Genomic DNA, 57671 nt, shown 5'->3' on the forward strand with positions numbered 1-57671 from the left:
CGACGCCCCGGCCCGCGCCGACCGCGGCCCCGATCGGCCCCGTCGCCCCGATGCCCCGCGCTCTCCCGATGCGCCCGCGCCCAGGCCCGCCGCACCCGGCGCCCCGCAGCCTTCGGGCCAGACGCGGGCCCCGGGCGGCACGAAGCCGAACGCGCCGACCAGGGCCGCCGGCCCGCAAAGGCCGCCGGGCCCGCCCAAGGCCGGCGGCCCGCGCCCGCCCGCGCCCCCCAAGTCGCGCGACGACGAGATCGACGAACTCCTCGGCGCGCTCGACGACGATCTCGCGCCGCCCGCGAACCAGCCCGATCCGCGCCGACGCAAACGCCGCCGTCGCGGTGGCCCGCCCGGCGCCCCGCCCGGCCAGCCTCCCGCGGGCCCGCCCGGCAACACGCCGCCGCAGAACTCCTGACGGCATCGCGCGATCCGCCCCGCCCGCGCGTTCTCCGCGCGCATACCGGCGCGCACCGCCTCCTACCCTCAGCCCATGACGAGCCCGTCGAGCACTTCGAGCGCCAGCCCGCCCGCCGCCGCCGCGCGCCACAAGGGCTCCATCCGCGAGACGTTCATCTCGATCATCATCGCCTTCGCCATGGCGTTCGTCTTCCGGGGCTTCGTCGTCGAGGCCTTCCTTATCCCCACCGGCTCCATGGCCCCCACGCTCCTGGGCCAGCACATGCGCTTCCAGAGCCGCTCCACCGGCTACGCGTGGCCCGTTGATACCCGCGACCGCAACGCCTACAGCGGCAACCCGCTCCCCATCCAGGGCAGTTCGAGACCCGTCGTTGGCATCCGCCCATACCCCGAAACCCCCCGCACGCCCGGCTCGATCACCGTCCACGACCCCATGAGCCGCGACCGCATCGAGCAGTCCAACATCCCCGTCGCCTGGGGCGACCGCATCTTCGTGCTCAAGTACCTCTACTCCATCTACGACCCCCAGCGCTTCGACGTCGTCGTCTTCAAGAACCCCACCGATCCCACGCAGAACTTCATCAAGCGCCTCGTCGGCCTGCCCAACGAGATGGTCGCGCTCATCGATGGCGACGTCTTCACCCGACCCGCCTCCGCCGCCGACGCCGGCGCCCCCAACCCCTGGCTCCTCCCCGGCTGGACGGTGCAGCGCAAGCCCGAGCGTGCCCAGCTCGCGATGTGGCAGACCGTCGCCGACACCTCGTACGCCCCCATCAACTCCGAAACCCTCGGACGCAAGCCCGTCTGGCGCGCCGCCACCCCCGAGCACGCCTCCCGCTGGCGCATCGGGCACGCGCCGACGTTCGCGTACACCGGCGAGGGTCCCTCGGCCCTCGAATGGAACCCCGAGTTCCCCATCAACGACTCCTACGCGTACAACGAGGCCTCGCAGCCCGAAGCGAACCGCGTGCCCGTGGGCGACGTCCGCCTCAGCGCGGGCATCGAGGCCGCCGCCGACGGGCTGGTCGCGTCCCCGGTTGTCCGCCATCGCGGGCACGAGTTCCGCGCCGACATCAGCGCCGACGCCGTCGTCCTCCGCATGAAGCGCCTGGCCCGCACCGACCGCGCCGCCGATTCGCCCGGCATGATCACCACGCCCGAGGGCGAGTGGGTCGAGCTCGCCCGCGCGCAGCGCGGCGTCGTCTTCCGGCCCGGGCAGGTCGTCAACATCGAGTTCTGGCACGTCGACCAGTCGGTCGCGCTGTACGTCAACGACGAGCGCGTCGCCTTCGGCGCGTACACCATGACCCCCGACGAGCGCCTCCGCTTCAGCGTCGGCCTCTCCGCCGAACAGGCCAGCGCGAACGACACCTCGCTCGTCTTCGCCGGGTACCAGCAGCCGGTGGTGCGCTGGGAGTTCGGCGGGCCCGTCACCATGCACCGCGTCGCGCTCGCGCGCGACATCCACTACCAGGCCACCACCTACCGCTCGGGCCCGCTCAGCGGCCGGCCCGCCCTCGCCACCCACCCCGCCAGCACGCTCACCCTCGGCCCCGACCAGTTCTTCGTCTGCGGCGACAACAGCCCCGCCAGTTCCGACGGCCGCCTCTGGGATCCGCCCAACCCCTGGGTCGCCGAGTACGACGAAGACACCGGCATCGTCCCGCGCGACCTGCTCATCGGCAAGGCCTTCTGGGTCTACTTCCCCGCGCCCTACAAGCGCCAGGGCATCCCCGTCCCGGACTTCGGCCGCATGCGTTTCATCTGGTGAGCGACCCCGCGCCGCCCTGATGCCCGATACCGAACTTCTAATGCCGAATGCCGAATGCCTAATGCCCTCTTCCTCCCGCCCCCGCGCTACCGCCTCGCCACGCGCGCATCAACGTCCGCCAGCGCGATCGTCTCCTGCGTGCCCGTCGCGAGGTCCTTCAGCGTCGCGCGCTCCGGGCTCTCGATGATCACCGCGTACCGCGCCCGCGCGCCGTTCGCGTCCTGGATCAGTTTCCCGATGTTCTTCGTCGCCTTGTACGAATGACGCGCGTGCAGCCCCGCCCCGCGCAATCGCGCGACCAGCGGCCTCACCCACTGCTCCGCCTCCGGGCTCCCGTTGCTCAGCACGAACGCGTCCGGCCTCAGCCCCGCCTTTTCCATCAGCCCCGCGTCGTCGGGCATCAGCCCGCGGTCCGCCAGCACCAGCCCCAGCACCACGTCGCCCATCCCGAACCCCACCGCCGGCGTGGACGGCCCGCCGAACAGCTCCACCAGCCCGTCGTACCGACCGCCACCCGCGATCGCCCGCTCCTGCCCCCCCGCCTCGTGCACCTCGAACACCATCCCCGTGTAGTACGCCAGCCCACGCACCACCGTCAGGTCAAAGTCGATCCAGTCCACGATCCCCATCTGCGCCAACTGCTGCGCCAGCGGCATCACCGCGTGCGAGAACATCGTGAGGTCCAGCACCTCGTCCGCGCCCGCCGGGTCGTTCACCGTCACCCGCACCACGCCCCGCTGAAAGACCTCCGCCTGCGCCAGGCTGAACCCGAACTGGGCCAGCCCCTCCGCAAACTCCTTGCCGCTGATCTTCCCCCGCTTGTCCAGCAGCGCGAACAACTCCCCCTGCCGCTCGACCGCCACGCCCTGCCCCACCAGCCAGTCCGACAACGCCGCCCGGTGGTTCACCCGCACGCGCACGTCCCGGGGCGTCAGCCCCAGCCCCGCCAGCAGCGAGACGCACGCCGCGATCACCTCCGCGTCAGCGGCGGCCTTGGCCGCCTCCACCTCCGCCGGCGTCTTGGGGTCTCCCGCCAGCCCCAGAAAGTCCACGTTCCACTGCAGGAACTCGCGCAGCCGCCCGCGCTGAGGCCGCTCCGCCCGGAAGAAGGGCCCGGCCATGAACCACTTCGTGGGCTTGGGCAAACTCCCCGCCCGGGCCGCGTACAGGCGCGCCAGCGTCGGCGTGAACTCGGGGCGCAGCGCGTAGGTCTTCTCGCCCCCCGTCCGCTGGAACGAGAACAACTCGCTGACGATCCCCTCGCCGCTCTTCACCGTGTACAGGTCGAGATGCTCGAACGTCGGCCCGTCGACCTCCTCGAACCCGTGCCGCACCGACGAACTCCGCCACGAGTCCATGATGAACCGACGCCGGGCGGCGTCCATCGGGTACAAGTCGCGCGTGCCGGTGGGTGCCTGGTGCTGGCCCATGAGGACGCAACCGTAGCGCATGAAAAACGGCCGCCCCTCCCGGAGCGGCCGCGCACCATCACATCAAAGTCCGCCCCGTTACCGGCGGCGGCGCGCCGCCAGCAGCCCGCCCAGGCCCGCCAGCACCGCCGCGCCCGGCGCCGGCGTCACGAACGACTCGCTCTGCCCGTTGCCGAACGCCTGCACGTGGATGCCCACGCGAAGGTCGACGGCGCCGTTCATCGCCGCGATCGTGTCCGCGTAGGTCTTGCCGTTGATCAGATTGAACACGATCGTCAGCTCTTCGCCGGGATTCACCCCGTTCGCCGGCGCCGGGTTGTTCGCGTCCGCCGAGAACCCGGCCGTCGCGTCGAACTGCGGCGTCAGTGTGTTCCCGCCCGGAAGGTTCGCCGGCGACGCGCCGAGCGCGAAGTTCACGCCCGCGCCGTTCAGGATCGTCGCGATCCCCAGCAGCGTCCCGTCATCGAAGTACACATCCGTGATCGACATCGGGTTCGGCCCGATGTTTGTGAAGCGGAACGCCGCCTGCCCCGGCGCCCAGTCGATCACCGTCACGCGAAGCTGGGCCTCGCCCTGCATCGCCGACATCGCGGAGTTCCCGGTGATGTTCGTGAACGGGTACGTCACGCTCGCCGACGCCGACGTCGCCAGCGCGCACACAAGGCCACAAGCCAGCCGCATCTTCATGATGTCTCTCTCCTCGACGCGCGTTGCGCCCCAACAACTTGGGCGCCCGGGCGTGCGTCGTGATTCTACCCCCGTAAACTCAAAATTCATACTTGTTTTGCATGCCGCAGCCCGAGAGAACTCGTCCCCCGCGTCCGATCATGCGCCCATGGTTGCCCCGGTGTGCGTGCTGTCCGGCGCCCGCCGCCCGCCGTGGGCGAGCACGCCCTCCCCGCCGCCCGGGGGCCCGCGCGTGCGACGCGTTCCCCGCCGCTACCATCTCCCCCCATGCCCAGCATCACCATCAACGGGCGCGTCTGCGACTTCGCGCCCGGCCAGACCATCCTCCAGATCGCCAACACCCACGGGATCGAGATCCCGCAGTACTGCTACCACGACGGGCTCTCCATCGTCGCCAGTTGCCGCATTTGCCTCGTCGAGATCCACGCCCCCAACCCGCGCACCGGGCAGGTCGAACCCTTCATGGGCGGCAAGCTCATGCCCAGTTGCCAGCAGACCGCATCCGACGGCATGATCGTCTTCGCCGACTCCCCCAAGGCCGTCGCCAACCAGAAGGCGGTCATGGAATACCTGCTCATCAACCACCCGCTCGACTGCCCCGTCTGCGACCAGTCCGGCGAGTGCTTCCTCCAGGACTACTCCTACCTCTACGGCCGGGGCGTCTCCCGCTTCGAAGAGCAGAAGGTCAAGCAGCCCAAGAAGGACCTGGGCCCCAACGTCCTCCTCTACGCCGATCGCTGCATCATGTGCACCCGCTGCGTCCGCTTCACCCGCGAAGTGACCGGCACCAGCGAACTCTGCGTCACCGGGCGCGGCAACAAGGAAGAGATCGACGTCTTCCCCGGCGTCGCCATCGACAACGAACTCTCCGCCAACGTCATCGACCTCTGCCCCGTCGGCGCACTCCTCGACAAGGACTTCCTCTTCGCCCAGCGCGTCTGGTTCCTCAAGGAAACCCCCTCCGTCGACGGTATCACCAGCAGCGGCGACAACATCTGGGTCCACCACAACGAGGGCAAGGTCTACCGCGTCAAGCCTCGCCACAACCCCAGGATCAACAAGTGGTGGATCACCGACGAGGTCCGCTACGCCTGGAAGTTCGTCCACGCCGACCAGCGCCTCCGCTCCCCCGCCCGCAAGCAGTACGGCGTGCCGGTCGCCTGCGATTGGCCCCGCGCGTACGACGACCTCCTCGAGGGAGCGCACAAGGCCGTCGCGCAGGGCAAGCGCCTCGCCCTCATGGTGAGCCCGTTCCTCTCGTGCGAAGAAGCCTTCCTCCTCGCCACCCTCGCCCGCACCATCGACCCGCAGGCCCGCCTTGCGCTCGGCCCCGTGCCCGTCGTCGGCCAGGACAAGACCTTCCCCCTCGGCGCCGCGCCCGACGCCCCCAACGCCTTCACCGTCCGTGCCGAGAAGGCCCCCAACGCCCGGGGCGTCCGCCGCGTGCTCGAGGCCGTCGCCGGGCACGCCGACGACTTCGACGCCTTCCTCCGCACGCTCGGCAAGGGCACCGGCTCGTCCGACGTGGGCGCGGTGATCCTCGCCGCCAACGCGCCCGACCCCGCCACCGCCGCCGCGCTCGAGCCCTGCCTCGCCGGCAAGTTCGTCGCGCTCATCGACATCCTCCCCAGCCCGCTCACGGACCGCGCGGATGTCGTCCTCCCCGGCGCCACGTGGCTCGAGAAGTCCGGCACGTTCCAGAACGCCGCCAACGTCCTCCAGGCCTTCGAGCAGGCCATCCCCGTCCTCGACGGCGCACGCGCCGAAGGCCAGATCGCCCTGGACCTCGCCGCCGTCCTCCGCGCCGGCGGCGTGCAGCCGGCCTCGCGCGCGCGCGTCGTCCTCGAAACCACCCGGGGTCAGGTCGCCGCCGGCGCCACCATCAGCGTCCCCGTGGGCGAGGCGTTCAGCGCCCCCGCCGTCCGCGGACGCATGGCCGAGGCCTTCCCCGCCCTCGCGCCCTTCACGCGCGACGTCCTGCTCCCGCCCGTCGAGGCGTCCGTCGCCCCCGACATGGCCGTGGTCGACCTCTAAGCCCCCGGGTGGCTCCCCGCTCCGCGGGGAGTCTCTCGGTGTGCGGGAGGCCCGCGCCGCCGCACCTACCCTTCCGGCGTGACGGAAACGATCATCGTGATGGTGCTCGTGGTGGTCATCGGCGTGCCCTTCACGCTGTGGTGGTGGCGGGTGCTGGACAAGTTTCTCCCCGCCCACCAGCGGCGCTTCGCCCCGCCGCCCCCCGATTCCCGCGAGCGCATCGTGGTGAAATCCGCCCGGGCCGACCACCCGTCCCCGTCGCCGGAGAACCGCCCATGACCGCGCTGCTCGCCGTCCTCCTCGCCGGGCTGGGAATTCTCGTGGTCGCGGTCGTCCTCGCTCGACACAAGCCCAAGGATCGCACGCGCCCCCGGGCGCCCGGGAGGTCGCGCGATGGTCGAGCACACCGATGATGGATCCCGCGAGCACGCCCCCGCCGCCGTGCCCGCACGCTACGCCGATCTCTCGTGGCGCCAGCGGCTCGAGCACGTCGTCGAGACCATGCGCGAGGTCAGCCGCACCACCGACCCGATGGAGATGACCAGCCTCTACGGCAAGCGCATGCGAGGCACCGTCACCAACGGACGCCTCGTGAGCTTCTCCCGGCGCGGGCTCACCTTCCCCAACGTCCGCATCACCCGCTACAGCCACTGGAGGCGCCAGCCCGACCCCTGGCGCGAGACCGCCAAACTCCCGATGATCAAGGGCGGGCTCCTCGCCGACCTCATCTACGCCAACGAGCCGCGCATCCTCGCGCCCCTCGTCTACAACCCCGACGACCCCGCCCGCGAGTACATCGAGCACGCCGCCAGCGCCGTCGCCATCCCCCAGTACGAGAACGGCGAGGCCCTCAACATGGTCCTCCTCACCAGCCACGACCCCCAGCCCATGGACCCCGAGCGCTTCCCCGACCTCGTCCTCCAGTCCAACCTCATCGGGCGCGGCACGCGCGCCCTCGTCCTGGGCCGCGAACTCCGCGAGGCCTACAACGCCCTCGACCGCGAGCTCCGCAGCGTGCAGGACATGCAGATGGCGCTCCTCCCGCGCGAGATCCCCGCCGTCCCGGGCCTGGAACTCGCCGCCCTCTACCAGACCTCCACCCACGCCGGGGGCGACTACTACGACTTCTTCAAGCTCGGCGAAGGCCGCACCGCGATCCTTGTCGCCGATGTCTCCGGGCACGGCACGCCCGCGGCCGTGCTCATGGCCATCGTCCACGCGGTCGCGCACCTCGTCCCGGGCTTGCCCTGCCCACCCGATCGCGTCCTGCAGTTCGTCAACAACAGCCTCTGCGAACGCTACACCCTGGGGGGCGGCAACTTCGTCACCATGGTCTTTGGCATCTTCGACGCCGCCACGCGCGAGTTCACCTTCGCCAGCGCCGGACACCCCGACCCCGTCCGCCGCCACCCCGACGGGCGCATCTCCACGCTCCCCCACCCCGACGCCGGCCTGCCCCTGGGCATCATCAGCGACTGCGCCTATTCCACCCACGCCACCCGCCTCGACCCCGGCGATTCGCTCGTCCTCTACACCGACGGCATCACCGAGGCCTTCGGCCCGGGCAACGAACTCTTCGGCGACGAACGTTTCCGCGCCGCCGTTTCCCGCGCCGGCTCCAAACCCGACGACATCGTCTCCGCCGTCCTCCAGGACCTCGGCGAGTTCGCCGGCCTCGCCAGCCGAAACGACGACCGCACCCTCGTCGCCGCTCGCGTCCTCTAGGCAGGACCATGCCCCGCTACCGCCTCACCATCGCCTACGACGGCACCGACTTCTGCGGCTGGCAGAAACAGGAACTCTTCCTCCCCCCGCCCGACGCGCGCCCCGCCGACCAGCGCCCCCCAGACCGCGAGACCACCACGCCCGTTCCCCGCCCCGGAAAGCTCGCCGGCGCCACCACGCTCGACATCCGCGACGGCGAAGACCGCCCACGCACCGCGCTCCGCACCGTCCAGCACGTCGTCGAGCAGAGCGTCCGCGCCATCGTCCGCGAAGACGTCATCCTCACCGGCGCCAGCCGCACCGATACCGGCGTGCACGCCAAGGGCCAGGTCGCCGCCTTCACCTGCTCGCCCGCCGACGTGCCCCCGCGCCGCGACCGCGCCGCAGACTTCGATTCCAGCCTCCTCCCGCCCGAGCCCGAAGAGCCCCCCGGCCCCAGCACCCCGCGTGGCCCGGGCTGGCCCCTCGACCGCGGCACCGGCCGCCTCCTCCGCGCCATCAACAGCCGCCTGCCCGACGACATCCTCGTCGTCGCCTGCGAGCCAACCTCACCCGACTTCGATCCCATCCAGCACGCCACCAGCAAGGCCTACTCCTACACCCTCCACGTCGGGCCCCCGCCCCCGCACGGCCTGGGGCTCCGCCCCCTCTGGGACCGGCGCTACGTCCACCACGTCTGGGAACCCCTCGATCTCGACCGCATGGAACGCGCCACCGCGCACCTCGTCGGCGAGCACGACTTCGCCGCCTTTGCCGCCGCCGGGCACGGACGACTCTCCACCGTCCGCACCATCCTCTCGTGCACCGTGACCGAGCTCTCGCCCGTCACCGAATCCCGCCGCCTGCGCATCGACGTCAGCGGCACCGGCTTCCTCTGGAACATGGTCCGCATCCTCGCCGGCACGCTCGTCGATGTCGGCCGCGCCCGCATCGACCCCGACGCCGTCCCCGCCATCATCGCCTCGCGCGACCGCCGCGCCGCCGGCCCCACACTCCCGCCCACCGGCCTGTGCCTCGAGTGGATCCGCTACTAGCCCGTCGCGAGCGCGACGCGTACGAGCCCGAAGCGCGAGCGCGGGCGCCTCGTCCTCAGTACGAGCCCGAAACGCGGGCGACCGTCCGTGAGTACAACACTCAGGCCTCGCACGCCGCACCGGCGCGCGTGAGGCATGGCGGCGGATAAGAGGGGCGTACCGATGGCCACGCGACGCACGGTGATCCTAGTCCTGCTCGCCGCGCTCACGCTGTGCGTCGCGCTCGCCAGCCTCTGGAAAGTCGAGTACCTCAGCCCGGCGCGCCGCCTCCACGTGCAACTCGCCCACGGCGCCCTCACCGCGCGCCTCTTCCGCCCGGGTGATTTCGTCGTCAGCAGCCCGGGCATCGCCATCGGCGGGTTCAGCGCCCGCCGCGTCGTCCTCGCCCCCCGCTTCGCGCCCCGCGACCGCATCTGGATCGCCACTGTCCCCGCGTCCCGATCGCCGACCCAGCCGGGCACGATCATCCCCGTCTCGTACCAGATCCCCTGCTCCACGCTCGTCCTCCCGATCCTCCCGCTTACCGGCCTCATCGCCCTCGGCGGCGGCGGATGGCTCCTGCTCCGCCGCGCGCGACGACGCTCCGGGCACTGCCGCGCCTGCGGCTACGACCGGCGCGGGCTGCCCGGCCCCTGCCCGGAGTGCGGCGACCCCGCCACCACCTGGGCGCTCCGCCTCCGCCGCGCGACCTGGTCGTTCCTCGCCGCGTCACTTCCCCCGCGCACCGACGCGCTGCCACGACGTGATACCCTCGCGCCGTGCGCATCCTGCACATCTCCACACGCCTGATCCTCGGCGGCTCGCAGGAGAACACCGTCCTCTCCTGCGAGGGCCAGGCCCGCCTCGGGCACGAGGTTCATCTCGCCTTCGGGCCGATCTACGGCCCGGAAGGCTCGCTCCTCGACCGCGTCCTCGCCTTCAACGCCGCCTGCCTCGCCGGCACCGAACGCGTCCGCCCCATCGGCGACGCGTCCCCATCGCGCGAGCCCGGCGCCGCCGCGATCCCCATCACCACGCACGTCGTGCCCAGCCTCGTGCGCGACCTGCAACCCCTCGCCGATCGGCGCGCGCTCCGCGAACTGCGCGCCCTCATCGCCACGCTCAAGCCCGACATCGTCCACACGCACAGCAGCAAGGCCGGCATCTTGGGCCGCGTCGCCGCGTGGAACGCGCATCCGCCCGCCGCCCGGCCCCCCGCCCGATCGGCCATCATCCACACCATCCACGGCCCGCCGTTCATGCCCGTCGAAGGCCCGCCCCTCGCCCGCCTCAAGACGCGCCTGCTCAACCACGTCTACACCCTCGCCGAGCGACACGCCGCCGCCCGCTGCGACGCCATCGTCAGCGTCGCCGACGCCATGACCCGCGAGTTCCTCCGCCGCGGCATCGGCCACCCCAACCAGTACACCACCGTCCGCAGCGGCATGGACGTCGAGCCCTTCCTCACGCCCGCCCCCGGCGAATCACGCGCCCAGACCCGCCTCAGCCTCGCTCTCGCGCCCTCCGACTTCGTCGTCGGCACCGTCGCGCGACTCGCCCAGCACAAAGGGCACGATGACCTCCTCGACGCCCTCGCCCAGGACCTCCGCGACAACCCCCGCTGGAAACTCCTCTGGGTCGGCGACGGCTGGTGGCGCGCCCGCCTCATCGACAAGGCCCGCGCCCGCGGCGTCGGCGTCCTCACCCTCGACGCGTCCGCCCGCATCCATCCGCACGCCCAGACCTCGCCGAAGGTACTCGACGATCCCACCGCCCGCGCCGCGCCGCCGCAACTCATACTCACCGGGCTGGTTCCGCCGCAGCGCATCCCCGCGCTCGTCCGCGCGATGGACGTGCTCGCGCACCCGAGCTATCGCGAGGGGCTGCCCCGCACCGTGCCGCAGGCGCTGCTCGCGGGCGTCTGCCCGGTGGTGTACGACGTCGACGGTGCGGGCGAGGTCTGCCGCGACATGCAGACCGGGCGACTCGTGCCGCTCGCAAACCTTGCGCGCCTGCGCGACGCCATCCGCTGGTGCTTCGATCACCCCGACGAGCGCACCGAACTCGCCGCCCGTGGCCAGGCTGAATGCCGCGCCGCCTTCAGCGCCGACACCATGACCGCCGCGCTCGAGCGCGTCTACCACGCGGCCCATACGAGCCCGAAGCGCCAGCGAGGGTCTTCCTGAATCCTGCCCTGGGGAGAGGGTGAGTCCGCGAAGCCGGCGGGGGCTTCCATCCCCACTCCCCAGTCCCTCTCCTCACATCCCCGGCTTCAACTCTTCCATCTCCATCGCCTTCATCACCGCCTCGGGCAGCGCGACCTTGGCCGGGGGCGTCACGCCGTCGCGTTCCGCCAGCCGCCGCGCCAGGCTCGCGCCCGCGTGCAGCGCCCCCTCCATGTACCCCATGAACGCGAACGAGCAGTGCTCGCCCGCGAAGTGCAGGTTGCCCAGCCCCTTGTGGAGCGTCGGGCCCATCGCCGTGATCTGCCCGGGCGCATAAGCCGAGTACGCGCCCTGCGTCCACGTGAAGCCGGGCCAGTCGATGAGCCGCCGGTCCTCGACCTGGTCCTTGAACCCCGGGAACCACGACTCGAACAGCGTGCCCATCATCTCATCGCGTGCCTTGGCGTCGCGCCCGCGCACCCGCGCCGCCCCGTCCGCCGCGCAGAACGCCGTCAGCCCGCACGGGCCCTCCGCCGCCTGCCCGTCGGTGCTCTCCCACGTCCAGTTGATGTCCCCGTCGGAGAGCGTGTACTGCGACCGCCCGTCCTTCACCCAGAACCGGCTCTTCACCCGCGTGAGGTACTTCACGTTCACGCCCAACTGCGGCATCAGCGTCGTCGGCAGGTCCGGCGTCACCTTGATCTTTCCCCACACCGTCGGGGGCGTCGCCAGCACCACGTCGTCGCACTCGATCGTCCGCCCGTCCGCGCACCGCACCGTGCAGGGCGTGCCGACCTTGATCTCCTTCACCGGCAGGTCCTTCACCACCCGCCCGCCCAGCCCGCCCGCGAGCTTCTCCGCCAACTGCTGGTTCCCGCCCTTGCAGCGGTACACCTCGGTCTCTTCCCAGAACCGCTGCAAGCCCCCGCCCCGCACCTGGGTCAGCATCGCCAGCAGCGACATCCGGTCCGTCCGCACGCCGTTGTCGCCGCCCAGGTTCGCGTCCAGCGCGCCCTTCACCTCCGCCGTCGCCTCGAGCTCATCGATCCACGACTTGAGCGTCCGCCCGTCGTAGTGCTTCGCGTACTGCGCCGTCCACGGCCGCTCGGGGTCGATCTCCGCGGCGATCGCGTTCATCCCCGTGGCGGCCTCCTCGAACGCCTCCCACAACGCCGCCCCCTCGTCGCCCCGGATCTCCTTCCCGCCCAGCACGATCGGCGCGTCCAGGTCCGCGTCCTCCGACACGTCCACGAACTCCAGCCCGAACGCCTTCGCGTACGCCATCCAGTGCGGGTGGTTGCTCCCGATCAGTTCCGCCCCGGCCTCCACCGCCTTGCCCGGCACGAAGTCCTTCAGCGTCAGCACCCGCCCGCCCACGCGGTTCTGCGCCTCGATCACCGTCACGTCGTACCCGACGCTCTTGAGCTCGTACGCGCACGCCAGCCCCGAGAACCCCGCCCCGACCACCACCACCCGCTTGCCCTTCGCCGCGGGCCGCACGCCCCACCCGCCCGCGCTCAGCAGCAGCCCCGCCCCCGCCGCCAACGACGCTTTCAGCATCGTCCGGCGCTGCTCGCGCAGCTCCGCCTCGCTCAGCTTCGACAACGGGCCGAACCGCCTGCTCAACACGCGATAGAACCGGGTCATGTCATCCTCCCAGGGGGCGCCCAAGGCCCCGCACACCGCCGCCCAGTGTACCGCCAATGAAACGGGCCCGGGGATTCGCACCCCCGGGCCCGTCGCTCACATTCGCCTGTCGCCGGCCCGCCCCGGCTCCTCCGGGCCCGCCCGACGCTCACCGGATCACTCGTCGTTCGTCGGGCCCACCGCGATCATCCACAGCTTGAAGAAGTTCATGATCTGCTGCGACGTCAGCTTGTTCGCGTGCAGCCCGTACGTCACCTTGCTCGCGATCGTGTTCCCGTCCGCGTCCAGCGTGTCCGCGTACTCGATCCGGCCCTTGAGGCACGGCACCGAGTTGTCCACCGCGAAGAACGCGTCCTCGCTCGACATCTCCTCGAACGGCGCCGCGTCGCTCGTCGGCGTCCGGTTCGCCTCCTCGTTGAACCGCAGGTTGAACTCGTAGTACCCCTTCCCGTTCGCCGCCCGGTCCGCGTCCTCCACCCACTTGATCGTCCCGGTGATCGTGTCCTCCACGTCCTTCCCGCTCATCTGGTACCGCATCTTGATCCCGTCGGTGAACCAGTTCCCCGTCTCGTAGTCGTAGTCCAGCCGCCCCGTCACGCTCGTCCGCGGGTTGCTGTCGCGGGGCCCCTTCGCCAGGATCAGGTTGTCGAACCGCATCGGGTCCGACTGCTTCACCACCATCGTCAGCTCACGCTTCCCGATCAGCCGCTTGTACGTGATCGAGCCCAGGCCCTCCTTCTTCTCGGCCTTGCCCATCATCCGACCGCCGAACGTGTCGTTGAACGCCGGCGCACGCCCCACCGCGTCGATCGCCATCCGCAGAGGCCGCTCCGCTTTCGCACCGCCCGACAGGTCGTACGCCCCCGTCTGCTGGTCGATCGGCACCTGCCCCACCCACTTGCCCACCGGCAGCTTCTGCTTGAGGTCGTTGGGGTTCAGCGCGAACACGTCGATCGAGTACCCCAGCTCCGCCTGCTGCTCCTTGCGCCCCAGCAGCCGGCTGTACAGGTTCGGCCGACGCGTGATCTCCCCCACGAACTCCGTCGTCTTCGCCACGTTCATCTTCAGCCGGTACGTGTCCTTCGCGCCCAGCGCCGCCGACCCTTCCTTCAACTTCCCCGTCGTGTCCAGGTTCGTCCGCGTCGCGAACTCAATGTCCATCGTCCCCACGATGACATTGTCCTCCGTCAGCGGCGCCGGCTGCCCCTGCGCCCACGCGGCCCCCGCCGTCGCCACCGCCGCCACCGCCGCCACGACCCGACGACACCACCCCGCGCGCCCAGACTTCCGCCCAGACCCGCGCCCGACCGTTCCGCTCGCGATCATGGTCCGTCCCCTTGCTCCGCACGGCGGGCGCTCACACGCGCCGCGGCCCGTTGCGCAAGGGCACTGTATCGCCGCGACCCGACACCCGCCCGTGTCAGTTCGCGTTGCTCCGCGCCGTCTGCGGCGAGCCGGCGAACAGCAGCACCAGCTGCACCCGGTTCTTCACCTTCAGCGCCGAGTAGATCGCTTTCGTGTGATCATGCACCGTGTGCCGGCTCCGACCAAGCACCTCCGCGATCTGCGGCTCGGTCTTCCCCTCCAGCAGCAACTCCAGCACCCGACGCTGCGCCTCGCTCACCTGCCGCGACAGATCCGGCCTCGCCGCGGCCATCGCCGCGCCGCGACTCCCATCTGTCTCCCCCACTTCGGGTGTTGCACGCACGATTTCTGGTAGCGTCACGACGGGCTCCCTCGTGTCGTATTCCCGACACGATTGTCATATCGACGCGACAACTATCGGGGTCCTGCCCGCCAGCCTCCATTGGGGGGAATACCCCAGATATCCCGCCCACCTATGTGGGTTTCCGCCGCGTGATACCCGCAGTTTCGAGATCGCTCACGCTTCGACGAGCCCCTCCCGGATCGCGAAGCGTGTCAACTCGACCCGATCATGAATCCCCAGCCGCTTCATCATGCTCCACGAGTGATTCTCCACCGTCTTCACCGACAGATGCATCACCTTCGCGATTTCCTTCTTCGACAGCCCCTGCGCCACGTACCGCAGCACCTCTACCTCGCGATCCGTCAGCGCCGTCACGCGGCTCTGCACCTGCGGCGCCAGGCGCACCCCCTCCGAATCAATCACCAGCCGCGACTGCACCTCCGCCGAGAACGCCGTCTTCCCCCGCGCCACCGCGCGCACCGCCCGCGCCACCGATTCCGGGGATTCGCCCTTCGTCAGATACCCCATCGCCCCCGCCGCCAGCGCCGCCTCGATGTACCGGTCGTGCGAGAACGCACTCAAGAACACGATCCGTGTTCCCGGCGAGCGCGCCAGGATCGTCCGCGCCGCGTCGAACGCCGCCACCCCGGGCATGTCCACGTCCATCACCACCACGTCCGGGTGATGCCGCAGCGCCTGCGTGATCGCCTCGTCCCCCGTCGCGCACTCCGCCACTGTCTGCAGGTCCGTGCTCTGCGACAGCAACTGCCCCAGCGAGCGCCGGACCAGCGCATGGTCGTCCACCACCATCACCCGGATGACGTCGCTCATCGTCCGCTCGCCCCCGTCGCCTCGATCGCCGCCCGAAGATCCGACAGCTTGAACGGCTTGCGCACCCGCGCGACGCCCGACACCGCGTCTTCCCGGTCGCCCTCGCGCCGTTCCTGCTCCGTCACAAAGACCCACCGCACGCCCGGCGCCCCCGGCTCGCGTCCCGCCCCACGCCACGCCTCCGGCCCGGGCCCGGACACGATAAGGTCCGCCCCGCCCTCCGCTCCCGTCGGCATCGACCCCGACACCGTTACCTCGAACCCCAGCGCTTCCAGCATAGACGCCAGCAGTCCGCGCACCATCGCGTTCTCTTCCACGACCATCGCGCGCCGCCCCGCCCCCAGCCCCACCTGCGATTCCGGCTCCTGCGCCGACGCCGTCTCCGGCGCGGGCCGCGACGGCAGGTACACCGTGAAACTCGCGCCCTTGCCCGGCGCCGTCTCCAACTCCAGCCGCCCACCATGCTCCTCGATCACCCGCCGCGCCGTCGGCAGCCCCAGCCCGGTGCCCTTCCCCTCCGGCTTGGTGGTGAAGAACGGCTCGAAGATCCGCGCCCGCACCTGCGGGCTCATGCCCGAGCCCCAGTCCTGCACGCGGATCATCGCCTCGCCGGACCGCGCCCGCCCCGCCTCCAGCCGCACGCGCCCGCCCGGGGCCGACGCGTCCGCCGCGTTCATGAGCAGGTTGATCACCACCTGCTCGATGTGCGATTCCTGGGCGTCGATCCACACCGCGTCGGCCTCCGTCGTCTCCACTTCCAGGCGCAGGTCCGCCGGCGCCATCCGGCGGAACAGCCGCGCCGCCGACGCCACCATCGGGCCCACGCACGCCCGCGCCGTCCCCGACCGACTCCCCCGCGCGAACGACAGCAGCGAGTTCGTCACGCCCGTCGCCTGCCGCGCCGCGTTCTCCACCTGCGACAGGCTCTCGCGCGCCGGGTGCTCCGCGGGCAGCGTCGCCGTCGCCAGGCTCGCGTACGCCCGGATCGCCGTCAGCAGGTTGTTGAAATCGTGCGCCACCCCGCTCGCCAGCCGCCCGATCGCCTCCATCCGGTCGGCCTGGCGCGCCATCTCCTCGCGCCGGCGCAACGCCTCCTCCGCCCGCACCCGCTCCAGCTCCGCCGCCGCCCGCGACGCGAACACCTGCACCAGCACCAGCAACTGCGAGCACTCCGCCGGCAGCGGGCGATCGTCCAGCACCGCCACCAGCCCCAGCACCTCCCCGCGCGACGAGATCATCGCCGCCCCCGCGTACGAGTCGGCGCCCAGCTGCGCCAGCACCGCGTCCTCCGGGAACGCCTCCCGCGCGCCCGACGGGAACACGCACACGTCCCCCGCGTGGATCACCCGCTCGCACGGCGTGCCCCGCAGGTCGTACTCCAGCGTCTCCAGCACCCGCTCGCGTTCGCACAGCGCCACCGTTCGTAGCCGCCCCCCCTCCACCCGCTCCGCGATGAGCGCCCAGCGCGTCCGCATCGCCCGCACCAGGTGCAGCGTCAGCGACTCGAAGAACGACTCGCCCGTCGATGCCCCCTCCGCCAGCTCCCGCAGCGCCAGCTCGCGCCGCTTCGCCACGTCCGTGTTCCGCGTCACGCCGATCAGGTGCGTCAGCGTCCCGTCCGCCCGGCGCACCCCGCGCGACGCCGCCGTCGCCCACACCCGCGACCCGTCCGCCCGCACGAACCGGAAGTCGTGCGACACGTCTCCGTCCCGACGCGTCGCGCGTTCCAGTGCCACCCGCGTCGCTTCCCGATCCTCGGGCGCCACGTGCTCCATCATCGCCGCGTGCGTCGCGAGCCCGTCCAGCGCGGGCATCCCGAAGATCGCCCCGAAGTCACCCGAATGCCGCACCGCGCCAGTCGCCAGCTCCAGCTCCCACCACGTCAGCCCCGCCGACCGACGCGCCAACTCCTCCTGCTCCGCCCGCCGCCGCAGCATCGTCCGGTGCCGCGTCCAGTCCAGCGAGTTCCGCACCGCCCGCGACAGCAGGTCCGCGTCCAGACGCCCTTTCATCAGGTAGTCCTGCGCGCCGCACCGCAGCGATTCCAGCCCCGTCGATTCGTGCGGCCCGCTGCTCAACGCCACCACCGCCACGTCCGGCGCCGCCTCCGCCAGCGCCGTCACCGTCTGCGTCCCCTCCGAGTCCGGCAGGTACAGGTCCACCAGCACCACGTCCGGCGCGTCCGCCCCACGCACCGCCTCCAACGCGTCCGTCAGCGTCTCCACCACCCGCACGTCCGCCGCGCGGCCCGAGCGCAGCAGTTCCTCCAGCAGGTGCGCGTCCGCCTCGTTGTCCTCCACGATCAGCACGCGCAGCGTGCTCACGTCGTGCTCCCTTCATGGTCCGGCAGCGTGAACGCGAACACCGCGCCCCGCGGCGTGTTCGGCTCCACCCAGATCCGCCCCCCGTGCGATTCCACGATCCGCCGCGCGATCGCCAGCCCCAGCCCGCTCCCCCGCGCCCCGTTCCGCCGACGAAGCCTCGTGAACATCTCGAACACCCGCTCCCGATCCTCCGCCGCGATCCCGTCCCCCTCGTCCGCCACCCGGAACTCCCACCCCTCCGTCCCCCGCGACGCGCTCACCCGCACCGCCCCCGCGCCCGGCGGCACGAACTTCACCGCGTTCCCCACCAGGTTCTCGAACACCAGCCGCAGCAACGCCCCGTCCCCGCACACCCGCGGCAGCGCCTCCACGATCACCACCGCGTCCCCAGCCTCCGCCCCGTGCGCCCGCACCGCGCGCACCGCCTCCTCCACCAGCGGCCCGGTCTCCACCAGCCCGCGATCCAGCCCGCCGCCCGCCCGCGCAAACGCCAGCAGGTCCGCCACCAGCGTCTGCATCCGGCTCGCCCCGTCCCGGATGAACCCCGCCCGCTTCACGCCCTCCGCACCCAGCACCCCCGCCTCGCCCGCCAGCAGGTCCGCGTACGTCCGCATCGTCCGCAGCGGCTCCTGCAGTTCGTGGCTCGCCATCGCCGCGAACCGCTCCAGGTCCGCGTTCGTCCGCGCCAGGTGGTCCATCGCCCGCCGCCGGTCCGTCACGTCGATCATCGTCCCCGCGATCACCACGCGCCCGTCGGCTTCCTCGCGACGCACCCCCGTCGAACGCACCCAGCGGTACCCCGTTCCCCGCAGCCGCACCCGATACTCCACGTCGTACCGGTCCCCGCGCTCAACGCACGCCGCGAACCGCACCTTCACCGCGTCGAGGTCGTCCGCGTGCACGCGCGTCCGCCACGCCGCGGCGCTCCCCGTCCACTCGTCGATGCCCGCGTCCCGCCCCGCGGCCTCCAACTGCCCCGTCATCCGCACGACGTCCGCCTTGACGTCGTATTCCCAGATCAGCGTCCCCGTGCCGCGCAGCGCCCGCTCGTACCGCAGGCGCGTCTCCTTCAGCGAGGCGATCGCCCCGTGGTGCCGCACCGCCAGCGAGACGATCTCCGCCGCCGTCTCCACCAGCCGCACCTCGCGCTGCCCCGGCTCGCCGGGCGTGCCCCGGTACATCGCCAGCGTGCCCACCGCCCGCCCGTCCGCGCCCACCACCGGCTCCGACCAGCACGCCCGCAGCGCGTGGCGCGACACCATCTCCGCGAACGGCGCGCACCGCGGATCGGCCAGCATGTCCCCGCTCACCACCCGCCGCCCCGTCGCCGCCGCCACCGGGCACACGCCCAGGTCGTCGCGCACCGGCAGGTCCGCGGTCATCGCCGCCGCCGCCTCGGGAAGGCTCCCCCGGTGCGCCAGCCGCAGCCGCGTCCCGTCCTCGCTCATGAGCGCCACCGTGCAGATCACGCCCGGCTCGGCCCGTTCCACCGCCCCGCACACCGTCGAAAAAATCGTCTCCAGCGGCGCGTCCTCCGCCACGTGGTGCAGCGCGCGCCCGTACGCCTCGGTCAACTCCCGCCACCGCGACTCCGCCCGCGCCGCCTCCTCCTCCGCGCGCCGCAGCGCCGACACCTCGTGCAGCGTCGCCAGCCGCGCCCCGGGACGCAGAAACTCCACCGGGTGCGACGTCTCCACCAGCTCCACCATCTCCCCGGTCGCCCCGCGGATCAGCCGGCGCACCCGCGACGCCTCGGCCCCGCTCGCCGACGCCTCCGCCCCGCAACCCGGCAGCGCCCACGTCTCGGGAATCGACCCGCCCAGCAGACGCTCCGCCGCGCCGTTCAGCCCCAGCACCCGCCCGCTCCCCGCGTCGTACAGCACCATCGGGTCCGGGCTGCGCTCGAACAACGCGCGGTAGCACTCCTCGCTCCGGCGCAGCTTCTCCACCGCGACACGCCGCTCTTCGTCCACCCACGCCGCCAGCAGCGCCCGCGACAACTCGTGCGTCACGCTCTCCAGCGTGGCGATCTCCGCCTCGTCCCACGCCTTCGCGGGGCCGGGCCCGCCGTCCGCCCGGTCCATCGTCACGCTCGCCCGCAGCCGCACGCCATCGCTGATCCCGACCTCCACCCACGACGCGCTCCCGCGCGCCCGCCACCACCCCGCCGCCTCCGCCTCCGCCGCCCCCGCACCCGCGCGCGAGGCGTCCAGTGTGACTCCCGCACGCAGCGCGTCCGCCACCGCCGCCCCCATCGCGCGCCGTTCGCCCACCCCCAGCAGCCCGCCCGCCCCATGACCCGCATCCGGGCTCAGCGAGCACGCGCCCAGCACCGCCGTCGAACCCTCCGCCATCTCCCACACGCACACCCGCGCGCCGCCCACCAGCGCCGACAGGTCGCGCGCCGCCTGCGCCATCAGCGCCGACGCCGACATCCCCTCCGCCTGCCCCGTCGCGATCGACCGCAGCACTTCCATCCGCGCCAGGCGCCCTTCCGTCCGCCCGCCCACCGCCGACAGCCGCTCCACCTCGCCCAGCAGCCGCTGCGACTGCGCCGCCGCCGCCTCCATCCGCCGCCCCAGCACGCGCCGCGTCCGCAGGCACGACACCACCGCCGCCGCCGCCACCGCCAGCGATACCCCGCACACCACCCACTCGCCCGCGTTCATCACCGCGGCCCGCCCCGGCACCGCCGCACGCCCCTGCACCAGCGTCGTCCCGCGCGCAGGGGCCGCCCCCCGGGCCCACGCCGGTTCCGCCACGATTGCCCACACCGGCGCGCACGCCCCACGCGTCCACGACGGATCCGCTGCCCCCCGCAACTTCCCGTCCATGCCCGCGCAGCATACCACGCGGGTCCGCGCAGACGCCCCCGCATCACGCGCGCCCATCGATGAAAACGCTTACGACTTGATTTTCACGCCCACGCCCGCCGCGTGAAGACCGACTTACGTCCCCGCCTTCGCCTTCGCGCCGTCCTCCGCGCTCATCTTCTCCACCCGCTCGATCGTGATCGGCGCCTCCGGCACGTCGCCCATCCCCCGACGCGTCGTCGTCTTCACGCCCACGATCTTGTCGACCACGTCCATCCCACGCACCACCCGCCCGAACACCGCGTACCCCGCCCCGTCCCGCGGCTCGTCAAGGAACCCGTTGTCCTTCACGTTGATGAAGAACTGGCTCGTCGCCGAATCCGCCACGTTCGTCCGCGCCATCGCGATCGACCCGCGCACGTTCTTCAGCCCGTTCTTCCACTCGTTCTTGATCGGCGGGTTCGTCTTCTTCTGGTTCATGTCCGCCGTGAACCCGCCTCCCTGCACCATGAACCCGGGGATCACGCGATGGAAGATCGTCCCCGCGTAGTGCCCCTCGCTCGCGTACTTCTCGAAGTTCGCCACCGACAGCGGCGCCTTCTCGCTGTCCAGCTCCAGCACGATCTCGCCCAGCGTCGTCGTCATGCGCATGTACACGTATCGCTCCTTCGCCGGCGCCTGCGGCGTCTCCGGCTTGGCTTCCCCAGGCTTTGCCGCCGGCTGCTCCGGCTGCGATGACGGCTTCGCCGTCGACGGCTGCTCCACCACTCCCGGCGACGTGCCCATCTCCGCCAGCCCCACCCCGCCACAGCACGCCACCACGCTCAACACACCCGCGATCCACCCGGCGCTTCGCATGGATTCCTCCTTCAACACGGCCCGCCAAGTGTAGGGTCCACCCTCCCGCCTTCCGACCCCCGAACCGACCCGCACACCCCGCCCGCCGCGCCCGCTACCCTCACCCCGTGCCCAACCCGGTGCCTTCCCTCGCCGCCTCCTGCCTCTTCCTGGCCGCCGGCGCCTGCTCCGGCCCGCTCCCCGTGCGCCTCCTCGGCCCAGACCGCCCGCAGACCGCAGGGCCCTTCGACCCCGTCGCGCTCCGCATCCACCCGCTCACCCACATCGAGCGTGGCGGCCCGGGCGTCGGCCCCGACGAGTGCCTCCTCATCCTCCACCTCGAACTCTCCGACGCCTACGCCGACCCCGTCAAAGGCCTCGGCTCCCTCACCGTCGAGCTCTTCCGCCCCGGCGCCGGCCCCACCCCCGGCATGGAATCCCAGTCCCGCCGCTGGGCCGTGCCAAACTTCTCCGACCCGCCCGCCAACTCCGCACGCTTCGACCCCGCCACCCGCACCTACCGCGTCCCGCTCGTCGTCGAAGCCTGGGTCTTCGACTGGCTCGACCCCGCCAACGCCCCCCTCCGCAACGGCGCGCCCGCCTGGGTCAAGGTCCGCGCCGTCCTCGAGACCGCCGATGCCGCCGGCGCTCCGCTCCTCCTCGCCGACGAGTTCATCGTGCAGCGATAACCAGCCGCCACCACGCCTCCGCCCGCTTGCGGCCCTTCAAAACGCCGATATGCTCGGTCCTCCCCCTTTCCGAGGACCTCCGCATGCGTTACTCCGCCGCCGTCGCGCCCGCGTCGTTCGCCCTCGCTCTTGCCGCAATCCTCGGCGCCTGCACCGACGCCCGCCTCGCGCGTGACGCCGCCCCGGATCCCACGCCGCGCCCCCTCGCGCCGATCCCCATCCCACGCGACGGCGCCGTTCCTTCCCGCCAGCCCGTCATCGACCTCACCCAGCCCGACGCCGTCGTCCGCGGCTCCGCCCCCGCCGTCCGCTTCGACTCGCGCCTCCACCCCAACCCCATCCAGGAACCCGACCCCGTCGCGCTCCCGCGACGCATCCGCGAGGTCCTCCCGCCCCACCCCACCGCCCCCGCCATCGACCTCGACGCGCCCAACGCCCTGCCCGTCGGCGGCTCGCTCGACGAACACCGCACCAGCGTCGTCCAGACCTGGCCCTCCATCGGCGCCACCGGCTGGAATCCACCCGATCCCACGCTCGCCGTCGGGCCCAACCACGTCCTCGCCACCGTCAACATGCAGATCGCCTGGTACTCCAAGTCCGGCCAGGTCCAGTTCTCCGTCCCCCTCAACGACACCGGCAACCCCGGCTTCTTCGAGACCGTCGGCGCCCGCGGCTTCACCTTCGACCCCAAGTGCCTCTACGACCACCTCGCCCAGCGCTTCGTCGTCATCGCCCCGGAGGTCTACTCCTCCACCGGCGAGGCCTACATCTGCATCGCCATCTCCGACGACAGCGACCCCAACGGCGTGTGGTTCAAGTACCGCACCGACGCCGTCATCACCGTCGGCACCGATACCTACTGGTGGGACTACCCCGGCTTCGGCTACGACGCCAACGCCTATTACGTCACCAGCAACCTCTTCGGCCTCAACATCTCCGGCTTCGGCGGCACCGGCTTCCGCATCTTCGACAAGACCCCCCTCCTCACCGGTCAGCCCGCACAGTTCTCCACCCTCCGCCAGACCGGCGCCGCCTCCGTCCAGGTCGCCCAGCACTTCGGCGCCAACCTCGCGCCCTTCTTCGTCTCCATCAACTCCTCCTCCTCCCTCCGCATCCGCGCCATCACCAACCCCCTCACCAACCCCGTCATCGTCAGCACCAACGTCACCGTCCCCTCCTTCGCCGGCCCCGTCAGCGGCCCCACGCCCGGCGGCACGCTCAGCCTCGTCGACAACCGCATCATGAACGTCCACTGGCGCGACGGCAACCTCTACGCCTGCCATAACACCAGCCTCAACAACCGCAACCTCGCCCGCTGGTATCACCTCCGCACCAACAACTGGCCCGTCTCCGGCGGGCCCACCCTCGCCCAGTCCGGCTCCGTCGACGCCGGGCCCGGCCTGCACTCCTACTTCCCCGCCATCTACTCCAACAGCAACGGCGACGTCGGCGTCGTCGTCGGCGTCTCCTCGCCCACCCTCAACGCCGCCGTCGCCGTCGCCGCACGCCGCAGCACCGACCCCCTCAACCGCATGGGCGTCCCGGAGATCGTCAAGTTCGGCGACACCGGCTCCAACGGGCGCTGGGGCGACTACTTCGACATCGCCGTCGACCCCACTGACGACACCACCTTCTGGGTCATCGGGCAGTACCAGCAGCCCAGCGGCTGGAACAACTGGATCACCTCGTTCGCCGTCGCCGACGACCCCGTCTGCCACCCCGTCCCCGACGACGCCGGCCAGCTCGAGTCCCTCCAGCAGCGCGCCGTCGACGTCCTCGCCAACGACTGGCACTCCACCAACCTCCCCCTCACCATCCAGTCCTTCCAGCCCACCAGCCAGCGCGGCGGCAGCATCATCCGCTCCGTTGGCACCGGGCCCGGCGGCCGCGACCGTCTCCTCTACACCGCCCCCGCCAACTTCAACGGCACCGACTCCTTCACCTACACCGTCGCCGACGCCAACAACCAGACCGCCACCGCCGCCGTCTCCGCCTTCGTCACCGACCCCTCCACCTACCGCCCCGCCGATCTCCCCCTCGCCGCCGGCGTTCCCGGCGTCGACGTCGACTACTACGCCCTCCTCGGCCCCACCGTCCTCCCCGACTTCTCGCTCCTCACCCCCTACGCCGCCGATGTCGTCCCCGCGGTCGACTTCGCCAGCACCGATCAGGACTTCGCCACCTCCGCCCGCGCCGACAACGTCGGCGCCGTCTTCCGCGGCTACATCGCCATCACCTCGCCCGGCTACTACACCCTCGGCCTCACCTCCGACGACGGCTCGCGCCTCTTCCTCGGCGACACCCTCTTCATCAACAACGACGGTACCCACGGCATGGTCGAGGCCACCAACTCCGTCGGCCTCCAGCCGGGCCTCCACCGCGTCCGCATCGACTTCTTCGAGGCCGGCGGCGGCGCCGGCCTCACCCTCGCCGTCGGGCCCTTCGGCGGCACGCGCACCATCCTCGGCCCCGCCTCCTGGCGACGCCTCGCCTGCGCCCCCGACTTCAACCAGGACGGCAACGTCGATCAGGACGACATCGCCTGCCTCGCTCAGGTCGTCGCCGGCGATCCGTCCTGCTCCACGCTCGACCCAGACTTCAACCAGGACGGCAACGTCGACCAGTCCGACATCGCCGCCCTCGAACAGGTCATCGCCGGCGCACCGTGCCCCTGAGGGAAATGATCAAATTAACAAATGGTCAAATGGTCAAATGAACCAAGAACACATGTCAAATGATCACATGAGCAGAGCGCACTAGCCCAACGCACCATCCGGTCCTCTATTTGTCCATTTGTCCCTTTGCCATTTGGCCATTTGATAATTTGCCCTTTAACCATTTGTCTCACTTCCCCACCCGCTCCAGCGCCGCCAGCAGCGCCCGCTGCCCCGCCTCGACACCCGCCAGGACGCGCGTGTTCTCGCGCAGCGCCTCGACCGCCACGTCGAGCCCGCGCCGGTCCTGCATGAGCCGCTCGTGCATCTCCGCCAGTTGCCGCTCGCGCGACGATCCCGACCGCCGCTCGCTCAGCCACAGCCACGCGATCAGCCCCGCCGTCCCGAACTGCGTCAGCAACGCCACCGCTTCCGCTTCCAGCATGGCTTCTTCCTTTCGGTCGGGCCGGGGCCATTCAGGCCCGTGCCGTCTCGCAGCCCCATCCCGCGTCACAGCTTCTGGAACACCGCCTCGTACGCCGTGCTGAACACCCGCCCGCGGTCCACCGCCCCGTCCTCCGCGAACTTCACGAACGACATCCCCGTCCACGTCCGCCCGTGGTCGTCCACCAGCGTCCCGGGCGTGGGCGTGTCCTGCACCTGCGCCAGCACCGCGTCGCGCAGCCCGCGCAGGCCGCTCTCGCTCCCCGACACCAGCCGCCCGCGCACCACCACCACCCAGTCGATCGGCCCCTGCGCGGTGCTCCCGCCCCCGATGCCCCCCTCGAAGTAGTCCACCGTGATCAACTGGCCCCGCGGGCCCTCCTCGAACCGGTGCGGCCCGCTCCCGAACAGGTTCAGCCCCTTGAACGTGCTCATTTCTCGTCGCCCCCCACCTCAACGACCACCGGGTCCGCCGACCCCGTCGTCGACACCGCCGCCAGCGTCACCGTCCGCGTCGCCCCCGCGCCCCGCACCTCGTGCACCGCGCGCAGCACCACGCACGTCGCCCGCACCACACGCCGCCCCACGTCGCTCGCGCCCGCCGCCGCCGAGAACTCCAGCGTCCCCTGCTCGCCCGGCCGCGGCCCGGCCAGATCGCTCGCCTCCAGCTCGAGCACCACCGTGATCGTCACCCGCACCTCCGGCGTGTCCGCGAACGTCGCGTACCGCCCGCCGTCGCCGCCCTCCACCACCGCACGCGCCGCGTGGCGATCAACCGCCACCGACCGCACCCCCGCCCAGCGCACGCCCGCGAACGTCACATACTGCGGACTGATCACCAGCATGTCGTCACCTCCCGGCCCCGCGGGCGGCCCCCGCGCACCCGCCTTTACCCCCGCGCCAACTGCCCCCCGCCCAGCGCACGCACCACCTCCGCCACCCCGTCGCCGTTCAGGTCCAGGTGCACCCGCAGGCGCGAGCGCTCCGCCTGCGCCCGGCGCAGGTACGCCGCGGCCCGCTGGTTGTGCGCCGACGCCTCCGCGCTCCCCGCCCCCGCCGCCGCGTAGATCACCGCCAGCGCGATCAGCACCTCCAGGCGGCAGAGCTCCGCGCCGTTCAGGATCGCCGTCTCGTCCGCCTCGTCCGCCTCGCCCGCCGGCGCCTCGCCGGCCGCGTGCACCCCCGCCAGACGCAGCACCGAGCGGTGCGCCCACGCGATCTGCGGGCGGAACGTGCACACGTACCCCGGACGGTCCGACGCCGGCGTCGGCGCCGCCGCCGGGTCGGCCGTGCTCGCCCGCGGCACGCTCACCACCGCCTCGGTCGCGCCCAGCAGCGACACGATCTCGCTCGACACCCCGTCCACCGTCACGACGTACCCCGCCCCCACGCCCTGCGTGTCCAGCCCGCGGTCGCCCAGCAGCTCCAGCGACGTCCCGCTGATCGACGCCACCCCGCTCACCAGCGTCTGCCCCGCCCAGCCCAGATCGCGGAACAGCAGCGGCTCCATGATCAGCAGGTCCCGGTCCTTCGCGTACATGCCCGTTCCTCCCCGCCGCCCCCGGCGCGCACTCGTTCAACCCGTCGCCGAACCACTCCGCCAAGCCGCGCCCGCGCGCCGTCGCGCGCGGGCCGGTGCGGCGCCCAGCCCCCGGGCCGCCGCGAGTCCTCCCGCTCCCGATCACGTCGTCGAGAGCCCGCGCACCAGCGCGTGCGCCGCCTCGTTGCGGAACTCCAGCGTGTACTCGCCCACCACCTGCCCGCTCACGCTGTCGCCCGTCGCGCCCAGCGGGCGGAAGTGGAAGCTGCGCCCCGCCAGCGGCACGACCTCCACCCGCGAACTGTCGAGCAGCAGGATGGTGTCCGCCGGCATCCACCGCGACAGGATCACGCGGCACACCCCGAAGTCGCTCTCGTACACGCTCACCATGTCGCGCACCCGCGTCTCCCCCGCGTCGTAGTGGCGCGCGGTCGTCGCGATGAACTGGTTGATCCGGCGCTTCTGGAACCCGCCCGCCACGATCGTGTCCACCCGCCCCTGGCTCTGCTCCCACGCCAGACGCATCGCCGCGTTCAGCACGTTCTCCGACAGGTCCGTCCCCGCGCCCCCGCCCGCCGGGAAGCCACCCTGCCCGGGCACGAACTGGTTCGTCGAGATGAGCTTGATGATCCCGTTCATCGACCGGCGCACGCTCGACCCGCCCTGGGGCGTCGACGCCGGCGCCGTCCCGTTGATCACGCAGTTCTCCAGGTCCCGCAGCAGCTCGCGCAGACGCTCCTGCTTCTGGTAGTCGATCTCGTCCGGCACGCCGTGGGCGCGCACCGCCTGCATCGTCCCCGTCACGTCCACCGTCGCCGCGAAGATCTGCGTGTAGTTCTGCTTGCGCACGCGGCTCGTGAACCGCGCGGTCGTCGCGTCCGCCCCCTCCAGGGCCGCGTTGCCCAGGATCGTCAGGCGCAGCCCGTTGCTCAGGCTGCTCGCCGGCGTCGAGCCGTACCGACGCACCACCGTCAGCACGTTCGTCGACACCGCCGTCACCTGCATCACCTCGGGCGCGTTGCCCGGGCGCACCAGGTCCCCGACCTGGAACCGCGCGCCGTTCGCCACCGTCACGCTCGTGGCGTCCTGCGCGTTGGGCGTGAACGTCGTCTGGTTGATCGTGTCGGTGTTGGGCAGCAGCGTGTCCTCCACCCACTCGTGCACCGTGCTCGTCGCGGGGCGCTTCGCGTCGCCCAGGTGGTCGAGCAGCGCCGTCTCGTACGGGCTCACGATCCCGATGATGTCCGACACGTCTTCCATGATCTCCGGCAGGTCCGCGCCCGCCCCGTACGTCGCCTTCCCCGAGAAACTCATGCGTCACCCTTCCTTTCCGGCGCGTGCCGCGCCATCCTCCGCCCGCCACATCCACCCACCACCACGCCGATCACCCCCGCCCGCCCCGCCCGCCCCGCCCGCCCGCTAGGCCCGACGCGACCGCAGGTACCGCAGGAGCGCCGCCCGATCGCCCCGTCCCGCGGCCTGCGCCTCCTCCGCCGGCGCGGCGCCCTCCGCCCCGCGCATCGCGCGCAGCACCGCCCCGGGCGTGCCCCCCGGCGCGCCGCCGCGCTTGCCCCGGAACAGGAACGGCTTGCGCGCCCGCAGCTCCGCCACCGCCGCCGCCACGTCCGGCTCGGTCATCTGCGCCACCGTCGCCTCGGTCATCAGGCGCGCCGTCTCCATGTCGAGCGCGTCCGCGCGGAGCAGTTCCAGCTCGATGGCGTGGCGGCGCTCGGCGTGGTCCAGCGCCTCGCGGGCCGCCGCGAGCTGCGCCCGCAGCCCGCCCACCTGCGCCTCCACCCGCGCGATCGCCGCGTCGCGCGTCAGGCCCTGGTCTTCGCCCGCGGCCTCGCCCGCGGCCTCGTCCGCGGCCTCGCCCGCGGGCCGGGTGGCACTCGCGTCCGGCGCGTCGTGCGTCGCGCGCCCGCCCGCCCGTGCGGTGTTCGTCGTGTCGCTGCTCATGGGATCTCCTCCGTTCAGGCCACGCCCTCGTCGGTGGGGGCGTAGCCGAGTTCTTCGAGCACGCGCTCGGCCGGCACGCCCAGCTCGCGCTTGCCCTTGGCGATCTGCACCAGTTCCTGCGTGTCCTCGGGGAGCGGGTCGGGCCACGAGAGGCGCACGCCCCGCTCGTCCGCGCCGGTCGCGAGCGCGCCGCCGGCGTCGAGCGCCTCGAGCACGAGCGCGCACATGCGCGCCATCCCGGCGCCGTACGTCACGCGCTTGCGGGCCGTCTTGGCGAGCACGCCCATGAGCGTCACGCGCAGCGCGTTCGCGCTCGAGAGGTTCCCGATGCGCCCCTGCACCACGCCCCCGGCCAGGGGCGGGACGCCCGAGGCCTTGTCGAGCGCCTCGCGCAGTTCGCGGATGTGCGCCTCTTCGCCCGGCGTGGGCGCGTCGCCCCCGAACGCCGTGATCGACGCCTCGGGGTTGTCGGTCATCCACACCTGCCCGGGCGCGATCGGGGCCTTGTCGAACCCGTCCACGCCTTTGGCGAGGTACATGCGGAACGACTGCATCGTCACGCGGTGGGCGCGGTCGCACAGGCGCGTGTTGAGCTCGTCCTGCAGCGGGATGAGCGGCTCGACCTCGCCCAGCCCCGAGTAGCTCGTCGGGTCGCTGATGTTCTGGATGTGCACGACCGGCGGGCGCTCGCCCGACCACGACCATTCGCGCTCCCACACGAGCCGCCCGCCCTCGTACACCCGCCGCGCGTCGGCGGTCAGCACCTCGGCGACGTCCGGCCCCGCGGCGGGGGCGTACCGCCCGTCGGCCGCGAGCCCCGCCCGCGCCTCGGCCGGCGCCGGGGCCAGGATCGCGTACGCGTCGGGCGCGAGCGACGCGCTGGAGATCGGCGCGTTCGCGAAGACCGGCACGCCGCGGCACGGATCCACGACCTCGATGCGCAGCCCCTCGGCGGCGCGGAGCGCCCGCGCCCGCGGCTCGCCCCGCGCCAGGCGCACGGCGTCGTGGTCGACGCGCAGCACGAGGTCCACGTGCCCGTACACCTGGCCCAGCAGCGCCATGTCCTGCAGCAGGGCGATGCCCCCGGAGCGCTCCCACACGAGGTCGAGCACCTGGTCGAGCAGCGCGCGCCGGTCTTCTTGGGGCGCGGTGCTCACGATCCGCACGGGCTTGCCGAGCAGGAAGTCGACCATGGTCTGCACGCGCCAGCCGATGTCGTTCTCGACGACGACGCCGCGCGACACGCCGCCCCACGCGGCCCCGGCCAGGATGCGCGCCGGCAGCCCGCTCTCCTGCCCGAGCCGGTAGCCGCGGGCGTCGCGCGTGGGCGTCATGGGGTTGCGGTAGTAGTTCCAGAGCCGGCGCAGGCGCGGCAGCTCGGTGCGACGGTGGGCCTCGATGGCCGCGAGCAGCGCGGCGTCGGCGAGCGCGGGGTCGGGGGCCTCGCCCGGCCCGAGCGCGGCGTGCGGGGAGGTCGACGGATCGGTGTATCGCAGCGCGGGGTTCATCGGGTGCCTCCAGCCGGGCACGCCTCGTGCGGCCGCCCGTCACCCTTCCCCCGCGCGTCCCGCGGTGCGCGCGCAGCGGCCGCCCGGCGCGGCGGGGCCACGCGGGTTCAGCCTCCAAACCGGGCGTCAAAAAAAACTAGATTCCGGCGGATTCGCGCGCGGGCGGGGCCTCGGGTGCGCGCGCAGCCTCGAGCACCTCGACGCTGGAATACCGGTCGAGATTGACGAACACCATCTCCCCGTCGTCCTTGCGCAGCACCAGGCGGTCGAGCCACAGCTTGCCGTCGCGGCTGTGCGCGTACCACGAGCCCGTCTTGGTCTGGTCGTAGCGGATCACCGTGCCCTCGACGCTGCCGGCGGTGGTGGGGTCGGCGTTGCCGAGGTGGGGGATCTGCTGCGTCACACGCACGCGCTGCCCGGGCTGATAGAGGTCGGTGGACATGCGGCGGATGGTAGCGACGCGGGCGCCGGGGCGAATCGCGTGAGCGGATCGGCCCCGTCATCGCTGGCAGTGGCGGAGGGGTTGGCCTCGCGTCCCGCACCTGTCGTTCGGGGCCCGCGGCGCACCACCTCCCCACGAGAGGAGTTCGCGATGCGTCAGTCCATGATGTTCGGTGCGGTGGTCGGAGCGGTGGCGTCGGGCGTGCTGGGCGGGGCGGCCCTGGGGGCCACGGTCACCAACCCCTCCTTCGAGGTCGGCGCCCCCGTGATGGGCGGGCCCCTGAACACCGACTGGCGCTGGGACCTGCACAACTTCGTGACGGCCGAGAACGCCATCACGCCCGCGGCGGGGAACCGCATGCTCAAGTTCCTCGCGACCTCGAGCGGGGGGGCCGGCCCGGGGGTCGCCTGCGACGTCATCCAGATCGTGGACATGACCGCCCCGGCCGACCAGGCGATCATCACCACCGGGTTCGGCTCGGTCACGGTGGGGGCCCTCTTCAACCGCGTCGGCGGGCCGGCACCGTCCTTCGTCGACACCTACTTCGGCGTCAACGTCCGCTCGCACACGTCCTACGCCAACGCGCAGTCGCTCACCTCCACCGGCCTGCAGACCACGATCCTCTTCTCCGACGCCAACACCGCCACGTGGGAGTCCGCCGTCGCGAGCCTGGCGCTCCCCGCGTCGACGCAGTACATCACCATCCAGCTCGTGGCGGCGGAGGACATCCTGAACGACACGAGCGGCGTGGAGTTCGACGGGCACTACGCCGACGACGTGCGGTTTGCGCTTGTCCCCGCGCCGGGGTCGGTTGTGCTGGCCGGGCTGGGCGGGCTGGTGCTGGCGCGTCGGAGGCGCTGAATCGTCCGGCGCGATACGCTCGTCCGCCATGATGCACATGCTCGCCGAGGCCGGGGCCGCCGGGTGGACGTTGGAAGGGCTGTTCACCTGGGACAACGCGATCGCGCTGGTGACGCTGACGGCGCTCGAGATCGTCCTGGGGATCGACAACATCGTGTTCATCGCGATCCTGGTGGGGCGCCTGCCCGAGCACCAGCGGGCGCGGGCGCGGACGCTCGGGTTGTCGCTGGCGCTCATCACGCGGATCGCCCTGCTGGCGACCATCACGGTGATCATCGGGCTTGCGAAGACCCCGCTGATCCCCGTGCCATTCATGCAGGAGACGCTGCACAACGCCGACGGAACGACCACCACGCAGGCGATGAACATCTCGGGACGCGACCTCATCCTGATCCTCGGCGGGCTGTTCCTGCTCGGGAAGGCGACGCTCGAGATCCACCACAAGATCGAGGGGCACGAGGAATCACACGCGGCGTCGGCGGCGCGGGCGGCGTTCGGCAAGATCATCTTCCAGATCCTCCTGATCGACATCGTGTTCTCGCTCGACTCGGTGATCACCGCGGTGGGCATGGCGCGGGCGCTGCCGGTCATGGTCGCGGCGGTGATGATCTCGGTGGGCGTGATGCTGGTCTTCGCCGGGCGCATCAGCCGCTTCATCGAGAAGCACCCGACGATGAAGATGCTCGCGCTCGCGTTCCTGCTCATGATCGGGATCGTGCTGGTGGCCGACGGGCTCGGGCAGCACATCTCGAAGGGGTACATCTACTTCGCGATGGCGTTCTCGCTGGGGGTCGAGGTGCTGAACCTGCTGTCGCGTGGCAAGGCCGCCAAGGCCGCCGCCGCCGCGCCGGATTGATCCGACGGGCCGAAGTACGAGCATCGTCCAAGCCCGCGTACGAGCCCGAAGCGCAAGCGACGGGCGCGTCAGCGCCCCGCGTGCCGGCGGCGCGGCGTCGCACGCAAGAAGCCGGACGAGCGCAGCCCGGCCCGCCCGGCCCGCATTACTCGGCCGGCAGCCAGGCGTTTGCTCGGAAGAACGCGTCGATCTGCGCCCAGTGCGCCCGCGGATCAGGCGGGTAGTTGTTGTGGCGTCCGGGGGTCTCAACATACGTGGCGCGGCGTGCGATCGCCGCGAGCGCCCGCCCGTGCGCGACGGGGACGATCTCGTCGTCCACGCCGTGGAAGATCAGCACAGGCCCGTCGAAGGTGCGGAGCACGTCGTCGGTGCGGAAGGGGTGGCGCACCAGCAGTTCGGGCACGTAGTACCGGCCGGCGAACGACGCGACGCTGGTGAACGTGGAGGTGAGCACGAGGCCCGCGACGGGGCGCTCGCGCGCGATCTGACCCGCGGCCCCGCCCCCGAGCGACACGCCGTGCGCCACGATGCGCGACGGGTCGACCTCCGGGAAGCCGGCGAGCAGGTCGAAGAACCGGGCGCCCGCCTCGCGGATCGACGTCTCGGAGGGCGCGCCTGTGGACCGGCCGTAGCCGGGATACTCCATGAGCAGCACCCCGACGCCGCGGGACGAGTACTCGCGCATCACGTCGAGGCGGTCGTCGATGAGCTCGGCGTTGCCGTGGCAGAAGATGACGCCCGGGCCGGGGCTTTCTGGCGAGCGGCCGGCGCCGGGCCGGTACCAGCCCTCCACGGACGTTCCGTCGGCCAGCGTCACCACCACGCCGCGGGCCCCGGTCGGCGGCGTGCTGTCCGGGTGCAGGTGCGTGTACTGCCGCGGAAACAGCATGGCGTCCTGCTTCACGTACAGCATCCCGGCCAGAGCCGCGTACCCGATGAGCGCGAGCACCAGCAGACGCCGAACAAGCCGCAGAGCCCGTGCGCGACGCGGAGCCACGGTGGTCATGCGAAGTCATAGGGGACGCGGGACCGCCCGGTTGCGGGGGTGCGTCGAGGAACGGGGCCTGAAAGCCCCCGGGAGCGGGTTTCCGAGAGACGGGTTACGACCACTCGATCTCGGTGGCGCTGTCCGCCGCGCGGGTGAGGCCCAGTTCGCGGCGGAGCGCACCCTCGAGTTCGGGCTCGATGAATCTGTACCCGCTCGCGCGGAGTTTCTCGGGCACGGCGCGCGTGCTCCACAACGCCGCCTCCGAACGCTCGCCCGCGAGCGGACGCAGCGCCCACGCGGGAAATCGCCCGGCGAGGGGGCGATCGAAGACGCCCGCGAAGGTGCGGCAGAACTCCAGGGCGCGCACGCACTCCGGCGCGACGACGTTCACCCCGCCCGAGAGGTCCGACGACACGATCGTGTGCAGGATCGCGCCCAGCACGTCGTCGAGCCCGACCCACGCCCACCACTGACGCCCGCGCCCGGGGCACACGCCCAGCCCGAGCGCAAAGAGCCCGCGCGCCGCGCCGACCACCCCGCCGCGCGCCGCGAGCACGACACCCAGGCGCAGGTGCACGACGCGCACGCCGGCCTCGCGCGCGGGGGCGGCGGCGCCCTCCCAGTCGCGCGCGACCTCCGCGAAGAACCCGCTCCCGATGCCCGCGCTCTCGGACAGTTCGTCTTCGCCGCGGTCGCCGTACAGCCCGACGCCCGAGGCGATGATCAGCACCCGCGGCGGGCGGGCGAGTTCGGCGACGGCGTGCGCGAGCGCCCGCGTGCTCTCGACGCGCGACGCACGCACCGCGTGCGCCTTCTCGTCCGTCCAGCGCCCGCCGCCGACCGGCTCGCCCCCCAGGTGCACGATCGCGTCGAGCCCTTCGAGCGCCGCCTTGTCGATCTGGTCCTGCCCGCCCCCGACGGCCAGCATCGCCTCGCCCTCGCCCGCGCGCCGACGGACAAGCCGGACCACCTCGTGCCCGCCGGTGCGCAGCAGCGAGGCGAGCGCGCCGCCGATGCCGCCGCCGACGCCCGAGATCGCGACGCGGGCGGCCCGCCCGGCACGCAGGTCGCGCTCGAAGGCGCCGAGCAGCGCGAGATCGGTGCGGGTGCGCAGGTGTCGGAACACGAACATGCGTTCGAGGTCGGGGCGGAGCACGTGCCGCGCCAGCGCCCAGCCCACGCGCCCGCCCGGCACCGCGAAGTCGACCTCGTCGCGCAGCAGGCTGGCGGCGGGGTCGCGTGCGTCGAGCATCCGGTGCACGTGGCGCCAGCGGGCGAACGGGCCACGCACCTGCTCGTCGGCGAAGGCGTGCCCGTGCTGATAGCCCGAGTGCAGGGCGTCCCACGTGAGTCGCGTGGGCCCGCGCCGGACGAGGAACGTCAGGCGTCCCCCGTCGCGGATGCCCCCGGACGCGTGCAGGACCTCGCCCCGCACCCATGGGGGCAACAGGCGATCAAAGGCGCCGGGGCGCTCGTGCCACGCGAAGAGCGCCTCGCGTCGGGCGGGCATGGGGGTTGTCACGACCAGGCGGGGCATCGGCAGCCCAGCGTACGCGATCGTCGCGGCGCGCCGATACTTGGCCATGACGCCGCGACGATTCACCGACCTGTCCCTGCGGGAGTTCTTCGACGCCGTCAGCGCCAAGACGCCCGCCCCGGGGGGCGGGGCGGTCGCCGCGACGACCGCGGCCCTAGGGGCGGCCCTGGGACGCATGGTCCTCGCCTACAGCATCGGCAAGAAGAGCCTCGCCCCGCACGACGGTGCCCTGCGCGAGGCCGACCGCCAACTGCACACCCTGCGCGAGATGTTCCTGCGCCTGGGCGAGGAAGACGCCGAGGCATACGCCCTCGTCAACGAACTGCAGCGACTGCCCGAGGGCGACCCGCGCCGCGCCGGGCTGGCGGCGGCCGTCCGCACCAGTATCGACGTGCCCCGCACCGTCCTGGGCGCGTGCGTTGAGATGCTGCGTCGGCTGGACGACCTCACCGCCATCACCAACCCGCACCTGCGCAGCGACCTGGCGATCGCCGGGGTGCTGGGCGAGGCCGGGGCGCGCAGCGCCTGGTGGAACGTGCGCGTGAATGTCGCGCTGCTCGAGGACCGCGCCGAACGGGACGCGCTCATGCTCGAGGCCGACACGCTGCTCGGCAAGGCCTGGACGATCCGCGAGGTGATCGAGGGGGCGTGCCGCGCATGAGCGACGCGCCCGACCAGACACCCCCGGAACCGCCAACACCCGAACGGGAGTTCTCCGAGGCGTCGCCCGCCCCGACGGCGCCGCCCCCGCGCGAGTGGTTCGACCTGCCGGACGAGACCGGCGAGGCGGGGCTGCGCTTCGCGTGCACGATGTGCGGCAACTGCTGCACGGGGCCCGAGGGCTACGTGCTGGTGACCGACGACGAGTGCGCCGCCATGGCCCGGCGGCTTGGGATCGAGATCAACGCATTTCTCGAGGCCCACACCCGCTCGACGCGGCGCGGGCGATCGCTCACCGAGGTGCAGACGTCGTTCGGGCTCGACTGCGTGTTCCTCGATCGCACGCGCGTGCCGGGCAAGGCGGTGTGCGCCGTGTACGAAGACCGCCCCGCGCAGTGCCGCACCTGGCCCTATTGGAAGAGCAACCTCTTGTCCCGACACGCGTGGGAACGGGCCAAACGCACGTGCCCGGGCATGGACACGGGAACGCGCAGCACCCCCGTGCAGATCCGCGTGCTGCGCGAGCGGGTGGACATCTGATGCCCGGCGACGATGTGCACGGCCCACGCGCGCAGGACGCGATCTCGGACGACGCGCTCGCGCGCCTCTGGCTGGCCGCGGCCCGCGACCCGCGCGTGGGCGAGGCGCTCGACGCCATCGAGGCGATGATCGAGGACCAGGTCGGGGCGCGCAACCCCGCCTGCTGGGGCAGCGGTCGGTGCTGCGCGTTCGAACAGGCCGGGCACCGGCTCTACACGACCGGGCTCGAGGCGGCCCGCACCATCGTGCGTCTGCCCCCGGGCGTGTTGCTGACGCGCGACGCGCTCGACGGGGCGCTGGCGCGGGGCGATTGCCCGTTCCTCACGGCGAACCTGTGCGGGGTGCACCTCGCCAAGCCCGGCGCGTGCCGCGTGTACTTCTGCGACCGCAGCGCACAGGACTGGCAGCACGAACTCGCGGAGCGCGTGCACGAGGCGGTGCGCCGCGCGCACGACCGCTTCGGCGTGGCGTACCGCTACGCGGAGTGGCGGGCGCTGCTGGGGATGTTCGTGCCCGCGTAGCACGACGACGGCCGGCGGGCCGGGCGATCTACTTCGATTCGCGCGCGTCGACCATCGCGCGGAGGATCTGGCGACGCTGGTCGATCGACAGGGCGCTCGTCGCGTCGTGCCAGATCTTGATCTTCTGGTCCTGCGAGAGCGAGTCCTTGTACCCCCGGGCGGCGCGACGTGCCGCGTCGCGGTGCTCCTCGGACATCTCGATCTTGTCCATGAGCATCGGGAGCTTGCCCGCGGCCTCGGCGATGAGCCCGCGGTAGGCGATCTCGCTCTCCTCCACGCCGTACCGCGACGCCTGCTTCGCGATCACCCAGGCGTTGGCGCGCTTGTCCGCGTCGGTGGCGCCCTCCTTGCGCTCGGGGTAGCGGGCCTGCTGGTACTCGCGCACGACCTTGATGTTGAACGCGGCCTGCGTGGGCTCGAGCTTGCCCTTCTCCTCGAGATCGTCGGTGATCTTCTTGGGCGCGCTGGGCGGGGTCAGGGGCTTGAGCGTGTTGACCACGAGCGTGATCGCTTCCTTCTCGTTGTAGTTCGTGTTCTCGATGAAGTTCTGCTCGACCTTCTCGATGATGTCGAGGTTGTTGATCGCGATCCGCTCGAACGCCGCCGTCCGCTCCGCGAAGTAGTCGCCCAGCGAATCGACGAAGCCCTCGGGCAGTGTCGGGTTGACGCGGAGGGCGGCCTTCTCCAGGGGCTCGTGCGTGATGAGCACCAGCTGCCCGCTCGCGTCACGCTGCACCAGCGAGGTGAACTTGAGGTCGGGCAGGTCACGCAGCGGGGGACGCTTCGGCGTGGCACGCGCCCGCACCGGCTGCGGGTTCGAGCGCACCTCCGTCGGCGGCGGTGGCGGCGGGGCCGGCGGCGCCACGACCACCGGGATGCGCCCCTCGAGCGTCGGCGCCTTGGCCGGGGGCGGCGTCACGAGCTGCGACCATGCCGCGCTGCTCAGAAGCAGCAGTCCCGTTGCGAACCCGACGATCGTGTGCGTGCTCACGTGATTCCTCCACCCAAGTCCATCTGCGCCCCGTCAAGGGTCAGAACGACGCCCGCCGAACGTCCCGCGGGCCTCCGACCCCCCGAAGACACCGGCGACCACGCCGGGCCCAATCATTGCCCGCCCGCGGGGCCCATGCGCACGCCGGTCGGACGGCGTCCGGCGCGCCCGCGCGGGAGCCTCCGGCGGTGGATAGTTGCCCCGCCGGCACGCCGCGCTCGGCAGAATCCGGCGGCGAGTGACCACAGGGCCACAGGACCACGGGGCCACGGGGCCACAGGGCCACGGGGCTCAGGGCTCTGGGCTCTGGGCTCTGGGCTCTGCGGCCATGCGGCCCTGCGGCCCTGCGACGCCGTCGCGCCGTGGCGGCCTTATTCCTCGCCCGGGTCCGTGTCGTCGTCGGGCGCGGGCGTGCCGGGGGTGGCGGGCTGGGCGAGCTTGATCGCAAGAACCTTCTCGCGGATCTCCTTGAAGAGATCAGGGTTGTCCTTGAGGAACGCCTTCGACGCCTCGCGCCCCTGCCCCACGCGCACCTCGCCGTAGCTGAACCATGCCCCGGACTTCTGCACGACCTCGGTCGCGACCGCCAGGTCGAGCAGGTCGCCCGCGGCGGAGATGCCCTCGGTGTACATGATGTCGAACTCCGCATCGCGGAACGGCGGGGCGACCTTGTTCTTCACCACGCGCGCCCGGGTGCGGCTGCCCACCGTGACGTCGCCCTCCTTGATCGCGCCGGTCCGGCGCACGTCGATCCGCACGCTCGAGTAGAACTTCAGGGCCCGCCCGCCAGTGGTCGTCTCCGGGCTGCCGAACATCACGCCGATCTTCTCGCGGATCTGGTTGATGAAGATCACCAGGCAGTTGCTCCGCGCGATGACGCCCGTGAGCTTGCGCATCGCCTGGCTCATCAGCCGCGCCTGCAGCCCCACCGAGGCGTCGCCCATGTCGCCCTCGAGCTCGGCCCGGGGCACCAGGGCGGCGACGGAGTCGACGACGATCACGTCCACCGCGTTGCTGCGCACCAGCAGCTCGCAGATCTCCAGGGCCTGCTCGCCGCTGTCGGGCTGGCTGACGAGCAGGTGGTCGATGTCCACGCCGATGCGCCGGGCCCACGAGGGGTCCAGGGCGTGCTCGGCGTCGATGACCGCCGCGACGCCGCCCTCGCGCTGGCAGCACGCCGCGATCGTGAGCGCGAGCGTCGTCTTGCCGCTGGATTCCGGGCCGAAGATCTCGACGATGCGCCCGCGGGGCACACCCTTGCCCCCCAGCGCGAGGTCGAGCGACAGGGCGCCGGTGGAGATGCCCTGGATGGCCTGCATCGTGCCGTCGTTCATCCGCATGATCGAGCCCTTGCCGAAGGTCTTCTCGATCTGCGACACCGTCACGTCCAGGGCCTTGCGCTTGGCCTTGTCAGCCTCGGCCGCCGCCTTCGCCGCGTCCTGCTCCGCCTTGCTCAGCACCCGCGGCCGCGGATCGCCCGCCCGGGCCTCCGCCGACTTGGCCTCCGCCGACTTGGTCTCCGACGGCTTGCCGTCCGCGGGCTTCAACTCCACCTGCGTCCGCTCGGCGCCCTTCGCCGGCCCGCCCTTGTCCTGCCCCCGCACGTCGCCCTTGGTCTCAACCTGCGCCATGATCGCCCGTCCTTTCGCGCTCGGGGAGCCCCCGCCGGAACGGAGACCTTTCGACCCCGACTCTCCAGCGCCCAGCACCCGCGGGCAAACGCCCGACGCGGCCGCCCGGGGGCGGCGCTGGCCGCGAGCCCGGACGCCCCGACTATACCGGATACCGAACAGCACCGTCAAGTCTTGGTAGGGTGTGCGTGATGCGCAAATTTCTAAGTTGAAGATGTACAGCTTGTTGCGAGACTCTTCCACTACACCGCGCGTCGGACGATCCATGCTGCCCTGCCCCCGCGCGTACCGTCCACGCCGTGTCCGCACCGTCCACCGCCGCCGATCAGACCCCGACTTCGGCGGCTTCGCCGAACGGTGGGCCGTCCCGTCCCACCTGGGCGATTCTGCTCTCGCACGGCCTTGGCGTGACGCTGCTGCAGTCCACGCAGATGGCGATCTGGTTCGTCTTTCCGGTGCTGGCGCGCAAGCGGTTCGAGGCGAACGACTGGCAGACGCTGATCGTGACGGCGAGTTCGAGCGTGCTGTTTGCGCTCTCGATTTTCTGGAACGACCTGTTCTCGCGCCGGTCGTTCGCGTCGTACCTCAAGACGTGGTGGGTGGTGGCGTGCGTGCCGCTGGCGTTGTGCGCGCTCGCGGTCGACTACTGGACGCTGCTGGTGCCGTACGTGATCTCGTGCATGGGGGTGGCGGGGTATCACCCGGCGGGGGGTGATCTTCTCAAGAGCCTGTACCCGGCGGCGACGCGCGGGCGGGTGTACAGCGCCATGTGGGGCGCGTCGATGGTGTTCGGGGCGCTCATGGGCTGGGGCGTGGGCGAGTGGCTGGAGATCGACCACAACGCGTTCCGGTACTACCTGCCCGCGGCGGCGGGGCTGCAGTTGGCCGGCATCTGGGTGTTCATCCGGCTGTCGCACCGGACGGGGCACGGGGCGGGGCGGGTGATGGCCCCGGCGCGGGGCGCGGGGCTGCTGAAGCGGCTTGTCGAGCCGATCTCGCACGCGAAGGAAGTGCTGCGGACCGACCGCGTGTTCGCGCGGTACGAGGCCGCGTACATGACCTACGGCGTCGGCTGGATGATCGCGTACGCGCTGCTGCCGATGCTGGTGACCGACCGGCTGAACCTGAAGTACGACGAGATCGCGTTCTCTACGCAGACGGTGTATCTGCTGGCGCTGGTCGCGTGCCTGTGGCCCGCGGGGCTGCTGATGGACCGGCTGGGCCCGGTGCGCAGCACGGGGCTGTCGTTCGGCATGCTGGCGGTGTACCCGATGCTCTATCTGTGGGCCGACGACACGTACGGGCTGTCGATCGCGAGCCTGGTGTACGGGGCGGCCCACGCGGGTGCGAGCGTGGGGTGGATGCTCGGGCCGGTGGCGCTGGCGCCGACGCCCGAGAAGGTGCCGCAGTACGTGGCGATCCACGCGACGCTGGTGGGCGTGCGGGGAAAGCTGTTCCAGTTGCTGGGCGTCGGGCTGTACATGGCGCTGGGCGATTTCCGCGTGCCGCTGGTCATCGCGAGCCTGGCGTACGTGTGGTCGTGCGTGCAGATGTTCCAGTTGGACCGGGTGATGGCGCGCACGAAGAAGGCGGGCGAGATCGGCATGGCCCCCGCCCCGACCCGCGGCGCGGCGTGAGCGGTGGGGGAGACGCGGCGGAGAGGGAGCGGGCGACAGCGCAGGACTGCGGCGAGTCCTCGCCCAAAGGGGGAGGACCCGGAAAAGAAGCCCTGCCACGAGTGGAGCGAGAGAGTCCTACTCCATCACGCGGCGGACCGGGAACGTCTCCCCGGGCTTGAGGAACGCGTCGAAGAAGTTCCACGTCGTGAGGCCGTCCTCGCACGAGGGCTCGAGCAGGTACGCCGCCAAGTTCGCGAGGGGCTGGTCCATCGGCACGATGAAATCGCCCTTGCGGATGGCGACGCGTTCGCGCCGGGGCGTGGCTTCGACGCGCACGAGCGCGTGCCCCTGGAACAGGCGGCTTGCGGACGCGAGCGAGTCGACGACGTACGTCTCGCCGTCGCGCTCGGCGTCGGCGTCGGCGTCGTCCACGCGCACGCCGTGCAGACGCAAGACCTCGACGACGTGCGCGAGGCGCTCGTCGCGCGGGACGACGTACGCGCGCGGGCGCGTGACGGTGGCCGTGGGCTCGAAGCAGTCCATGAGGATCGCGCGGTGGTCCTGGGGCGCGCCCGGCGAGGCGCGATCGGCCGGCGAGGTCTTCTCAAAGCCCAGCACCGTCACCTCGCCCGGGCAGGGCACGAGGCGCGAGCGGATCGCGATCGTCGCCGGCTCGCGCGAACGGGCGCGCTCGTCGGCCTCGCGGGTGATCGCGCGGATCGCCTCTCGATCGGCGGCGGCCCAGCCGAGGGCGGCCCGCACGAAGTCGCGCGTCCGCAGCACGCGATCCTTGTACGGCGCGTACGAGTACGCCTCGCTCAGGATGCTCAGTCGCCCCCGAAGGCCCACGTACGTCGTGCCGAAACGCGCCTCGGCGGGGAACGTGCCCCAGGTCTGCACGTCCGCCCGCGCCGCGGCGGCGGGGGGCGGCTCGGTCGGGTTGCCGAAGACGTTCTCGCCGAACGACCCGTACCAGAACGTCGGCTCGGCGCAGATCGCGCCGTACCGCCCGGCGATGCGCGGGAACATGACATCACGCGAGAACGCGCGGACCTCCTCGTCGCCCGCGAGGCACTTGGGCCCGGCGTACGTGATGGTGTAGCGGTGCAGCGAGCCGTTGGTCGTGTGACAGTCGATGAACACGTGCGGGTCCCACGCGTTCAAGAACCGCACGAGCGCGCGGGTCTCGGGGGCTTCGAGCTTGATGAAATCACGGTTGAGGTCGAAGCCCTGCGCGTTCTCGCGCACGCCCATGCCCAGCTCCGGGCCGTTCTGCCCCGGGCGGTTGTCGGGCGACACACGCTCGTTGCCGTCGGCGTTGTAGATCGGCGCGATGACGAAGATGACATGACGGAGGATGTCGTTCGTCGAGGCGCCCTCGCCCGCGAGCAGTTCGCGCGCGAGCATCGGCAGCGCTTCCTTGCCGCAGACCTCGCCCGCGTGGATGTTGCCGATGGCGAAGACGACGACCTTGCCGCGCTCGTCGGCCTGGCGGCGTGCGTCTGCGGCGGTCGCGACCGGCTCGTCGGACACGATGAGCAGCGGCAGGTCGCGTCCCTCGTGGCTGGCGCCCATCGAAGCACGCCGGGCGTTGGGGTGGGCCGCGCCGATGGCGTCGAGGAGCGCAACGACCTCGGCGTGGCGCGCGGTCGCGCGATAGTCCGACGCCTCGGCGACCGTGCGGAGATCCGGCAATTGCGAGTTCGGCTGCGCGCGCGCCGCGGGCGAAACGAGCGCGCCCAGCACCGCCGCGAGGCACGCGAGCGACGCAGGCCACCGGGAGCGAGCAGAAGTCGGCACCGAGGCATGCGGCGTCAAGGCACAGGTCGGGCGGGCACGCGCCGTCGGTGTATTCGTCGGGCGGCGGCAGGCGGGCCGGTCAGGTCGGGGCATGCGCCCAGCGTAGCGAACGGGGCCGCGTGGTACGATCCGGGCCATGAAGCCTCACGCCCTTGTCGTCGGTTCGCTCCTCGTCGCCCTGCCGGGCGCGCCCGCCTGCGCCGCGGGCCTGCCCGTCCCGCACGAAGCGCGGGCGGACCCCGCCGTCAAGGCCGGCGTCGAGGCGACGATGCGGGGCATCGAGGCCGCGGCCCTCGCGGGCGACGCGCCGGCCTACCTCGCGTTCATCGACAAGGCGGATTCGGAGTTCGTCTACGAGCAGACGTACTTCGCCAACGACATGGCGAAGAAGAAGCCGACGGCGGTGCAACTGACGGTGGGCGAACTCGCGGTCGAAGGGCCCAACGCCACCGGCCCGCTCACCTGGACGTGGACGATGGCCGAGGGCAAGCCCCGCACGGTGACGTTCGCCGCCCGCTTCGTGTCGCAGGACGGGCGCTGGCTCTACGCGGGCGAGACCTGGGAGACGCACGAGGCCCCGGGCGTCGTCGTGTACCACGACCCGGGCCTGGACGAACTCGCCGAGCGGACCGTCGAGGCGTTCGTCGCGGTGCGGGCCGATGTCGAGAAGCTCTTCGGGCATCACGAGGGCGACCTGCCCGGGCACGACCTGCCGCGGCACACGCAGAAGATCAAGCTCTACGGCTCGATGCGCCACCTGCAGCACTCGATCTGCCTGAGCTACACCAACGGGCTGGCGGGCTGGAACGAGCCCAACGAGTCGATCAAGCTGCTCGCCTCGCGCCGCTCGAGCGTGCCCGACCTCAAGGCCCTGCTCGCGCACGAGTACGGGCACGTCGCGACCTTTGTGATGGGCCCGGCCTCGAACAAGATGCCCTGGTGGGCGCTCGAGGGCGTCGCCGAGTACGCGATGACGACTGTGCTCGACGGACGCACGCCCGAGCGCGCGGTCGAGCGCTGGGCACGCCGCGGGCAGCTCGCGCCGTGGGACGCGATCACGGACTTCGAGACCGTCGAGGGGCGCTACCAGGGGCACGTCTACACGCAGGGGCACCACATGGTCCAGTTCATCACCACCCGCTCGGGCGACGGGGCCCGCAACGCGTGGTTCCGCGCGATGTCCGGCGGCAAGTCGCTCGACGAGGCGACGCGCGAGGCGCTGGGCGTCTCGTTCGAGGCGCTCGACAAGGAGTGGCGGGATTCGCTGCCCGCGCCCGAGAAGCCCGAGGACGCCGCCCCGGACGAGCAGCCCGTGGGGACGTGACGCGCCGCGTCGGCCGCGGGCCGCCGGGTGCGCAGTCGGGGCGTCAGTGTCCCCCGCCGTGGCTCTCGTCTTTCTTGGCCTTGGCCCCGCCCTTGGGCGGCGCCTTGGCCTTGGCGTGCGAGTCCTTCTTGGCCCCGTGCGCGTCCTTCTTCGCGCCGTGTCCGTCGTCCTTGGCGTGCGCGTCTTTCTTCGCGCCGTGCCCGTCATCGCCGCCGTGCCCGTCGCCAGCGGGCGCTTCCTTCGGGGGCGGGTCCGGCACGTGGGGCACGTCGCCAGCGTGAAAATCAAACGCCCCCGCGTGCGCGTGCTGCGGCGCGGGACGCAGGTGCAGCACGTACGCCCACATGAACAGCCCCAGCGCCAGCGTGTGCACCCCCAGCAGCGCGATCGCCCGCCGCATGAAGGGCGACTTCTTCGCCAGCGGCCTGGCAAACGCCGCCAGGAATCCCGGCACCGCGCGCGGTGCGCGAGGCTTCACTTCTTCCACCGTCACACGCGCGCGGGGCGTTTCCTCGGGCGCCGCGGGTGCAGGCGTGGGCACGGGCGCCGCCACTGGCACGGGCGCCGCGATCGGAACCGGCACCGGCACCGGCGCTGGCTCAGGGGTGGGCGGCGTCTCGGGCACCTGTGCCGCGGGCTCGGCGGGTGGCGGCGTCACCGGCGGGGCCGTCTCGGCGCCCGCGTCCGGTTCGGCCGGCGCACCCGCGCCGCGGGGCGAGCCCGCGCCGGGCAGAAACGCCGGCAGTCCTTCTTCCGCCGCCGTCGGCTGCTCCTGCCCGCCGCCCTCGGCCACGGCGAATCGCTCCTGCGGGGCCGGGGCATCGGTCGCCCCGCCGCCATTGCCCGCGTGGATGAGCCGCCCGATCTCCTCGGCCAGGGCGGCCGCCTCATCCAGCACTTCGGGCGAGACGTCCGCGGGGATCGAACCGCGTTGCCCGGGCCCTTCCGCGAGAATGTCCTCGATCTGGCGCGTGAGGTCGTCGGCGATCGCATCGGGGCGCGTCTCGCCCCCGCCCGGCGCGGCCTGCGCCAGCGCGTCGATCTCGGCGCCGATCGCGGCCTCGGTGTCGAGGTCTTTCGTCGCGCCGGGTTGGGTGGTGTCCGTGTTGCTCATGCCCGCTCCGCGATCCCTGCGGGATCTATGTCGTCTCGACACACCCGCCGCTTGGGCCGCCGCCCCGCCCGCACGCCCGAGAATATGGTCACGACCCCGCACCGACCGGAGACCCCGCATGGGCGTCCACGCCGTGCTGCTCGACCACGCCCCCCGTGCCGGTGACATCGCGCGCATCTCGGGCGACGACGCGCACCACGCCCTGCGCGTGCGACGCCTCGGCGAGGGCGATCTCCTCGCCCTGCGCGACGGCGCCGGCCTCGTCGGCACGGGCACGATCCTCCGCACCGCCAAGCACGACGGCCTCTGGACCCTCGACGTGCGCGTCGACGACGCCCGCGTCCTGCCCCCCGAGCAGCCCGCCCTGCACGTGCTCGCCTGCGCGCCCAAGGGCGAGCGCCTCGCCGACATGATCGATGGCCTGTCGCAGGCCGGGGCCGCCTCGTGGGCCCCGCTCCGCACCGCCCGCTCCATCGTCGACCCGCGTGAAACCAAGCTCGACCGCCTCGCGCGCGTCACCCGCGAGTCGCTCAAGCAGTGCGGGCGGGCGTGGGCGCTGCGCATCGAGCCCCCCGTCGATCTCCTTGACTTGCGCCGCGACGGCACCCTGGCCGGCGCGATCGTCGCCGACGCCAGCGGGCCACCCTACGAACGCCGCGGGGGGCCCGCCCTCACGCTCCTCGTGGGCCCCGAGGGCGGTTGGACCCCCGACGAACTCGCCGCCATGCGCGACGCCGGCGCCACGCCCGCCTCCTTCGGGCGGCACGTGATGCGCACCGAGGTCGCCGCCGTCGTCGCGGCGGCGTGCGTCATGCACCTCGAACGCCCCGCCCCATAGCATGCGCCTATGACACGCGCCGCCACCCTCGTCGCCTGCGTACTCGCCGCCGCCACCCCGACGCTCGCCCAGCCCGCCCCGCCGCCCGCCCAGCACGGGGCACCGGCCCCCGCCCACCCCGACGCCGCGGCCCTTGCGTCACGCACCATCGAGTTCCTGCGCTCCAGGCAGGACCCCGCGAGCGGCGGCTGGAACGTCGCGCCCGGGCGGCCCGTCTTCCCCGCCATCACCGCCCTCGTCGTGCAGGGCATGCTCGCCAACGGCGTCGACCCCGCCGACCCCGCCGTCGCGCGGGGCGTCGCCTTCCTGCTCTCCCGCCAGCAGCCCGACGGCGGGATCTACGACTCCATCCTGCCCTCGTACAACACCGCCATCTCGCTCGCCGCCCTCGCGCGCATCCCCGCCCCGGACGCGAAACTCAAGGACGCCATCGCCCGGGCCCAGACCTTCCTGAAGGGCCTGCAATACGGCGAGGGCGCCGTGACGCGCGACGGCGCCGTCGACGCCGCCGAGGCCGTCGATCGCTCGCACCCGTACTACGGCGGCTGGGGCTACGGCAACCACGGCCGCCCGGACATGTCGAACACGTCCTTCGCGGTCGAGGCCCTGCGCGTCTCGGGCCTGCCCGAGACCGACCCCGCCTTCCGCCGCGCGCTCGTCTTCCTGCAGCGCTGCCAGATGCAGCACACCGCGCCCGACGGCACGGTGATCAACGACTCGCCCTTCGCGGCGGGCAGCACCCAGGGCGGGTTCATCTACGCCACCAGCATCAACAAGGACCAGGTCGGCAGCGGGCAGACCAACGCCGGCGAGATCACCGAGAGCCTCTCGGGCCCGCCCGGGCTCGCCGCCCGCGTGCGCCTCACGAAGAAGGAGGGCGACAAGCCCGTCACGCTCACCCGCGACGAGGTCCGCGCCCGCGTGTCGAAGGCCATCGCCGACGCGAACACGCCCGCGCTGCGCACCATCGGCGAGACCTGCGTCATCACCTTCAACCAGGGCTTCACGGGCGCCGGCGGGAGCGACTTCGAGATCCGCTGCGGCTTGACCGACGAGAAACTCTTCGGGAGCCTCGTCGCCCAGGCCTTCACCGATCTGTCCGACGCGCCCGTCGAGGTCAGGAAGGTCGCGCACTGGCAGGGCGAAAGCCGCCTGCGCGCCTACGGCTCCATGACGTACTCGGGCTTCAAGAGCTACCTGTACGCCGGGCTCACGCCGACCGACCCGCGCGTCATCGCGGCCAAGGACTGGATCCGCCGCAACTACACGCTCGACGAAAACCCCGGCGTGGGCACCGACGGGCTGTATTACTACCTGCTCGTCTTCGCCCGCGCGCTCGGCGCGACCGGCGACGATGTCGTGATGACGCTGCCCGCGCAGGATGTCCCGACGGCCCGACCGGCCGACGGCCGCACACCCGGCTCGCCCGCGACCCCTGATTCGTCCGCATCACCCGGCAACAGCGCGGCGTCCGGTCAGGCCGCGCCCCGCCGCTGGCGCGACGACCTCGTCGCCCGCCTCGCCACCCTCGCGCAGCCCGACGGCTCGATGACGCCCGTCGACGACCGCTGGATGGAGAACGACCCGGTGCTCATCAGCGCCTACGCGCTCAACGCCCTGGGCGAGGCGCGGAAGTAGCGGGGCTACTTGCTCTTGCCGAGCTTCTTCTGTACGCGCAGGATGTCGCGCTCGTACTTGGCCTTGTCGTCCAGCAGGTTGGCCTGCTTGTACGCCGACTCGGCGTCCGCCAGCGCGCCCAGCATCTCGCACGCGACCCCGAGCGCGTGGTACGCGTTCCGGCGCGAGTTGCCGTCGGTGCGGGCAACCGCCGATTCGAACGACTTGCGCGCGTCGGCGTAGTCTCGCGCCGTCATCTGCCTGATGCCGATCGCGAGATCGCCCTCCTCGGAGTACGAGCACAGCGTCGTCGGCACGGTGTCGCCGTCGTGCGGCACCTCGACCGTTGTCTCGACAGCGCACTTGTCCAGCACATAGCGGTTCGTCGCCGCGCACGACGCGACCAGCGCCGCCACCATCAACGCACTTCCCACACCCGTCCCACGCATCATGACATCCTCCCGCATCTGACGCCGCCGCGCGGCGTCCTCATGAGTTGATCATTTCGCCGGGCCGGGGTCAACTCCGACCGCCTCCCGAAGCGTTCGGACCGCCCCGTCCGCCTTGTCCAGCGCCCGCGCGATCGCGTTCTTCCGCCCGTCCTTCGTCGCTTCACGCAGCTCTTTCTTCAGCACGTCGCGCAACGCCGCCGAGCCCCGCAAGATCTCCGCCTCGCTGGACGTTCCCTTCGCCAGCCGCTCCAGCACCGGGAGCGACGCGATCCACTCGTCGCACAGCTCGCGCGGCTTGAGCGTGTCGCGGTAGTCGTTCTTCGCCGCCATCGTGTCGTACAACGCGCGCACCCGCCGCCCGCGCTCCTCGATCTGGCGCATCGCTTCCGCGACCGTCGTCGCGTCGCGCGCGCGCGCGTCGCCAAAGAGCGATCCCAGGAGTGTTCCGCCCGATACCCCGCCCCCGCCGCTTCCTCCGTCCCCGCCGCCCCCGCCGGTCCGCCCCGTGAGCGCGCCCAGTACGTCCACCACCGAGATTGTCTGGTTCGGGTTCGCCTGCAAGCGCTGGCGCAGCGCGTCCATCTCCTGCGGCAGGCTCCCGAAGATCGCCCGCGCCGCCTCCTCGTTCTTCTCCGTCCCCACGCCGTCTCGATAGAACTTCCCGAGCTCGACCTGCCCGGTGCCCTCCTGCTGGTTCGCCGCCTCGGTCGCCCACATCAACGCCGCCTGCTCGTCCTGCGTCGTTCCCAGCCCCTTGGACTGCATGATCGCCACCAGCGTCATCGCGCGCGGGTCGCCCGCCGACGCACGCCGCAGGTTCTCGTCGTACGTCCGCTTCCAGTCCCGCGGCTCGCGCCCGCCCGTCCCCGCGTCGCCCGGTGCCGCCGCCTCGCCCGGCTCGGGCGCTTCCACGGCGTCGGCGTACACCGCCTGAAACTCCTCGTCGCTCACCGGCTCGGCGCCCCGCGCCCCCCCCCCGGCGCGGGCCGCGTCCCGCCCCGCGCCCCCGCCCGTCGGCGGCGCCCTCGCCCTCCTGGGCATCGTCCGACGCGAGGCGTGCTTCGGTCTCGCGCGCGGTCACCGGGATCATCACGATCTCGCCCTTGTACTGGCTCAGATGGCGCAGCAGCGGGTTGAGTTCGCGCCCCTCCTGCTGCGCGAGCTGGAGCACCTCGTCGCGCACGTCGACGAACACCTCCGTCGCCGACGCCATCGACCTGTTCTCCGCGTGCTGCCGCAGCACCTTCAGCAGGCCCGCCGTAAACGCCCCGTTTCTCCCGCCCCGTGGCTCGAACGCCAGTTCATCGTGCGTGCCCGCCGTGATGGCGACGCGGGACTTGTCCTCGGCCAACTTGCGGTACGTGTCGTGCCGGGACTCCTTCTTCTGCCCGCGCGGCAGGGCGGCGAACCCGCTGAAGCAGCAGTCCATCAGCAGCAGGATGTGCCGCCCCTTCTGTTCTTCCCACTTCTCACCCACCTTCTTCCCGCGCACGCGCTGGGCGAGATCGCCCATGGAATACAGCACCGTGCTGTACGCCTCGTGCGACTCCGCCGAGGGCTTGGCCGCCACTCCGCCCGGCGTCAGATACCCCTCGTACGTCCAGGGGTCGCCCGACGCCTTGCGGAACTGCTTCCGCACGCCGTGCCCGGAGTAGAAGATCACCAGCACGTCGCTCGCCCCGAGCGATTCGAGCGCGCCGGTGATGGCGCCGTCGATCGCGTCCCGCGTGGCGTTGCTCGCGCCGATCAGGCGGGTCACCTCGAACCCGTACTGCTTCTCCAGGCAGTCGGCCACGTCCGTCGCGTCTGTCTCCGCCAGCCGGAGGTTCTCGCCGAACCACCCCGCGTCCTTGCACACCTGCGTGTACTCGTTCACGCCGATGCAGATCGCCAGCCGGCGCGCGTACAGCCGAGGTGGGTCGTCCCCCCGCATCCCCAGGCACGCCAGCACCAGCACGAGCAGCGCCGTCGCCCGCAGCATCGTCCCGCCCCGCCTCACAGCGGCACCCCGATCGGCTCACGCACGCCGACGGTCTTGCCCACGACGCTCACGCTCGACGAACGCAGACGCTTCACCACGTCGCCGATGCGGTTCGCCCAGTCCTCGACCACCCGCTCCGCCTGCGAGTCCTTGATCGCGGAGCCCTTCGAAGATCCCTTCGGAAAAACCCAGTCCCACGGCATCGCCGCTCGGTCGTTCCACGCGATCTCCCGGAACTCCGGGATCGTCACCCCGCTGTTCACCGGCGTAAACGCCTCGCGCAGCCGGTCCGGCGTCACTTCTCCCGGCTTCGCGGTCACGATCAGGAACGTGTGCGCCCCCGCGCATTGCAGCGTTCCGTCGAACTGCACGCGCTGCCGAGGCGGCGAATCGCCCCGCTCGATGAACGGCGGCTCCCCAGAGCACATGTACACCAGGAATACGTCCGCCTCGACGTCCCCCTCGTCCTTCGTCACGATCACCCGCCACTCCGTCCCGATGTCGAACTCGCCCGCCGTCCCGCTGCGCTCCTCGAAGCGGGGGTTCGCGCTCGCGTCGCGCGCCCCGGGGGCGGCGTACACGACCTGCACTCCCGGCGGGTTCAGCGTCGAGACCATCGCCCCGCGCACCCCGCGCACCAACGCCGGAACGTCCACCGCGATCCCGATGAACAGCCCGACCGCGCACAGAAGCCCGTAGACCCGCACCCGGCTCGGGAGTCCGCTCTGGCCCCCTGCGCCGGTCGTCTCGCGCCCGCCGCTCGGAGCGCTCCCGCTCCCGCCCTCGCCGCCCGTCCCATCCGGGACGCCCGACGCGGCCGTGACGCCCCCAGGTACGGGTGTTCCCCCGTGTTGGCCTTCGGTCTCCGCCATGCCCCACCTCCGCCGGCTCGCCCGACGCGGGACCTGCGCGCCCGCGGGCTGTTCTCGCGCCTTCCTCCCGGCTCCGTCCGATCCACTACCCCGCGCCGCCATCCTTACTCAGCGCAGATCCACCTCGCCGACGGAAGTCGGCACGTCAAACTCCGCCGCCGTCTGTCGCTTCACCTCTTCTACGGAAACTCCCGGCGCCAGTTCTCGCAGCGCGAACCGCTTCTTCGCCCGGTCCATCTCCAGCACGCACAGGTCCGTGATCAGCAGGTCCACGCACCCCCGCCCCGTCAGCGGCAGCGTGCACGCCTTCACCACCTTGCTCTGCCCCTTCGCCGTGTGCTCCATCACCACCACCACCCGGCGCACCCCGGCCACCAAATCCATCGCCCCGCCCATCCCCTTCACCATCTTCCCCGGGATCATCCAGTTCGCCAGGTCCCCCTCCTGGCTCACCTGCATCGCCCCCAGAATGCACAGGTCGATGTGCCCGCCCCGGATCATCCCGAACGAATCGCTCGACGAAAAGAACGACGCACCCGTCCGGGCCGTCACGAGCTGCTTCCCCGCGTTGATCAGGTCCGGGTCGATCTCCCGCTCACGCGGGAACGGCCCGATCCCCAACAGCCCGTTCTCCGATTGCAGCCACACGTCCATCCCCGGCGGCACATAGTTCGCCACCAGCGTCGGAATCCCGATGCCGAGGTTCACGATGTACCCGTCACGCAGTTCGCGCGACGCACGCAGGGCCAGTTGCTCTCGGGTCAGGGGCATGCCGGGATTCTACCGGAAGTCCCCCGCCCCGGAACCCCGACGCCCGGCCGGCCTCCCGCCCGCTCCGCGCTCGGTACAAGCCCTCTGTACGAGCCCGACGCGCCAGCGAGGGTCTGTCTCGATCCTCCTCCTCGATGGAGGTGGCGAGTCTTCGCGCCGGAGGGGGCTTCGCCGCTTCGGCATGCTTCCTCGCGCCTGCCACGCCGCTCGCGGGCCATCAGGGGTGGCGCCTTTCAGGCCCCGTGTCTTGACGTCCGGCGCGCACGCTTCGCGTCAGCACGGTTCGAGCCGCGTGTTTGCCCTCACGCCTCATGCCGCATGCCTCATGGCTTCCCCCTCCCCGCCGCGACGCGGCGGGGAGAGGGAAGCCGGGGGTCGCCGCGCAGCGGCACCCCCGGACACGTCGCGCCTCGCACGCGCACCGCACAGCGGTGCAGCATCAGATTCTTCTGCGTGGTCGCGCGAACAACGTCACACCGGCGCCGACAAACACACAACACGAAACACCGGGCGCGGGGATGGTGGCCACAAACCCGTCGCGGACCTGACCCGGCAATCCTGTATACCCCGCGAACGTCATCCCATCCGCCGACACCGCGGTGGCCGTGAGCAGGTTGACCCCCGCCGGCACCTGCACGCCGTGGAACGCGAGGTAGTCGGCGAGGCGTTCCATGCCGCGGGAGGGCGTGCGGACGAACGCGGTCTGGCTGTTGCCGAACATCTGCCCGACAATCACCGAGCCGTCGTCGCTGACGGCACGCGCGCTATTCCTGTTGAAACCCGGCACGATGCCGAGCGACATCGGCACGCCGTTGACCCAGACGGTTCCCGAACTGTTCGAGCCGGAAATACCGACAATGATGGACCCGTCGTGGTTCGTGCCGAAGGCTTGCGATGTGAACCCGCCCGTGCCCGGTAGCGGCGTGAGCACCTGCATGCCGATGGACTCGGTCCACACAAAGGCCTCGCCCTGCCCGCTCCCCCCCCTGCTATGTCCGACGATGGTGTTCCCATCGCGCGAGATCGCCGCGGCCTCGCTATAAAAATGGTCGGGCCGCGTGTAGCCCAGACCAACAAGCCCCGTCTCTTCCGTCCACCGGAACGCCTGGCCGACCGCGTCGCTGCTGAACGGCGTCGCACGCCCCACCACAATCTCGCCGTCGCCGCTCAGCCCCATCGTCTGCGTCGTCGCGTACCCCGGCAGGAACCCGAGCATCTGCAACGCCGCGTCCCCGACGCGATAGCGGTACGCCTCCGGCCCCGCGAACCCGCCGACGTACCGCGCATCACCCGAAATCGCGAGCGCCTGCGAGGTGCCCGGCATGCCCGGCAGCAAACCGAACGCATCCATGCCGTTGGCACGGGTCCACGTGTATCCCGCGCCGGAAACCGAAAGTCCCCCTGCTGCGACACGCCCGTCCGACGAAATCGCGTATGTACGCCCCATGCGGTTCGGATCAGGAAACCCCACCAAATCAAACGTCTGCCCCCACGCCGGCGCGGCTGAGAGCACCAGCACGCCCGAGAACAGGGCCGCGGCGAGGACGAGCGTGGCGCGAGGAGTGCTCATGCCCAGAACGTACCTCATCCCGCGCACGATGCAAGAGAAATGGTCAGGCCCCTACCGCGCCCCCGCCAGCCTTCTCACCGTCATATCAAACCCGCGCACCATATTAGATAGAATCGCGTAGCACAGCCCCGCGTGCACGAGCGCCGAGACCGCCGCGCCCACCGCCAGGCTCATCCGCGCCGACGCCGGCCCTGAATCCGTGATCGTCGATGCCAGCCCTTCCTCCGGGTACACGCTCGCGTACACCATCGACGCCGGGCTGAGCGCCGCCAGCACAGGACCCAGGAACGAGAAGTTCCCCGACGCCTGCCACCCGCACAGCCCCGCGATCCCGCCGATCATCCCCACCACGGCGATCGTCCACACCACGCTCGACAACGTGCCGCGGCTTTTCAACGACCAGCTCAACCCCACCATCACACAGAACGCAACAAACGGGATCACCGCCAGCGGCACCAGCACCGCCGCCTCCGGCAGGATCAGCGGCATCTGGGCCCCCGTCGGCGTCGCCGTCGCGATCAGCAGCACGTACAGGCACGCCGCCCCCAGCGTGCCCAGCGGCACAAGCAGCAGCGGCATCAGATACATCACCAGCCCGCGCAGCTTGCCCAGCAGGTACGCCCGCGCCGTGATCGGCGTCGTCAGTAACAAATCCAGCGTCCCGTCCTCGCGTTCGCGGCTGATCGCCGTCGCCGCCACGTTGATCCCCACCAGCGCGATCAGCGCCAACTCGCCCCACACCGTCGCCACCATCGCGAACCGGAAGTCGCTCGGCGTGAACGTCCGATCGTGATAGAGATAGATCAGCGTCAGCCCGAACGCCGCCCCCAGCCCGATGAACACCCAGCGCGCCACGATCTTCGCCAGGCTCGAGTTGCGGCTCGCCGCCTCGCGCCACGCGATCGGGTTCGTCCACACCTGCTTGGGCGCCCGGTGCTCGCCCGCCTTGCGCGCCTGGCGCCCCAGCAGGCGCTGCCAGATCGGCACGCCCGTCTCGCCCGCCCCCAGCGTCTGCAACCCGCCCGTCCGCACCGTGAACGTCGACGCCGCCATGATCACCGCGCTCAGGATCAGGCTCGCCACGCACCAGAACGACACCGGCGTCTCGAGCATCCAGCGCAGCAGCCCCTCGTGCGAGCCCTCGGGCGCCACCGGGTACGTCGACGGGTTCAGCAGGCTCCACAACGCCAAGAACGGGTTCAGCCCCGTCATGATCGTCACGCCCTGCCCGTTCACCGCCCCGCCCCCGGCGTTCACGATCGCCCGGTCAATGGCCACCGTCACGCCCAGGTACACCACCACGCACACATAGAACACGAAGAACGCGCGCTTCCCCACCAGCCGCGACACCGACAGCCCGATCGCCAACGCCCCCACCAGCAGCGCCGCGCACCCCGCCACCAGGTAACTCGCGAACACCGCCGTCGGCGGCACGCCACCGAAGTACTGCGTCAACGCGAACAGCGGCAGGCTCGCGAACAGCAGCGCAAGCACGAAGAACAGCCGCCCGAACAGGTTCCCCAGCACGATCTCGCCCGGCGTCAGCGGCGTGGTCAGCAGCACCTCCCACGTCCGCGGGCTCGCCTCCTGCGCAATCGCCCCGCCCATGAACACCGGCGCCAGCACGCAGATCAGCAGCACCTGCAAAAACGCGATCCACGTGAACGCCCGCGCCCCGCTCTTCGCCAGCTCCCGATAGTCCAGTTGGTCCGCCCCCGCCCCCACCAGCAGCGCCCACAGCAGCACCACGATCAACGCCGCCAGGTACGACGCCCGGATGTACAGGTGCCGGTTGCGGCGCGAGCCGTTCTGCACCAGACGCACCGCGATCGGGTTCGTCGGGCCAAGTCGCAAGAGCCATCGGAGAAAGACGGGCATGGGCGAGAATCGTACCGACACCGCCCGCGCCGGGTTCAGGCATTCCGCCCGCAGTCCTCGCCTTGGAAAAACAACGCCCGCCGAGCTTCCCCGGCGGGCGCGATCAGAAACAAATCACGGTGCAAGGCTTAGCGCCGGCGGCGGCCCGCCAGCAGCCCGCCCACGCCCAGCAGCGCCAGCGCGCCGGGGGTCGGGACGGACGTGATCTCGAGGCTGTACGTGCCCGCGTTGGTCCCCGGCGTGATCTGGCCGATGGTCGCTCCGAAGACCGTGTTGAACCCGCCCGTCACCAGCGTGTAGTTGCCCGCCGCGAGGCTCAGCCCGTTTGCGCCCGGGAGGGACACGTCCCCGCCCGCGCCCGCGAGCGGATCGCTCGCGCCGAACGTCAGCATGCTGGCGAAGCCCGTGAACCCGTCGTCGTCGGTCGCGACCAGGTTGCCGTTGCCGTCGTACAACGCGATCTCGGTATCGGTCATCCCGCCCGTGGCGCCGAACTTCATCTTGATGTTCAGGTAGTCCCCGATGTTCGCCACCGGGCCGCCGAGGCTGAACGTGAAGAAGTCAAGCCCGCCCGCCACGTGCGAGCCCGCGATCACCTGCGTCGTCCCGTTCTGGGGGATCGTGCCGAGGTTGAAGTTCCCGTTCGTGATCACGTTCGCACCGAGCTCGTACGTCACCGTGTCCCAGCGGCTCTCGGGCAGGTTCGCGTCGTCCTGGAACGACTCGAACCACTCGAAGTTCACCTGCCCGCCAGCGCTCAGGCTGAACGCCGGCACGCCGATCGTCGTTGGGCCGATCGCCAGCGTGCCCGTGTAGTTCCCCACCGTGCTCGCCTGATAGTTGAACGCCGTGAACGAGCTGCCCGCGCCCGCGCTCAGGCGAACCCGCGCCTCGCTCGCGAACGTCGCCGTGTTCACTTCCGTCAGGCTGCCCGTCACGCGGATGGCCGTGACCGACCCGCCCACGGGCGAGATCCACGAGTCGCGCGCGTTGTCCGGGTCGCCCTGCGCGTCCACCGAGTTCTTGTTCGTGAACGTCACCGACGCCACCGGCGTGAACGCCGACACGCTGGCCAGAGCGCTCGCGCTCGTGCCCGCGATGGCCGCAAGGGCCAACAGTCCCATGGTCTTCATCTCTACGTCTCCTTCGAAATCAACTGCCCCGCCCGGCGTGTGCGCACAACGCCGAGCGGATCCTCCCAAGGGCGGCGCGTGACCCCACGCAAACCCCGCCCGACGCCGGCGAACACACGCCGACGTCATGACCGCCCGCGCATACACGCGCGAGCCGTCTCCACCCTGGGTGTGATCGCAAGAGGCAGCCGGTCTCAACGGCCCTTCCCCCGGTTTCCCGGGGACCTTGTCTCTCTCTCGCGTTCCTACCCCCCGGACACGCCGTGCCCGAGCACCAGGGAGACTACTCGAAACTTGAAGTCAATGCCACTCAATTGAAGATTTCTCAAAGCCGCGCTGCCGCCCATTCGCCCAATGTCCGATAAGTAACGGGATTCCTACCCGCTCTGCGCCGATCCCCCGCGTGCCGACGACACAACAGATATCGACCAATCCCGTCCCGCACCGAGCGCGGCGCCGGAGCTCAACTGCCGGCAAATGACAGCCAGAAGTACCAAACAAACACCATTACGCGTGAATAGGTCTTCCCAGATTCACACCATGCTCGTTCTAGGGCGGGCGTTGATTCCGGTTCCCGATAAAACTCGAAAATCCATCATCGAGAGTATTAAAGTCCCCTTGCCGGATAGTCAGAACTCTGGTAGTTTCCGGTGCCGGGAACACACTTGCGCGTCCCGGCGACGCACGCGCGAGCGCCATCGTGGGTTGCTCGGCGCGCGGAGAGAGACCAAGCGGGACGCGCCCGCGCATGCGAGGAGAGAAGAACATGAAGACTGGTATCGCTCTGATCGCCGTGGCCGGCCTGGCGTCTCTCGCCAGCGCCGCCGTGTACTCCAACAACACCCCGATCGTCATCCCCGGCACGGGTTCGCTGGGCACCGCCAATCCCTACCCCTCGACCATCAACATCTCCGGCTGGACGGGCACCGTCACCAGCGCGCAGGTCCGCCTCCTCGGCCTCAGCCACACCTGGCCCGATGACTTTGACATCCTCCTCGCCGGCCCCGGCGGCGCGGTTGTCCTGATGTCCGACGCCGGCGGTAGCGGCGACGTCGTGAACATCAACGTCACCTTCGACGACACCGGCGTCGCGGTTCCGGACGCCGGCCCCCTCGGCGCCGGCCCCTACGCCCCGACCAACTACGTCACCGGCGACGCCTTCGCCGCGCCCGCGCCCGCCGGCCCGTACGGCTCCTCGCTTCTCGCTGCCTTCAACGCCGGCGCCAACGGCAACTGGGACCTCTTCATCGTCGACGATGCCTCCGGCGATATCGGCCGCATCGACGGCGGCTGGCAGATCGAACTCGTCCCCGCCCCGGGCGCCGTCGCCCTCCTGGGCATGGGCGGCCTGCTCGCCGCTCGCCGTCGCCGCTAAGCGACGCGCTTCGTCGAGCCCGCTCACCGAGAGAGCTCGACGACATCTCAAAAACACCACCGCCCGGGCCGAAAGGTCCGGGCGGTGTCGTTTTCAGCATCACTCACCGG

At 71.6% G+C, this 57671-nt stretch carries 51 protein-coding genes; 21 read left to right on the forward strand and 30 right to left on the reverse strand.

The features are described from left to right. Positions 1-409 (forward strand): hypothetical protein (locus tag SFY69_06020; GenBank protein MDX2131587.1); only part of this gene is annotated, 409 nt, incomplete at its 5' end. Between the two features lie 75 nt (positions 410-484). Further along, on the forward strand, positions 485-2182 hold the full coding sequence (locus tag SFY69_06025) for a S26 family signal peptidase (protein ID MDX2131588.1): 1698 nt from the start codon (positions 485-487) through the stop codon (positions 2180-2182). Positions 2183-2268: 86 nt separating this feature from the next. Here the strand turns inward: SFY69_06025 and SFY69_06030 are convergent, their stop codons facing one another. Together SFY69_06030 and SFY69_06035 are read right to left on the reverse strand one after the other, a co-directional pair. Continuing rightward, entirely contained in the window at positions 2269-3612 is a 1344-nt protein-coding gene (locus tag SFY69_06030; GenBank protein ID MDX2131589.1) for an ATP phosphoribosyltransferase regulatory subunit, read from the reverse strand. Positions 3613-3690: 78 nt separating this feature from the next. Continuing rightward, complete coding sequence (locus SFY69_06035) at positions 3691-4299, reverse strand: hypothetical protein (GenBank protein MDX2131590.1); 609 nt, start codon at positions 4297-4299, stop codon at positions 3691-3693. 267 nt (positions 4300-4566) lie between these two features. Between SFY69_06035 and SFY69_06040 the strand changes: the two genes are divergently transcribed. The 6 genes from SFY69_06040 (at position 4567) to SFY69_06065 (ending at position 11257) form a co-directional block, all read left to right on the forward strand. Continuing rightward, complete coding sequence (locus SFY69_06040) at positions 4567-6333, forward strand: 2Fe-2S iron-sulfur cluster-binding protein (protein MDX2131591.1); 1767 nt, start codon at positions 4567-4569, stop codon at positions 6331-6333. Between the two features lie 78 nt (positions 6334-6411). Next, on the forward strand, positions 6412-6612 hold the full coding sequence (locus SFY69_06045) for a hypothetical protein (GenBank protein ID MDX2131592.1): 201 nt from the start codon (positions 6412-6414) through the stop codon (positions 6610-6612). Positions 6613-6726: 114 nt separating this feature from the next. Continuing rightward, the gene (locus tag SFY69_06050; GenBank protein ID MDX2131593.1) at positions 6727-8058 is read left to right on the forward strand and encodes a PP2C family protein-serine/threonine phosphatase; all 1332 of its coding nucleotides are present in this window, start codon (positions 6727-6729) and stop codon (positions 8056-8058) included. An 8-nt stretch (positions 8059-8066) separates the two neighbouring features. Next, positions 8067-9092: a tRNA pseudouridine synthase A gene (locus SFY69_06055; protein ID MDX2131594.1), complete on the forward strand. Its 1026-nt coding sequence runs from the start codon at positions 8067-8069 to the stop codon at positions 9090-9092. 162 nt (positions 9093-9254) lie between these two features. After that, positions 9255-9881, forward strand: coding sequence for a hypothetical protein (locus SFY69_06060; GenBank protein ID MDX2131595.1), 627 nt, complete (start codon positions 9255-9257; stop codon positions 9879-9881). After that, complete coding sequence (locus SFY69_06065; GenBank protein MDX2131596.1) at positions 9851-11257, forward strand: glycosyltransferase; 1407 nt, start codon at positions 9851-9853, stop codon at positions 11255-11257. The genes SFY69_06060 and SFY69_06065 overlap by 31 nt, the downstream gene beginning before the upstream one ends. 72 nt (positions 11258-11329) lie before the next feature. Here the strand turns inward: SFY69_06065 and SFY69_06070 are convergent, their stop codons facing one another. The 7 genes from SFY69_06070 to SFY69_06100 form a co-directional block, all read right to left on the reverse strand. Further along, positions 11330-12883 carry an FAD-dependent oxidoreductase gene (locus SFY69_06070; protein ID MDX2131597.1) on the reverse strand — a complete coding sequence of 518 codons (1554 nt, stop codon included), beginning with the start codon at positions 12881-12883 and terminating at the stop codon, positions 11330-11332. A 156-nt stretch (positions 12884-13039) separates the two neighbouring features. Continuing rightward, a complete protein-coding gene (locus SFY69_06075; GenBank protein ID MDX2131598.1) occupies positions 13040-14209 on the reverse strand; it encodes a hypothetical protein in 1170 nt (389 codons plus the stop codon). 94 nt (positions 14210-14303) lie between these two features. Then, a complete protein-coding gene (locus tag SFY69_06080; protein ID MDX2131599.1) occupies positions 14304-14540 on the reverse strand; it encodes a helix-turn-helix transcriptional regulator in 237 nt (78 codons plus the stop codon). Between the two features lie 225 nt (positions 14541-14765). Beyond that, the gene (locus SFY69_06085) at positions 14766-15422 is read right to left on the reverse strand and encodes a response regulator transcription factor (protein ID MDX2131600.1); all 657 of its coding nucleotides are present in this window, start codon (positions 15420-15422) and stop codon (positions 14766-14768) included. Continuing rightward, positions 15419-17746, reverse strand: coding sequence for an ATP-binding protein (locus SFY69_06090; GenBank protein MDX2131601.1), 2328 nt, complete (start codon positions 17744-17746; stop codon positions 15419-15421). Before SFY69_06090 ends, SFY69_06085 begins: the two co-directional genes overlap by 4 nt. After that, a complete protein-coding gene (locus SFY69_06095) occupies positions 17743-20580 on the reverse strand; it encodes an ATP-binding protein (GenBank protein ID MDX2131602.1) in 2838 nt (945 codons plus the stop codon). Before SFY69_06095 ends, SFY69_06090 begins: the two co-directional genes overlap by 4 nt. A 114-nt stretch (positions 20581-20694) precedes the next feature. After that, positions 20695-21417, reverse strand: coding sequence for a peptidylprolyl isomerase (locus SFY69_06100; GenBank protein MDX2131603.1), 723 nt, complete (start codon positions 21415-21417; stop codon positions 20695-20697). A 107-nt stretch (positions 21418-21524) separates the two neighbouring features. On the opposite strand from SFY69_06100, the gene SFY69_06105 reads away from it, so the two are divergent. Both SFY69_06105 and SFY69_06110 read left to right on the forward strand, forming a co-directional pair. Continuing rightward, positions 21525-22085 carry a hypothetical protein gene (locus SFY69_06105; GenBank protein MDX2131604.1) on the forward strand — a complete coding sequence of 187 codons (561 nt, stop codon included), beginning with the start codon at positions 21525-21527 and terminating at the stop codon, positions 22083-22085. An 83-nt stretch (positions 22086-22168) separates the two neighbouring features. Continuing rightward, positions 22169-24760 (forward strand): PA14 domain-containing protein, encoded by a 2592-nt coding sequence (locus tag SFY69_06110; GenBank protein MDX2131605.1) that lies wholly within the window; start codon positions 22169-22171, stop codon positions 24758-24760. Between the two features lie 169 nt (positions 24761-24929). Here the strand turns inward: SFY69_06110 and SFY69_06115 are convergent, their stop codons facing one another. From SFY69_06115 to SFY69_06150, 8 genes are all read right to left on the reverse strand, one after another. Beyond that, a complete protein-coding gene (locus SFY69_06115; protein MDX2131606.1) occupies positions 24930-25184 on the reverse strand; it encodes a hypothetical protein in 255 nt (84 codons plus the stop codon). 65 nt (positions 25185-25249) lie between these two features. Beyond that, the gene (locus SFY69_06120; GenBank protein ID MDX2131607.1) at positions 25250-25618 is read right to left on the reverse strand and encodes a hypothetical protein; all 369 of its coding nucleotides are present in this window, start codon (positions 25616-25618) and stop codon (positions 25250-25252) included. Further along, positions 25615-26028, reverse strand: a complete 414-nt coding sequence (locus tag SFY69_06125; GenBank protein ID MDX2131608.1) for a hypothetical protein — start codon at positions 26026-26028, stop codon at positions 25615-25617. Before SFY69_06125 ends, SFY69_06120 begins: the two co-directional genes overlap by 4 nt. A gap of 44 nt (positions 26029-26072) precedes the next feature. Further along, entirely contained in the window at positions 26073-26723 is a 651-nt protein-coding gene (locus SFY69_06130) for a hypothetical protein (protein ID MDX2131609.1), read from the reverse strand. Between the two features lie 141 nt (positions 26724-26864). Beyond that, on the reverse strand, positions 26865-28037 hold the full coding sequence (locus tag SFY69_06135; GenBank protein ID MDX2131610.1) for a DUF5309 family protein: 1173 nt from the start codon (positions 28035-28037) through the stop codon (positions 26865-26867). A 105-nt stretch (positions 28038-28142) separates the two neighbouring features. Next, positions 28143-28682, reverse strand: coding sequence for a hypothetical protein (locus SFY69_06140; protein ID MDX2131611.1), 540 nt, complete (start codon positions 28680-28682; stop codon positions 28143-28145). Between the two features lie 14 nt (positions 28683-28696). Then, entirely contained in the window at positions 28697-30190 is a 1494-nt protein-coding gene (locus tag SFY69_06145; GenBank protein MDX2131612.1) for a phage portal protein, read from the reverse strand. A 136-nt stretch (positions 30191-30326) separates the two neighbouring features. Continuing rightward, complete coding sequence (locus SFY69_06150; GenBank protein ID MDX2131613.1) at positions 30327-30632, reverse strand: hypothetical protein; 306 nt, start codon at positions 30630-30632, stop codon at positions 30327-30329. Positions 30633-30782: 150 nt separating this feature from the next. Between SFY69_06150 and SFY69_06155 the strand changes: the two genes are divergently transcribed. Together SFY69_06155 and SFY69_06160 are read left to right on the forward strand one after the other, a co-directional pair. Then, positions 30783-31493, forward strand: coding sequence for a PEP-CTERM sorting domain-containing protein (locus SFY69_06155; GenBank protein MDX2131614.1), 711 nt, complete (start codon positions 30783-30785; stop codon positions 31491-31493). A 28-nt stretch (positions 31494-31521) separates the two neighbouring features. Then, positions 31522-32349, forward strand: a complete 828-nt coding sequence (locus tag SFY69_06160) for a TerC family protein (protein ID MDX2131615.1) — start codon at positions 31522-31524, stop codon at positions 32347-32349. 145 nt (positions 32350-32494) lie between these two features. On the opposite strand, the gene SFY69_06165 is transcribed toward SFY69_06160, so the two are convergent. Further along, on the reverse strand, positions 32495-33355 hold the full coding sequence (locus SFY69_06165) for an alpha/beta fold hydrolase (GenBank protein MDX2131616.1): 861 nt from the start codon (positions 33353-33355) through the stop codon (positions 32495-32497). A gap of 94 nt (positions 33356-33449) precedes the next feature. Then, positions 33450-34922, reverse strand: coding sequence for a TIGR01777 family oxidoreductase (locus tag SFY69_06170; GenBank protein MDX2131617.1), 1473 nt, complete (start codon positions 34920-34922; stop codon positions 33450-33452). Here SFY69_06170 and SFY69_06175 point away from each other — a divergent pair. The 3 genes from SFY69_06175 to SFY69_06185 are packed head-to-tail and all read left to right on the forward strand — an operon-like array spanning position 34921 to position 36595. After that, positions 34921-35535, forward strand: a complete 615-nt coding sequence (locus SFY69_06175; GenBank protein ID MDX2131618.1) for a cyclodeaminase/cyclohydrolase family protein — start codon at positions 34921-34923, stop codon at positions 35533-35535. The genes SFY69_06170 and SFY69_06175 overlap by 2 nt on opposite strands. Further along, complete coding sequence (locus tag SFY69_06180; protein MDX2131619.1) at positions 35532-36074, forward strand: YkgJ family cysteine cluster protein; 543 nt, start codon at positions 35532-35534, stop codon at positions 36072-36074. Before SFY69_06175 ends, SFY69_06180 begins: the two co-directional genes overlap by 4 nt. After that, positions 36074-36595, forward strand: a complete 522-nt coding sequence (locus SFY69_06185) for a hypothetical protein (protein MDX2131620.1) — start codon at positions 36074-36076, stop codon at positions 36593-36595. Before SFY69_06180 ends, SFY69_06185 begins: the two co-directional genes overlap by 1 nt. A gap of 28 nt (positions 36596-36623) precedes the next feature. Here SFY69_06185 and SFY69_06190 read toward each other — a convergent pair whose 3' ends face one another. Together SFY69_06190 and recA are read right to left on the reverse strand one after the other, a co-directional pair. Then, the gene (locus SFY69_06190) at positions 36624-37586 is read right to left on the reverse strand and encodes a hypothetical protein (protein MDX2131621.1); all 963 of its coding nucleotides are present in this window, start codon (positions 37584-37586) and stop codon (positions 36624-36626) included. Positions 37587-37957: 371 nt separating this feature from the next. After that, positions 37958-39217 (reverse strand): recombinase RecA, encoded by a 1260-nt coding sequence (gene recA, locus SFY69_06195; GenBank protein ID MDX2131622.1) that lies wholly within the window; start codon positions 39215-39217, stop codon positions 37958-37960. A 299-nt stretch (positions 39218-39516) separates the two neighbouring features. On the opposite strand from recA, the gene SFY69_06200 reads away from it, so the two are divergent. Continuing rightward, positions 39517-40854, forward strand: coding sequence for an MFS transporter (locus SFY69_06200; protein ID MDX2131623.1), 1338 nt, complete (start codon positions 39517-39519; stop codon positions 40852-40854). Between the two features lie 117 nt (positions 40855-40971). Here SFY69_06200 and SFY69_06205 read toward each other — a convergent pair whose 3' ends face one another. After that, the gene (locus tag SFY69_06205) at positions 40972-42636 is read right to left on the reverse strand and encodes a M14 family metallopeptidase (protein MDX2131624.1); all 1665 of its coding nucleotides are present in this window, start codon (positions 42634-42636) and stop codon (positions 40972-40974) included. A gap of 136 nt (positions 42637-42772) precedes the next feature. Between SFY69_06205 and SFY69_06210 the strand changes: the two genes are divergently transcribed. Further along, positions 42773-43960: a hypothetical protein gene (locus SFY69_06210; GenBank protein MDX2131625.1), complete on the forward strand. Its 1188-nt coding sequence runs from the start codon at positions 42773-42775 to the stop codon at positions 43958-43960. A gap of 43 nt (positions 43961-44003) precedes the next feature. Here the strand turns inward: SFY69_06210 and SFY69_06215 are convergent, their stop codons facing one another. Continuing rightward, on the reverse strand, positions 44004-45074 hold the full coding sequence (locus SFY69_06215) for a hypothetical protein (GenBank protein MDX2131626.1): 1071 nt from the start codon (positions 45072-45074) through the stop codon (positions 44004-44006). 118 nt (positions 45075-45192) lie between these two features. Here SFY69_06215 and SFY69_06220 point away from each other — a divergent pair, with 118 nt between their 5' ends. Next, entirely contained in the window at positions 45193-45912 is a 720-nt protein-coding gene (locus SFY69_06220) for an RsmE family RNA methyltransferase (GenBank protein MDX2131627.1), read from the forward strand. A gap of 9 nt (positions 45913-45921) precedes the next feature. Continuing rightward, positions 45922-47550 carry a prenyltransferase/squalene oxidase repeat-containing protein gene (locus SFY69_06225; GenBank protein MDX2131628.1) on the forward strand — a complete coding sequence of 543 codons (1629 nt, stop codon included), beginning with the start codon at positions 45922-45924 and terminating at the stop codon, positions 47548-47550. 5 nt (positions 47551-47555) lie between these two features. Here SFY69_06225 and SFY69_06230 read toward each other — a convergent pair whose 3' ends face one another. Then, on the reverse strand, positions 47556-47981 hold the full coding sequence (locus SFY69_06230; GenBank protein ID MDX2131629.1) for a tetratricopeptide repeat protein: 426 nt from the start codon (positions 47979-47981) through the stop codon (positions 47556-47558). A gap of 48 nt (positions 47982-48029) precedes the next feature. Next, positions 48030-48932 carry a hypothetical protein gene (locus SFY69_06235; protein MDX2131630.1) on the reverse strand — a complete coding sequence of 301 codons (903 nt, stop codon included), beginning with the start codon at positions 48930-48932 and terminating at the stop codon, positions 48030-48032. A 152-nt stretch (positions 48933-49084) separates the two neighbouring features. On the opposite strand from SFY69_06235, the gene SFY69_06240 reads away from it, so the two are divergent. Further along, positions 49085-49636 carry a hypothetical protein gene (locus SFY69_06240; GenBank protein ID MDX2131631.1) on the forward strand — a complete coding sequence of 184 codons (552 nt, stop codon included), beginning with the start codon at positions 49085-49087 and terminating at the stop codon, positions 49634-49636. Positions 49637-49976: 340 nt separating this feature from the next. Here SFY69_06240 and SFY69_06245 read toward each other — a convergent pair whose 3' ends face one another. The 5 genes from SFY69_06245 to SFY69_06265 form a co-directional block, all read right to left on the reverse strand. After that, positions 49977-50834 carry a hypothetical protein gene (locus SFY69_06245; protein ID MDX2131632.1) on the reverse strand — a complete coding sequence of 286 codons (858 nt, stop codon included), beginning with the start codon at positions 50832-50834 and terminating at the stop codon, positions 49977-49979. A gap of 108 nt (positions 50835-50942) precedes the next feature. Further along, positions 50943-51605, reverse strand: a complete 663-nt coding sequence (locus SFY69_06250) for a 3-oxoacid CoA-transferase subunit B (GenBank protein ID MDX2131633.1) — start codon at positions 51603-51605, stop codon at positions 50943-50945. 439 nt (positions 51606-52044) lie between these two features. After that, the gene (locus SFY69_06255) at positions 52045-53175 is read right to left on the reverse strand and encodes a hypothetical protein (protein ID MDX2131634.1); all 1131 of its coding nucleotides are present in this window, start codon (positions 53173-53175) and stop codon (positions 52045-52047) included. 51 nt (positions 53176-53226) lie between these two features. Next, on the reverse strand, positions 53227-55053 hold the full coding sequence (locus SFY69_06260; GenBank protein ID MDX2131635.1) for an ABC transporter permease subunit: 1827 nt from the start codon (positions 55051-55053) through the stop codon (positions 53227-53229). Positions 55054-55181: 128 nt separating this feature from the next. Further along, on the reverse strand, positions 55182-56186 hold the full coding sequence (locus SFY69_06265; GenBank protein MDX2131636.1) for a hypothetical protein: 1005 nt from the start codon (positions 56184-56186) through the stop codon (positions 55182-55184). A gap of 766 nt (positions 56187-56952) precedes the next feature. On the opposite strand from SFY69_06265, the gene SFY69_06270 reads away from it, so the two are divergent. After that, a complete protein-coding gene (locus tag SFY69_06270; protein ID MDX2131637.1) occupies positions 56953-57561 on the forward strand; it encodes a hypothetical protein in 609 nt (202 codons plus the stop codon). The last annotated feature ends 110 nt before the right edge of the window (positions 57562-57671 follow it).

It is taken from the genome of Planctomycetota bacterium (assembly GCA_033763975.1).
Classification (GTDB): Bacteria; Planctomycetota; Phycisphaerae; order Phycisphaerales; family UBA1924; genus RI-211.

Excerpts from the sequence above, each read along its gene's own strand:
- SFY69_06110 (MDX2131605.1), top strand. The coding sequence starts at position 22,169 with ATGCGTTACTCCGCCGCCGTCGCGCCCGCGTCGTTCGCCCTCGCTCTT.
- SFY69_06055 (MDX2131594.1), top strand. The coding sequence starts at position 8,067 with ATGCCCCGCTACCGCCTCACCATCGCCTACGACGGCACCGACTTCTGC.
- SFY69_06040 (MDX2131591.1), top strand. The coding sequence starts at position 4,567 with ATGCCCAGCATCACCATCAACGGGCGCGTCTGCGACTTCGCGCCCGGC.
- SFY69_06230 (MDX2131629.1), bottom strand. The coding sequence starts at position 47,981 with ATGATGCGTGGGACGGGTGTGGGAAGTGCGTTGATGGTGGCGGCGCTG.
- SFY69_06165 (MDX2131616.1), bottom strand. The coding sequence starts at position 33,355 with ATGACCACCGTGGCTCCGCGTCGCGCACGGGCTCTGCGGCTTGTTCGG.
- SFY69_06115 (MDX2131606.1), bottom strand. The coding sequence starts at position 25,184 with ATGCTGGAAGCGGAAGCGGTGGCGTTGCTGACGCAGTTCGGGACGGCG.
- SFY69_06265 (MDX2131636.1), bottom strand. The coding sequence starts at position 56,186 with ATGAAGACCATGGGACTGTTGGCCCTTGCGGCCATCGCGGGCACGAGC.
- SFY69_06245 (MDX2131632.1), bottom strand. The coding sequence starts at position 50,834 with ATGGCGGAGACCGAAGGCCAACACGGGGGAACACCCGTACCTGGGGGC.
- SFY69_06150 (MDX2131613.1), bottom strand. The coding sequence starts at position 30,632 with ATGTCCACCGACCTCTATCAGCCCGGGCAGCGCGTGCGTGTGACGCAG.
- SFY69_06155 (MDX2131614.1), top strand. The coding sequence starts at position 30,783 with ATGCGTCAGTCCATGATGTTCGGTGCGGTGGTCGGAGCGGTGGCGTCG.
- SFY69_06145 (MDX2131612.1), bottom strand. The coding sequence starts at position 30,190 with ATGAACCCCGCGCTGCGATACACCGATCCGTCGACCTCCCCGCACGCC.
- SFY69_06060 (MDX2131595.1), top strand. The coding sequence starts at position 9,255 with ATGGCCACGCGACGCACGGTGATCCTAGTCCTGCTCGCCGCGCTCACG.
- SFY69_06215 (MDX2131626.1), bottom strand. The coding sequence starts at position 45,074 with ATGAGCAACACGGACACCACCCAACCCGGCGCGACGAAAGACCTCGAC.
- SFY69_06025 (MDX2131588.1), top strand. The coding sequence starts at position 485 with ATGACGAGCCCGTCGAGCACTTCGAGCGCCAGCCCGCCCGCCGCCGCC.
- SFY69_06070 (MDX2131597.1), bottom strand. The coding sequence starts at position 12,883 with ATGACCCGGTTCTATCGCGTGTTGAGCAGGCGGTTCGGCCCGTTGTCG.
- SFY69_06185 (MDX2131620.1), top strand. The coding sequence starts at position 36,074 with ATGCCCGGCGACGATGTGCACGGCCCACGCGCGCAGGACGCGATCTCG.
- SFY69_06220 (MDX2131627.1), top strand. The coding sequence starts at position 45,193 with ATGGGCGTCCACGCCGTGCTGCTCGACCACGCCCCCCGTGCCGGTGAC.
- SFY69_06175 (MDX2131618.1), top strand. The coding sequence starts at position 34,921 with ATGACGCCGCGACGATTCACCGACCTGTCCCTGCGGGAGTTCTTCGAC.
- SFY69_06075 (MDX2131598.1), bottom strand. The coding sequence starts at position 14,209 with ATGATCGCGAGCGGAACGGTCGGGCGCGGGTCTGGGCGGAAGTCTGGG.
- SFY69_06125 (MDX2131608.1), bottom strand. The coding sequence starts at position 26,028 with ATGCTGGTGATCAGTCCGCAGTATGTGACGTTCGCGGGCGTGCGCTGG.
- SFY69_06095 (MDX2131602.1), bottom strand. The coding sequence starts at position 20,580 with ATGGACGGGAAGTTGCGGGGGGCAGCGGATCCGTCGTGGACGCGTGGG.
- SFY69_06260 (MDX2131635.1), bottom strand. The coding sequence starts at position 55,053 with ATGCCCGTCTTTCTCCGATGGCTCTTGCGACTTGGCCCGACGAACCCG.
- SFY69_06225 (MDX2131628.1), top strand. The coding sequence starts at position 45,922 with ATGACACGCGCCGCCACCCTCGTCGCCTGCGTACTCGCCGCCGCCACC.
- SFY69_06180 (MDX2131619.1), top strand. The coding sequence starts at position 35,532 with ATGAGCGACGCGCCCGACCAGACACCCCCGGAACCGCCAACACCCGAA.
- SFY69_06255 (MDX2131634.1), bottom strand. The coding sequence starts at position 53,175 with ATGAGCACTCCTCGCGCCACGCTCGTCCTCGCCGCGGCCCTGTTCTCG.
- SFY69_06210 (MDX2131625.1), top strand. The coding sequence starts at position 42,773 with ATGAAGCCTCACGCCCTTGTCGTCGGTTCGCTCCTCGTCGCCCTGCCG.
- SFY69_06080 (MDX2131599.1), bottom strand. The coding sequence starts at position 14,540 with ATGGCCGCGGCGAGGCCGGATCTGTCGCGGCAGGTGAGCGAGGCGCAG.
- SFY69_06120 (MDX2131607.1), bottom strand. The coding sequence starts at position 25,618 with ATGAGCACGTTCAAGGGGCTGAACCTGTTCGGGAGCGGGCCGCACCGG.
- SFY69_06160 (MDX2131615.1), top strand. The coding sequence starts at position 31,522 with ATGATGCACATGCTCGCCGAGGCCGGGGCCGCCGGGTGGACGTTGGAA.
- SFY69_06035 (MDX2131590.1), bottom strand. The coding sequence starts at position 4,299 with ATGAAGATGCGGCTGGCTTGTGGCCTTGTGTGCGCGCTGGCGACGTCG.
- SFY69_06085 (MDX2131600.1), bottom strand. The coding sequence starts at position 15,422 with ATGAGCGACGTCATCCGGGTGATGGTGGTGGACGACCATGCGCTGGTC.
- SFY69_06050 (MDX2131593.1), top strand. The coding sequence starts at position 6,727 with ATGGTCGAGCACACCGATGATGGATCCCGCGAGCACGCCCCCGCCGCC.
- SFY69_06135 (MDX2131610.1), bottom strand. The coding sequence starts at position 28,037 with ATGAGTTTCTCGGGGAAGGCGACGTACGGGGCGGGCGCGGACCTGCCG.
- SFY69_06270 (MDX2131637.1), top strand. The coding sequence starts at position 56,953 with ATGAAGACTGGTATCGCTCTGATCGCCGTGGCCGGCCTGGCGTCTCTC.
- SFY69_06170 (MDX2131617.1), bottom strand. The coding sequence starts at position 34,922 with ATGGCCAAGTATCGGCGCGCCGCGACGATCGCGTACGCTGGGCTGCCG.
- SFY69_06030 (MDX2131589.1), bottom strand. The coding sequence starts at position 3,612 with ATGGGCCAGCACCAGGCACCCACCGGCACGCGCGACTTGTACCCGATG.
- SFY69_06140 (MDX2131611.1), bottom strand. The coding sequence starts at position 28,682 with ATGAGCAGCGACACGACGAACACCGCACGGGCGGGCGGGCGCGCGACG.
- SFY69_06250 (MDX2131633.1), bottom strand. The coding sequence starts at position 51,605 with ATGCCCCTGACCCGAGAGCAACTGGCCCTGCGTGCGTCGCGCGAACTG.
- SFY69_06100 (MDX2131603.1), bottom strand. The coding sequence starts at position 21,417 with ATGCGAAGCGCCGGGTGGATCGCGGGTGTGTTGAGCGTGGTGGCGTGC.
- recA (MDX2131622.1), bottom strand. The coding sequence starts at position 39,217 with ATGGCGCAGGTTGAGACCAAGGGCGACGTGCGGGGGCAGGACAAGGGC.
- SFY69_06130 (MDX2131609.1), bottom strand. The coding sequence starts at position 26,723 with ATGTACGCGAAGGACCGGGACCTGCTGATCATGGAGCCGCTGCTGTTC.